Origin of the sequence: Pseudomonas sp. NPDC089396, from assembly GCF_044749545.1 — a bacterium.
GTDB lineage: Bacteria > Pseudomonadota > Gammaproteobacteria > Pseudomonadales > Pseudomonadaceae > Aquipseudomonas.
The window spans coordinates 1-56,841 of the sequence record NZ_JBIVIC010000006.1; the positions used below are offsets into that span (position 1 = coordinate 1).

Consider the following 56,841-nt stretch of genomic DNA (forward strand, 5'->3'; position numbering starts at 1 on the left):
AGTGTGGGGTTTCCCCATGTGAGAGTAGGTCATCGTCAAGATTCATTTCGCAAAACCCCTATCTGCGCGAGCAGGTAGGGGTTTTGTCTTTTCTGGCTGTTTGTCAGCCGTGATATCGTTTCCCATCATTTCGAAACAGCCTGCAGAGGACCTTGAATGGCCAACTCCACTTCACTCCATCCTGGCTTCATGATTGTCCACGGCAACCGCCTGGACGACCTGCGCAGCCTGGTTGTGAACTGGATGCGCCGTTACCCGCTGGCGCCATTGGAAAACGAAATTGCGCTGGTACAGAGCAACGGCATTGCCCAATGGCTCAAGCTGGCCTTGGCCGAGGACCCACAGGAAGATGACCTTGGGGGATGCGGTATCGCCGCTGCCATCGATGTGCAGCTGCCGGGTAGCTTCATGTGGCAGCTGTACAGAAAGGTGCTGGGCCGCGATGAAATCCCCGAGGTCTCGCTGCTGGACAAGGCGCCCCTGACTTGGCGCCTCATGCGTTTGCTCCCGGAACTGATCGAACGCCCCCATTTCGAGCCATTGCGGCGCTTTCTCACCGACGACGGCGACCTGCGCAAACGCTACCAGCTGGCAGAGCGCCTGGCTGACCTGTTCGACCAGTATCAGGTCTACCGGGCCGACTGGCTCAAGGACTGGGCAGCCGGCAACCACGTGCTCAACACGGCCCGTGGCGAACGAAAACCCTTGGCTCCCGGCAATCGCTGGCAGGCCGAGTTGTGGCGAGCGTTGCTGGAGGATGTTGGCGAGCAGGGCATGGCCCAGAGCCGAGCAGGCGTGCACCAACGCTTCATCGAGCGTATCAACAGCCTGGAGCAACCCCCTGCCGGCCTCCCTTCGCGCGTGATCGTGTTCGGCATCTCCTCCTTGCCAGCCCAGGCACTGGAAGCGCTGGCCGGCCTTGCCCGCTTCAGCCAGGTGTTGTTGTGCGTGCACAACCCTTGCCGCCATCACTGGGCCGACATCGTTGCGGACAAGGACTTGCTCCGTCACCAGTACAAGCGCCAGCAACGCAAACAAGGCATGCCACTGCAGCTGGATGACGAGTCCTTGCACCAGCATGCCCATCCCTTGCTGGCCGCCTGGGGCAAACAGGGCCGCGACTACATCAACCTGCTCGACAGCTACGACGATCCAGGCAGCTACCAAGGTGCATTCAGCGAAGGGCGCATCGACTTGTTCAGCGAGGGGCAGCCGACCACGCTGCTCAACCAGCTGCAAGACGATATCCTCGAACTGCGCCCCCTCGCAGAGACCCGCCAGCTGTGGCCTGAAGTCGATCTGAACAAGGACCGATCGGTACGCTTCCACGTTGCCCACAGCCCGCAACGGGAAGTGGAGATCTTGCACGATCAACTGCTCGCCCGCTTCAGTGCCGACCCGACGTTGCGTCCGCGTGATGTCATCGTCATGTTGCCGGCGATCGACACTTATGCCCCCCATATCCGCGCCGTATTTGGCCAGTTGCAGCGCAGCGACCCACGTTACATCCCCTTCACCTTGACCGACCAGGGCCAGCGCGGCCGCGATCCCTTGCTGATTGCCCTCGAGCACCTGCTCAAGCTGCCCGACAGCCGCTTCGCGGTGAGCGAAGTGCTCGACCTGCTCGATGTGCCGGCCCTGCGTGCCCGCTTCGGTATCCGCGAAAGCGACCTGCCAACGCTGCACCGCTGGATCGAAGGCGCGGGTATCCGCTGGGGCCTGAATGCCGAGCAGCGTGCGACCCTTGGCCTGCCCGAGGGCCTGGAACAGAACAGTTGGCGCTTCGGTCTGCGCCGCATGCTGCTTGGCTATGCGGTGGGTGTGGGCGAGGGCTGCGATGGTATCGAGCCATATGACGAGATCGGCGGTCTGGATGCCGCACTCATCGGCCCGCTGGTGGCGTTGCTCGATGCCCTCGATGTGGCCTATCAGGTACTGTCCCAGCCCGCGACAGCGGCGCAATGGGGCGAGCGCCTGCACGCTTTGCTGCAGGTATTCTTCCTGGCCGAGGGTGAGCACGACGAGTTTCTGTTGATGCAATTGCAGGAGCTGCGCGATGGCTGGCTGGAAGTCTGCGAAGGCGTCGGCCTGCAAGACCTGCTACCCCTCACTGTCGTGCGCGAGGCCTGGCTCTCCGGGTTGGACCAGGGCAAGCTGTCCCAGCGTTTTCTCGCAGGCTCGGTCAACTTCTGCACCCTCATGCCCATGCGCGCGATCCCCTTCCGTGTGGTCTGCCTGCTGGGCATGAACGATGGCGACTATCCGCGCGCGCAGCAGCCGCTGGACTTCGACCTGATGGCCAGCGACTACCGACCGGGCGATCGCTCGCGCCGTGAAGATGACCGTTACCTACTGCTCGAAGCGCTGCTTTCGGCACGTGATCAGCTCTACATCAGCTGGGTCGGCCGTAGCATACGCGACAACAGCGAGCGTCCGGCATCGGTACTGATTGGCCAACTGCGCGATCATCTGGCCGCCGGTTGGCGTCTGGCCGGTGTCGGCGACGACCTGCAAGCGGGCGAGCAGTTGTTGCATGCCTTGACTCAAGAGCACCCGCTGCAACCCTTCAGCCCACGCTATTTCCAGAAAGGTAGCGCGCTGTTCAGCTATGCCCATGAATGGCAGCTGCTGCACCGGCAGGCCGATGAGGCTGCGTTGCCTGAACCAGGCCTGCCCCCTTATGCCAGCGATGAAGCCCTGACCCTGACGCAGTTGCAGGATTTTCTGCGCCATCCCGTGCGGCATTTCTTCAGCCAGCGGCTGAAAGTGTTCTTCGAGGCTCTGGAAGCGCCCACGCCGGACGAAGAGCCGTTCGTGCTCGACGCGCTGCAGCGCTACAGCGCCAGCGAAAGCCTGCTGGGCGCAGCCATGGCTGAACCTGAACAGGCCGAACGCGCCTTGCAGGCACAGGCGCGCCGGCTGCAGGCCTGCGGTGTGCTGCCCCTGGCCGGGTTCGGCGAGATTCTGCAAGCAGAGCTGATCCAGCCACTGCCTGACCTGGTGCAACGTCACCGTCAGCTGTTGCAACGCTGGCCCAACGTGGTCGAAGGCGCGCTGCCGATTCATTTTCAGCAGGGCAGCCACCGGCTGGAGGGCTGGCTTGGCCGGGTCTACCAGGCCGACAACCAGAGCCTGCTGAGCATCACCACGGTGCCCAACACCATCAGTGCCGGTCGCACCCTCAAGTGGCATCGCCTGATCACCAGCTGGGTCATGCACCTGGCGGCTTGCGCCGCTGGGTATCCGCTGCACAGCGCGCTGCTGGCCAGTGACGTCACCCTGTTGCTCGACCCGCTGCCACAGGCCCAGGCTGCCGAACTGCTTGGCCACTTGCTGGTGTCGCGCCAGGCCGCGATGAATGCGCCGCTACCGGTCGCAGCCAAGACGGCGTTCGCCTGGTTGGCCCAGGATGACCCCGACAAAGCCCTCGCCGCTGCCATGCGAGCCTACGAGGGCGACGGTCGCAACAGTTTCGGCGAGCGCAGCGAAAGCCTGGCCCTGGCCCGGCAGTTCCGTGACTTCAGCGCGCTCAGCGCCGACGAAACCTTCGAAGGCTGGTGCGAAACCCTGTACCGCCCGTTATTCAGCGCAGCCTGGCAAACACTGGGCAACCCGGAGAGTGGCGCATGACCCAGGCCCGTCCCCTGGCATTGAGTTTTCCCCTGCACGGCAGCCAACTGATCGAAGCCAGTGCCGGTACCGGCAAGACCTTCACCATTTCTGCGCTGTACCTGCGCCTGATCCTTGGCCATGGGGGCGAGCAAGGCTTTGGCCGCGAACTGCTGCCGCCGCAGATCCTCGTGGTGACCTTCACCGACGCCGCCACCAAGGAGCTGCGCGAGCGTATTCGCGCCCGACTGGCCGAGGCGGCGAGATTTTTCCGGGGTGAACTGCAGGCAGCCGATCCACTGCTCCACCAGTTGCGAGACGACTACGCCGAAGAACACTGGCCACGTTGTGCCAGCCGCCTGGAAATTGCCGTGCAGTGGATGGACGAAGCGGCCGTGTCGACCATCCATGGTTGGTGCCAGCGCATGCTCCGCGAGCACGCGTTCGACAGTGGCAGCCTGTTCACCCAGAGCCTGGAAACCGACCACAGCGACCTGCTCGGCCAGGTCATGCGCGATTACTGGCGGCGCTTCTGCTACGGCATGCACGGCGAGGCCCTGAGCTGGGTGCGCAACCACTGGGGCAGCCCGGATGCGCTGTTGCCACGCATCCGCCCGTTGTTTGGCCGCGTGCGCCTGCATCAGGACGAGCAGGAGCCTCAAGCCCTGATCGATGCCGCGCTGCAACAACGGGTCGATCAGCTGCGCCAGCTCAAGGCGCCGTGGATGCAGTGGGCCGATGAGTTGCAGCAAATCTGCCGCGATGCCGTGGCGGCCAAGCAAGCGGACGGGCGCAAGCTGCAGGCTCGCTTCTTCGAGCCGTGGGTCGACAAGTTGCGTACCTGGGCCGGCGATGAGCAGGAAGTAGACCTCGACCTGGGCACCGGTTTCACCCGCCTGACCCCAACCGGCCTGGCCGAAGCCTGGAAAGTCGGCGACCCACCTGAACATCCGGCCCTGCTGGCCATGCAGGCATTGCCGAAACAGTTGCAGGCCCTGGCCAGCCCGGATGCACGCTTGCTCGAACACGCTGCCGCCTGGGTGTCCGCACGCTTCGAAGTGGAAAAACGCCGTCGAGCCGAAATGGGCTTCGACGATATGTTGCTCCGCCTGCAGCATGCCCTGGCCAGCGAGGCGGGCGAACGCCTGGCCGGGCTGATTCGCGAGCAGTTCCCGGTCGCGCTGATCGACGAGTTCCAGGACACCGACCCGGTCCAGTACGGTATTTTCGAGAGCATCTACCGCATCGGCGAGAACCGCGCGGAAACCGGCCTGTTCATGATCGGCGACCCCAAGCAGGCGATCTATGCCTTCCGTGGCGCCGACATCTATACCTACCTGTCGGCCCGGCGGGCCACCGCTGGCCGCCTGCGCAGTCTGGATACCAACTACCGCTCCAGTCAGGCAATGGTGGCGGCGGTCAATCAGGTGTTCCTGCAGGCTGAAGGGCGTGAACAAGGGCGAGGCGCCTTCCTGTTCCGCGAGGACGGCGACAACCCGCTGCCATTCGTCGAGGTACGGGCCAAGGGCCGCAGCGAAACGCTGCTGATCGACGGTCACCCCTGCGCGGCCTTGCAATGCTGGCAACTGGAAAGCGACGAGCCTGTCTCCAGCACGCTGTATCGCCAGCAAATGGCGGCAAGCTGCGCCAGCCACATCGTTGCCCTTCTGAATGGCGGGCAACGCGGCGTCAGCGGTTTTAGCAATGAGCAAGGCGAACAACGGCCCTGCCTGCCCTCGGACATCGCCATTCTCGTGCGCGATGGCTTCGAAGCGCAGCTGGTGCGTGCCGAACTGGCTGCCCGCGATGTGCGCAGCGTCTACCTCTCCGACAAGGACTCGGTATTCGCCGCCCAGGAAGCCCATGACCTGCTGGCCTGGCTCAAAGCCTGTGCCGAACCCGATTCCGAGCGCTTGCTCAAGGCCGCCCTGGCCAGCCTGACCCTGGACCTGTCGCTGACCGAGCTGGACCAGCTGAACCAGGACGAGCGGGTCTGGGAAGGCTGGGTCATGCGTTTTCGCCGATACCGTGACACCTGGCAGCGCCAGGGCGTGTTGCCGATGCTGCGCCACCTCCTGCACGACTTCCACCTGCCGCGCACCCTGATCGCGCGCAGCGACGGCGAACGGGTGCTCACCAACCTGTTGCACCTGGCCGAGCTGCTGCAGCAGGCGGCCGGCGAGCTGGACGGCGAACAGGCACTGATTCGCCACCTGGCCGAGCACCTGGCCAACGCCGGGCAGGCCGGTGAGGAGCAGATACTGCGCCTGGAGAGCGACGAGCAACTGGTCAAGGTGGTGACGATCCACAAGTCCAAGGGCCTGGAATATCCGCTGGTCTACCTGCCGTTCATCTGCACCAGCAAACCGGTAGACGGTAGCCGCCTGCCGCTGGCCTGGCACGACAGCCAGGGCAACGTGCAGCTCACCCTGACCCCTGACCAGGAGCAGATTGCCCTGGCCGACGACGAGCGCCTGGCCGAAGACCTGCGCCTGCTCTACGTTGCCCTCACACGTGCCCAGCACGCCTGCTGGCTGGGTGTCGCCGACCTCAAGCGCGGCACCCAGAAGACCTCGCAGTTGCACCGTTCGGCCCTTGGCTACCTGCTCGGTGGCGGACTGCCGCTGGTGGGCTCGTCGCAGCTGTCGGATTGGCTGCAGGGCCTGCTGTCCAGTTGCCCGCAGATTGCCTGCCCAGGCCTGCCGGAGGCTGACGAACAGTGTTATCAACCGCCCCATGCCGAGCACGAGCTGCTACCTGCACGCAAGCCTCGGCGTGCGGCATCCGAACACTGGTGGATCGCCTCCTACAGCGCCTTGCGGGTCGGTGAACAGACCCTCGGCGCCGACAGCTCCCAAGCTCAGCAGCTGCTCGACGATGAGGTAGTCGATGCCCAGCTGGTGCGTGAAGTACCGGCAGAGGGCGGCGACATCCATCGCTTCCCGCGCGGCCCGAACCCGGGCACCTTCCTCCATGGCCTGCTCGAATGGGCGGGTCGCGAAGGCTTTGCCGAGGTCGCCGCCAACCCCAAGCTGATCGAACGTACCGTCGGCCAGCGTTGCAACCGCCGCGACTGGACCGGCTGGATTTCAACCCTCAGCCACTGGATGCTGCAGATGCTCAATGAGCCCCTGCCGGCCCGCGATGCCAGCCTCACGCTCGCCCGGTTGCAGCACTACCAGATCGAAATGGAATTCTGGTTCGCCAGCCATCAGGTCGATGCCGAGCAACTCGACCGTCTGGTGGCCCGTCACACCCACTCCGGGGTGGCGCGCCCTGCGGCCCAGCCGACGCTGCTCAATGGCATGTTCAAGGGCTTCATCGACCTGGCTTTCGAACTGGACGGGCGCTACTACGTGGCCGACTACAAGTCCAACTGGCTGGGCCCGGACACCCTGGCCTATGACGCGACGGCCATGGAAAAAGCGATTCTCGAACACCGCTACGACCTGCAGTACGTGTTGTACCTGCTGGCCCTGCATCGCCAGTTGCGCGCACGGCTGCCCGACTACGATTACGACCGCCATGTCGGCGGTGCCCTGTTCATCTTCCTGCGCGGCGCCAGCAGCAGTGGCCATGGCGTGTACTTCGCCAAGCCACCGCGCGAGCTGATCGAAGCGCTCGACGCACTGTTCCGTGGCGTCCATCAGCCGCAGCAACAAGACCTGTTTGCCGGAGTCGCGCCATGAGCCGAACCCTCGACGATCTCTTGCCAACGCCCCTGCACGCCGAACAGTTGCTGGGGCTGCAGCCGCAACATGTCAGCGGCGATCTGTTGCAGCTGCTCGACCGCTGGGTGGAGCGTGGCTGGTTGCGCGCGCTGGACCGGGCATTCGTGTCCTTCCTCGAAGAGCGAGCCCCTGGCAGCGACCCACTGCTGCTGCTGGCGGCCGCCTTGGCCAGCCATCAGCTTGGCCACGGGCATGTCTGCCTCGACTTGCAGCAAACCCTCGCAGAGCCGGATTTCGCCCTGTCGCTGCCACCTGAGGGCGATGCCCTGACGGGCCCATTGCTGCTGCCTTCACAGCTGCTGGCCAACCTCGACCTGGGCACCTGGCTGCAACGCATTGCTGCCAGCCCGCTGGTGGCTGCCGGCGATACCCCCGGGCAGCAGGCGCGGCCGCTGGTACTCAGCGGCGAACGCCTGTACCTGCGCCGCTACTGGAGCTATGAACGGCGCATCGATGCCACCCTGCGCCAGCGCCTGAGCCTGCATGAGGCGGCCCCGGCAGATTTGCCCGCGCGCCTGGCGCAGTTGTTCGACGCAGGTGCCCTGGCGGGCCAGGTCGACTGGCAGAAACTGGCCTGTGCCCTGGCCACCCGCGCCGGCTTCAGCATCATCACTGGCGGCCCCGGCACCGGCAAGACCACCACCGTGGTCCGTTTGCTGGCCTTGTTGCAGGCACCGGCGGTGGAGCAGGGCAGGCCTCTGCGTATTCGCCTGGCCGCGCCCACCGGCAAGGCGGCGGCGCGCCTCACCGAATCCATCGGCCAGCAGGTCGAGCGCTTGCAGGTGAGTGCCGAGGTGCGCGGGCAGATCCCTACCGATGTCAGCACCGTGCATCGTCTGCTCGGCAGCCGGCCGGGATCGCGGCATTTCCGCCACCATGCCGGCAACCCGTTGCCACTGGACGTGCTGGTGGTCGACGAAGCGTCGATGATCGACCTCGAGATGATGGCCAACCTGCTCGATGCCTTGCCGCCAAAGGCCCGCCTGGTGCTGCTGGGCGACAAGGACCAGCTGGCATCGGTCGAGGCGGGTGCGGTGCTGGGCGACCTGTGCCGCGATGCCGAGGACGGCCGCTATTCGCCCGCGACTCAAGCCTGGCTGGAGCAGATTGGCGGCCAGTCGTTGGCCGGCAGCGGCCTCAAGCCGGGCGACGACCAGCGTCACCCGTTGGCCCAACAGGTGGTGATGCTGCGCTTCTCCCGGCGCTTTGGCGAAGGCAGCGGCATTGGCCAGTTGGCGCGCCTGGTCAACCGTCAACAAGGGCAGGCGGCGCGTGACTTGCTGAGCCTGCCGCCGAGCGACGTGTTCGGGCTGGCCCTGCGCGGCGAGCAAGACCGTGCCTTCGACCGCCTGCTGCTCGATGGCCTGAACCGCGGCGCCGAAGGGCCACAGGGCTATCGCAGCTACCTGCGGGCGATCGGTCGCTTGCGCCCAGCACCCGGCACGGCCTTCGACGACCCGCGCTGGGAGCAATGGGCGGCCAAGGTGCTGCACAGTTTCGAGGACTTCCAGCTGCTCTGCGCGGTGCGCAAGGGCGCCTGGGGTGTGGAAGGGCTCAACGAGCGGGTAGCGCGAGTGCTGCACAATGCCGGGCTGATCGACAGCCAGCAGCCCTGGTACGAAGGGCGCCCGGTGCTGGTCACGCGCAACGACTATGGCCTGGGGCTGATGAACGGCGATATCGGCATCGCCCTGCGCTTGCCCGACGAGCACGGCGAGCCGCTGCTGCGCGTGGCCTTCCCGCGCAATGACGGCAGCGGCGGTGTGCGCTTCGTCCTGCCCAGCCGGCTCAACGAAGTGGAAACGGTGTTCGCCATGACCGTGCACAAGTCGCAGGGCTCGGAGTTCAGCCATACCGCGCTGGTGCTACCGGATGCGCTCAACCCGGTGCTGACCAAAGAGCTGGTGTATACCGGCATCACCCGCGCCAAGCACTGCTTCAGCCTGATCGAACCGCGCCAAGGCATTTTCGAAGAGGCCGTGTTACGCAAGGTCCGGCGTATTTCCGGCCTCATGCTCGAGCAGGTCTGACCCCATCGCCGGCAAGCCGGCTCCCACAGGTCGGGTTCAGCGGTGTAACTGTGGGAGCCGGCTTGCCGGCGATAGGGCCATCAAGCACGACACAAGGCTCCGCGCCTACAGAAGGCCAGCGTTGTGCTATCGTTGCGCCGAGTTCACATAGCGTTTTGAGAGAATTCTCACATGACAGGGGCCAGGGAGCGGTTGACAGGCGGTGCGCTTTCTCTCGTGCTGGCCGCCCTGTCGCTATTGGCAGGCCCTGCCCATGCACAGGCGTCGCCCCCCTCCCAGCAGGCCCAAGAGCGGTCGAAGGCCGTGACCCAAGTGGTCTTGGGAATCCTCAGCTACGCGCGCTGGCCAACCGAGCCGGCGCCCTTGCGCCTATGCCTGGTCGGCCCCACCGAATACGCCGACGACTTGATCAAAAGCACTGTGCAGAACGCCGGCCAGCCGTTGCTGGTTCGCCGCCTGCTGGCCGATGATCGGCAGATCGCCCAGGCCTGTGATGCCGTTTACATCGGCAAACTCGACCCAGGCCAGCGCGATCGCCTGTTCGAGGTCATCAGTGGGCACCCAGTGCTGAGCATCAGCGAAGCCGACGACCCGTGCACGGTCGGCAGCCTGTTCTGCCTGCGGCTCGGCGACGAGCAAGTGGCTTTCGAGGTCAATCTCGATTCGGTGGCGCGCTCCGGCGTGCGTATCCACCCCAGCGTGCTGCAATTGTCGCGGCGCCGGGCGGTGCAGCCATGAAGCCGGGGAAAAAGCCCGGCGTGCGCCCGACACTGCGCTCTGTGCTCGGCCGTGGGCACCTTGCCGTGGCCTTGCTGGCCGTGGGCCTGGCGGGCATCTCGCTGACCCTGCTGGGCGTGCTGGCCCTGCGCGTCTACGCCAACCACAACGTGGACTTGATCGCCCGCTCCATCAACTACACCGTCGAAGCCGCCGTGGTATTCGACGACAGTGCCGCCGCCAATGAAGCGCTGGCGCTGATCGCCGGCACCGAGGAGGTGGCGGACGCCAAGGTGTTCAACAGCGACGGCGAGGTGCTGGCGCACTGGCAGCGCAGCGACGATGGCATGCTGGCCCGCCTGGAAGCCCAGGTAGCGACTGCGCTGCTGGACCAACCGGTCAACCTGCCGATCTTGCACAAGCAGCAGAAGGTTGGGCATATCGAATTGATCGGCCAGGGGCGCAGCCTGTTGCTGTTCCTGCTTGGCGGCCTTGGCGGCATTCTGTTCTGCACGCTGCTCAGTGCCTTCGTCGCCCTGTACCTGTCACGGCGCATGCTGGGCGATATTGTCCGCCCATTGCGCAGCCTCGCCAGCGTCGCCCATGCCGCGCGTCGCGAGCGCAGTTTCGACCGCCGCGTGCCGGAAGCGCCGATCGCTGAACTCAATGAACTGGGCAACGACTTCAACGCCTTGCTCGACGAACTGGAAGTCTGGCACGGCCACCTGCAGAACGAGAATGCCGCGCTGGCGCACCAGGCCAGCCATGACAGCCTCACCGGCCTGCCCAACCGGGCCTTTTTCGAAGGCCGCCTCAGCCGCTGCCTGCGCAATGCGGCCCGACAGCAGGACCACCTGGCACTGTTGTTCCTCGACAGCGATCACTTCAAGCAGATCAATGACAGCCTCGGCCACGCCGTGGGTGACGAAGTGCTGATCAACGTCGCCGACCGTGTGCGGGCGCAACTGCGCGAGCATGACCTGGTCGCTCGTCTGGGCGGCGATGAGTTCGCGGTGTTGCTGACCCCGCTGCAGTCCCGCGAGGACGCCGAGCGCATTGCCGAGAAGATCGTCGCCAGCATGCAACTGCCGATGCAGCTCGACGAGGGCGGCACGCTTACGACCTCAATGAGTGTCGGCATCGCCTATTACCCGGAGGATGGCCGCGACCCCGCCAGCCTCCTTAATGCCGCTGACGCGGCGATGTACCAGGCCAAGCGCAAGCGCCGTGGCCAGTGGCAAGCGGCGCAGACGGAACGGTCCGCCGCCGAGTTCAAGAACAGGAGCTGAACCGTGATCCATCGTTTGCGTTTTCCCTTCATCGCGATATTGCTGGCCCTGCTGGCGCTGACCGGCTGCCAGAGCACACCACCTAAAGGGCTCACGGCCGAGCAGATCGCCGTGCTCAAGCGCGAAGGCTTTGCGCCGACCGAAGAGGGGTGGGCGTTCGACCTGTCGGGCAAGGTGTTGTTTGGCAGCGACCTGGACAGCCTCAATGGCCAGAGCCAGGCAATCGTCGAGCGGATCGGCAAGGCGTTGCTGGGGGTAGGTATCGAGGGCGTGCGGGTAGATGGCCATGCCGATGCCACGGGCAAGGCGGCGTACAACCAGCAGCTATCCGAGCGGCGCGCGGACAGTGTGGCCAAGGCATTGATCGGCGTCGGCATGCCGGCGCAGAACATACACACCCGTGGGTTGGGCAGTACCCAGCCAGTGGCGAATAACCGGACCAGTGCCGGGCGCACCGAAAACCGCCGGGTGTCGATCGTGGTGGCGTCTTACTGAGATCCGCGTGGCATTCATCGCCGGCAAGCCGGCTCCCACAAGTACTGCACCGAGCCTAAAAGCTGACGCGTTCTCTGTGGGAGCCGGCTTGCCGGCGATGGGCTGCAAAGCAGCCCCTTCAGTCCTGAGCAAACCGCATCTCCCGAGTTTCCCCCATCAGCAACGGCGCATTCGCCTCGGTCACCCCGCGGATGTAATCCCACAACAAGGTAATCCGCTTCAACTTCCTCAAATCCTCCCGGCAATACATCCAGAACTGCCGCGTCACCTCGATCTCCTCCGGCAACACCGTCACCAGTCGCGAATCCTGCGCCGCCAGGAAACACGGCAAGATTGCCAACCCACGCCCCTGCAAGGCCGCCGTGTACTGCGCGATCACACTGGTGCTGCGCAGGTGCGCACTGGCATTGGGGATCAGGTTGGCCAGGTACAGCAGCTCCGAGCTGAACGCCAAATCATCCACATAGCTGATGAACGGATGTCCCACCAGCTCGCTGACCTGGCTGATCGGCGCATGGCTGTCCAGGTAATCCTGGGTCGCATACAGCCGCAGCCGGTAGTCGCACAACTTGCAGCACACATAAGGCCCATGCTCCGGCCGCTCCAGGGCGATGACGATATCCGCCTCACGCTTGGACAGGCTGATGAAGTGCGGCAGCGGCAGGATATCCACGGAAATCGCCGGGTAGGCGTCGACAAAATGGCTCAGCTGCGGGGTGACGAAGAAGCTGCCGAAGCCCTCGGTGCAGCCCATGCGCACATGCCCCGACAACGCCACGCCAGACCCCGATACCTGCTCGCAAGCCATGTGCAGCGTGCTTTCGATCGATTCGGCATAGCCCAGCAGGCGCTGCCCTTCGGCGGTCAGGACGAAGCCATTGGTGCGTGATTTCTCGAACAGCAGCGTGCCCAGCGCACCCTCCAGCGAACTGATGCGCCGAGACACCGTGGTGTAGTCGACGCTCAGGCGTTTGGCGGCGCTGCTGGCCTTGCGGGTACGCGCCACTTCGAGGAAAAACTTCAGGTCGTCCCAGTTCAGCGCACTGAGGGAGGTCAGGTCTTTTTGCATGTTGATCCGGTTTTTTTGTGCGTTCTTGTTGGATGTTTGCACATCTATACTCGAAAAAAGCCCCACGACGCCACCTCGCGTTTGCACGGCGTTGGCGATCTCGTCCCGACAAAAATTCCAAGGAGAACGCAGATGAACGCACCACAATCCCCCGACAAGACCAAGGTCGAGCAGGTCAAGCTGCTGATCGATGGCCAGTGGGTCGAATCGAAGACCACCGAGTGGCGCGACATCGTCAACCCGGCCACCCAAGAGGTGCTGGCGCGGGTGCCGTTCGCCACCGTCGAAGAAGTGGATGCCGCCGTGGCCGCTGGCCAGCGTGCCTTCGCCAGCTGGCGCGACACCCCGATCGGCGCCCGCATGCGCATCATGCTCAAGCTGCAGGCGCTGATCCGCGAACACACCAAGCGTATCGCCCAGACCCTCAGCGCCGAGCAGGGCAAGACCCTCGCCGATGCCGAGGGCGATATCTTCCGCGGCCTGGAAGTGGTCGAGCACGCCGCCTCCATCGGCACGCTGCAGATGGGCGAGTTCGCCGAGAACGTTGCCGGCGGCGTCGATACCTACACCCTGCGCCAGCCGATCGGCGTGTGTGCCGGCATCACCCCGTTCAACTTCCCCGCAATGATCCCGCTGTGGATGTTCCCGATGGCGATCGTCTGCGGCAACACCTTCGTCCTCAAACCGTCCGAGCAGGACCCGCTGTCGACCATGATGCTGGTCGAGCTGGCGCTGGAAGCCGGCGTGCCGGCCGGTGTGCTCAACGTGGTGCACGGTGGCAAGCAGGTGGTGGACGCGATCTGCACCCACAAGGACATCAAGGCAATTTCGTTCGTCGGCTCTACCGAAGTCGGCACCCACGTTTACAACCTGGGCAGCCAGCACGGCAAGCGCGTGCAGTCGATGATGGGCGCGAAGAACCACGCCGTGGTACTGCCCGATGCCAACCGCACCCAGACCGTCAATGCCCTGGTCGGTGCCGCCTTCGGGGCGGCCGGTCAGCGCTGCATGGCCACCTCGGTGGCGGTACTGGTGGGCAAGGCACGTGAATGGCTGCCGGACATCAAGGACGCGGCGAGCAAGCTCAAGGTCAATGCCGGTAGCGAGCCGGGCACCGATGTCGGCCCCGTGGTCTCCAAGCGGGCCAAGGAGCGTGTGCTGGGCCTGATCGAAAGCGGCATCCAGGAAGGCGCCAAGCTCGAACTCGATGGTCGTGACGTGAAGGTGCCAGGCTACGAGCAGGGCAACTTCGTCGGCCCGACCCTGTTCTCCGGGGTCAAGACCGACATGCAGGTGTACACCCAGGAAATCTTCGGCCCGGTGCTGGTGACCCTGGAAGTCGACACCCTCGACGAAGCCATCGCCCTGGTCAACGCCAACCCGTTCGGCAATGGCACTGGCCTGTTCACCCAGAGCGGCGCGGCGGCGCGCAAGTTCCAGAGCGAGATCGACATCGGCCAGGTCGGCATCAACATTCCGATTCCGGTACCGGTACCGTTCTTCAGCTTCACCGGCTCGCGCGGCTCCAAGCTCGGCGATCTTGGCCCGTACGGCAAGCAGGTGGTGCAGTTCTACACTCAGACCAAGACCGTCACCGCCCGCTGGTTCGATGACGACAGCGTCAATGACGGTGTGAACACCACCATCAGCCTGCGCTAAGGAGTTCGCCATGCGTATCGCATTCATCGGCCTGGGCAACATGGGCGCCCCCATGGCCCGCAATTTGATCAAGGCCGGGCACCAGTTGAGCCTGTTCGACCTGAACAAGACCGTGCTGGCCGAACTCGCCGAACTGGGTGGGCAGGTCAGCGCCTCGCCCAAGGAAGCGGCCGCCAGCAGCGAGCTGGTGATTACCATGCTGCCGGCAGCGGCCCACGTGCGCAGTGTCTACCTCAACGATGACGGTGTGCTGGCGGGCGTGCGCCCCGGCACGCCGACCGTGGATTGCAGCACCATCGACCCGCAGACCGCCCGCGAGGTGTCCAAGGCTGCGGCAGCCAAGGGCGTGGACATGGGCGATGCGCCGGTGTCCGGTGGCACCGGCGGCGCGGCGGCGGGCACCCTGACCTTCATGGTCGGTGCCAGCACCGAGCTGTTCGCCACGCTCAAGCCTGTGCTGGAGCAGATGGGCCGCAACATCGTGCACTGCGGTGAGGTCGGCACCGGGCAGATCGCCAAGATCTGCAACAACCTGCTGCTGGGTATCTCGATGATCGGCGTGTCCGAAGCGATGGCCCTGGGCAATGCACTGGGCATCGACACCAAGGTGCTTGCCGGCATCATCAACAGCTCGACCGGGCGTTGCTGGAGTTCCGACACCTACAACCCGTGGCCGGGCATCATCGAGACGGCGCCGGCATCGCGGGGATATACCGGTGGCTTTGGTGCCGAGCTGATGCTGAAAGATCTGGGGCTGGCCACCGAAGCGGCGCGCCAGGCCCATCAACCGGTGATCCTGGGCGCTGTGGCCCAGCAGCTTTACCAGGCCATGAGCCTGCGTGGTGAAGGCGGCAAGGACTTCTCGGCGATCGTCGAGGGGTACCGCAAGAAGGACTGACGAGCGAGGGACTTCATCGCGGGTCGGGCGGCTTTCCCTCTGTAACTGCGCACCAGAGGGAAGGGCGCCTGCCCCGCGATTTTTTTTGCCTGTAGTGGCCCTATCGCCGGCAAGCCGGCTCCCACAGGTACTGCACAGCCTTATTGTGGGAGCCGGCTTGCCGGCGATAGGGCCCGTGATGCCAGCAAAAATCCCGGATCAGGCAAAAACGAAATACTTGCGCACGGTCTCGACCACTTCCCAGGTCCCTTTCATCCCCGGTTCGATCACGAACACATCACCTGCCTTCAAATGCTTCGGCGCTTCACCTTCCGGGGTGATGATGCAGTAGCCCTCGAGGAAGTGGCAGAACTCCCACTTCTCGTAGTTGACCTCGAACTTGCCCGGCGTGCAGATCCAGGTGCCCATGATCTTGCTGCCGTCGGCCGACAGGTAGGCATTGAGGTTGACGGTGTGCGGATCGCCGCCGATGCGCTTCCACTGGGTGGCGTCCACGACGGGCGTCGGACAGGTTTCGCGCAGGACGGTGATGAAATCGGACATGGCACAACTCCTGGTGACTGGCTGGATGACGCGTCACCATAGGGCCATTGGCCTGGCCGCAGTTGCCTGGGCTCGACGTCCAGCTGTCTGACCGCGCTATGCCAGCGCGTTGACCTCGACCGTCACAGGGGCCAGCGCCTCAGCCCAAGCAACATCACTTATCAAGCCCACCAATAACGCACGAAGTGAAAGAACACCGGCGCCGCAAAGCACACCGAGTCCATGCGGTCGAGCATGCCGCCGTGGCCTTCGATCATGTGGCCCCAGTCCTTCACCCCGCGGTCGCGCTTGATCGCCGACATCACCAGGCCGCCGAAAAAGCCCATGGCATTCACGGCCAGCGCCATCAGGGCCGCCTGCCAGAAGCTGAAAGGGGTGATCCAGCACAGCAGCGCCCCGACCAGGGTTGCCAGCGCCACGCCGCCGGCCAGGCCTTCGACGGTCTTCGATGGCGACAGGTTGGGGGCTACCTTGCGCTTGCCGAACAGCTTGCCGCACACGTACTGCAACACATCGCTGATCTGCACCACGAGGATCAGCCAGGCGATCAGCAGCAGGTTGCGGCCCTCGAAGCCCGGGATGTCCAGGGTCAGCAGGGCCGGCACCGACGACAGGCAGTACACCGCGATCATCAGCCCCCACTGCACTTTCGAGGCGCGTTCGAGAAAGCGTGTGGTATCGCCGCCGAAGCTGGCAAGGATCGGCAGCAGCAGAAACAGGTAGACCGGGATGAAGATGCTGAACAGGCCGTACCAGTCCATGGCGATCAGCAGGTACTGCACCGGCAGGGCGACATAGAACGCGGCCACCAGCGCCGGGTAGTCGCTGCGCCGGGTCGGGGTGAGGGTCATGAACTCGCGCAGGGCGTAGAACGACACCCCGTAGAACAGCACGATCACCCCGTACTTGCCGAACAGGAAGGCGATGCCGATCACCAGCACCATTACCCACCAGGCGTTGATGCGGGCGTTGAGGTTGTCGATCACCGCGTGCGGCGCCGGGCCGGCGCGCCACTTGAGCAGGCGGCCGATGAGGCTGGCGATCAGCAACAGGGCGCCGATGCCGGCGAACAGGGAAAGGGTGTTGTCGTCCATGTCAGGCGTCCTTCGGTGCCAGGTTCAGCAAGGCCTGGCTGGCCCGCTCGAGAAAGGCCTGCTTGCCTTCTTCGGCCTGCAGGTGGATGGGTTCGCCGAAGCTCAGCGTGCACAGCAACGGCAGGGGCAGGGCACGGCCCTTGGGCATGACCCGGTTGAGGTTGGCGATCCACACCGGCACCAGCTCGACCTCGGGGTTGGCTGTGGCCAGGTGGTAGAGGCCGCTTCTGAATGGCATCAGCGGTTCGTCGCCGAGGTTGCGGGTGCCTTCGGGGAAGAAGATCAGGGAATCACCCTGGGCCACGGCATCGAGCACCGGTTGCAGCGGGTTGCCCTGGCCTTCGCTGCGTTGCCGGTCGATCAGCACCCCGTTGAAGACCCGGCGAATCAGAAAATCGCGAATACCGGGTTTGGCCCAGTAGTCGGCGCCTGCCACGGGGCGTGTGCGCCTGCGCAAGGGGTCGGGCAATGAGGCCCAGAGCAGTACGAAATCACCATGGCTGCTGTGGTTGGCGTAATACAGGCGCTGTACCGGCTGCGGGGTGCAGCCGAGCCACAAGGCGCGGGCGCCGGTGATCAGGCGGGCGGCGGAGGTGATGAGGAAGGCGGTCAGGGCGGCGAGCATGGTGCGGTTGTTATCCGATGAAGGGCACAGTCAGCAGGGTAGTCAAGGCCAGCAGCAGTTGCAGGGCCAGGCACATGGCCTGGCGCCGCAACAGAGACAAGGCTGCCTGGCTGCGGGCAGGCCAGTCGCGGCTGTCTTCACGCTGTGGTTTGAGGCGCAGGTCGAACAGGGCTTGGTCCAGGTGCCGGGTGTCGGCGGGCAGGTCGCTGCTGGCGCCGAGGCGGGCGAACAGGTCGGCGTCGAGGGCGACACGGATGGCCCAGTATTTGTGCAACAGGCCGAGCATCAGCAGCATCGCGCACAGGAGCGTTGCCAACGGATGAAGGTGTACGCCGAGCAGCGGTGCCAAACCGTAGGCCAACGCCAGCAGGGTCACGCCATCCGACAAGCGCTCCAGTTGCACGCCGCGGGCGAGCAGGCTGGCGACCAGGTGCAGGTTCATGGCTGTGCTCCGAGCTGTTGCAACACTTGGCGATGGGCGGGGCGCAGGACGATACCGGGGCGTGCCTGGCGGATCAGCGTTTCGGCGTCGTCGAGATCCTTGCAGCGCCCGGACAGCAGCAGCCAGGCGGCCACGGCGCTGGCGCTGCGTGAATAGCCGAGGGCGCAGCAGACCAGCAGGGGGCCGTGCCGGCGCAGGCGCTCGATGGCTTCGGCGGCTTGCTGCAGCAGGTGGCTGTCGGGGGGGATCAAGTCCAGCGTGGGGGCTGCGCTGTAGAACTGCTTTGTCTGCTCGGACGCCATCGCCGGCAAGCCGGCTCCCACAGGTTCGGTGGGGACTTGTTTGCTAACAGGGCAGGGGAGTTCCGCGCAGAGGTCGACGATGGCGGCAAACGGGGCAGCTTCATTGCGCGTTGGGATGCGTCCAAGGAATACCCCGTCACACACTTCATCGGCCTGCGGATGACGCCAGGTCCACAGCCGCGAGTTGACCCATGCACCGAGCAGGTAAGGCGCCAGCAGCCAGCTGGAGGCACTCGACAAGCGCCCGTGCGCGTTCTTCTGAAACCCACCGCTGCCGATAACGCCATAGTTCAGCGCCACCAACAGCAAGGAAAGGGCAGGCCACAACAGCCAAAGACCCGTCCCTCCCGCGATGAAAGCCACAGTCGCCAGCAATGACGAACCAACGGCATAACACAGCGCCACCCACCAGCGCTTGGCGACGCGCGCAATGCCGGCTTCCCGCCAGCGGTTGCCCCACAGCCACACGCAGACGAACCCCGCCAATGCGCCGGTCGGCACATCGATGAAGTGGTGCTGCCAGGTCGTCAGCACCGAGACTCCGATCAATGCCATCCAGCCATGCATCAGCCAACGCCAGGGCTGGCGCTGTACGTGCCGGGCAAACAGCGTCCAGATGATCACCAGCAGCGCGATATGCAGCGAGGGCGCCTGGTTGTAGGGCTTGTCGAAGCCCATCAGCACATCGAACAGCCAGCCGAATAGGCCGCCAAGCTCGGGCCGCTCAAACGTGAAGCGCAATGGCCAGAGCAGGAAGCCGCTCACGCAGAGCACCTGCGCGGTGAGTAGCGTCAGGGCGTGCCGATCCATTTCCTGGCGTGTGCGGGGCAGCAGGAAGGACAAGCCGTAGAGCAGGTCGATCGACCAGTACGGGATGATCGTCCAGGGCCACAGCGGCATGTAGCTTTCCCAGGCGAACACCAGGCTGCCGATATCGCTGCGACCGGCCGTGTAGCTGTTCGCCAGGCCGTAGCTGAGGAAGAACAACGGCCCCAGCAGCAACAGCCATAGCACCCCCCGGCGGATCAGGCCCGGCTCACGGGCGGTTGTCATTCACGCACCCGCTGGGCCAGGCTGACCGTGAAGATGCCCCACTCATCGACCCGCTGGGCCAGCTTGCGAAAGCCCGCCGCCTCGACCAACTGGTCCATTTCCGCCTGGCTGCGCCGGCGCATCACCCACGCCTCGCCGCCGCGATGGCTGGTCAGGGCGCGGGCGATCATCTCCAGCTGCGGGTGCCAGGGTTGGCCGGTGTAGACCAGGTAGCCGCCAGCCTCGACCGCATCGGCCAGGCCCGCCAGCGAATTGCCCACCAACAGGTTGCTGGGGAACAGCTCGTAAAGACCGGACACCACCGCCAGGGTCGGGCGTGGGTCCAGCGCGGCCAGGCTGGCGCGGTCGAAGGCGTCGCCCTGGACGAAACGGGCGATGTCGGCCAAGCCTTTTTCGGCAATCAGCGCGCTGCCTTGCTGCACGTTCAGCTCGCTGTAGTCGCGCAGCAGGATCGAGTCGGGCAGTTGCTCCAGCTCCTGCAGGGCTTCGAGGATGTAGCGGCCATGGCCTGCGGCGATGTCGACGATATGCACGGGCTGTTGCTGTTCACGCAGCCGTGCGATGGCCTGGCGCAGCAGTTCCTCGACATGCAGCTTGCGCTGACGGATGCCGCGCCAGCCGATGGCGTTCAGGTAGTTCTGGTCGATCATCCGGCCCAGCTTGCCTTTGCCGGTGGGCTGGTTGCGGTAGACGTAGTCGAGCGTGCTGCCGGAGTCGAAGCCGGTGTCGAAGCCCAGCTTCACGCCTTCGGCCATCCCCTTGCCCAGGCGCAGGCCGGCCCGCGTGGCGCGCCAGTAGAGATCGCGGGGCGAGTTGCGCGGCAACGGCGCGGCCAGGCTTTCGGCTTCGGCGCAGCTGGCGCCGGCCTTGTCGGCATCGAGCAACGACGGCAACGGCGCGGGGCTGGCGAAGCAATGCTCGACGAAACGCTCGATACGCCTGAGGGCGTGGGCGCGGTCACGTTCGCCGAGGGTGTCGTGGAAGAAGCCCGGCAGAATGTGCATCTCCTTGCGTGCGCTGCCCAGGCGCTCGAAGAAGCGCTCCTGCGGCTTGCGCTCGACCACCAAGTCGGCCCCGGATACCAGCAACTGCGTCGGCACCTGGATGGCCTGGGCATCGGCCACCACACGGTCGGCGGCTTCGTACAGGCCAAGCAGCATGGTCACGGAAATCGGCCGGCTGATCAGCGGGTCGGCCACGTAGGACATGACCCGTTCAGGGTCGTGGGTGAGCAGTTGCGGCCTGACGTAGCTGTTGACGAAGAAATTGCCCCGCACTGCCTTCATCAGCTTCAGGCCGGGGCGGGCGAAGGGCACGTAAAGCTTGACCTTGAATGCCGGCGAGGCGAGCACCAGGCAGCGCACCCTGGGCGCGTAGTCGTGGGCCCAGGTAGCGATCAGCACTGCGCCGACGCTTTGCGCCAGTACCACCAGGTCTTGTTCGGCAACGCCGTGGCTGGCCTGGATATGCTCGATGAAGGTCTGCACATCGCGCACGCTGGTGGCGAACCCCGGGCTGTCACCCCGGGCCCCTGGCGACTTGCCGTGGCCACGTGCGTCCCAGGCGAAGAAGTCGTAGCCGGGCATGTCCAGTTCGTCGGCCAGGTGGGCCATGCGTCCGCCGTGTTCGTGGCCGCGGTGAAACATCACCACGGCGCGGCGCGGTTGGTATTCGTTGCGGGTGGCGGGCCAGTGACGGTAGTGCAGCTCGACACCGTCGTGAGTGGTGAAATGCAGCGATTGCGCTTGGCGCATGGCGAAAGTCCTTGTCCGGCGGCGGAGGGTTCAGCGAGCTTCGGCCAGCCCCTGGCGAACCCGGTTGTAGAGGGTATAGAGCGAGAGTGCGAGGATGACCAGCAACAGGCCATTGACCCAGACCCCGTCGAGCAGGCCCAAGGCGACCCCGGTGCCCAGCACGCCAAAGGCCAGCGCCCGGTCGCTCTTGCCCATCGGCCCGTCGTAGCGCCGCGAGGCACCGGCCAGCGGGCCCATCACCCCGGCGTATTCGCTGAAGGTGGCGCTAAGCACCACCACCACGACCAGCATCGGCGAAACCCCGGCAAGCAGGGCGAACGGCAGGTACAGCGCCGCGTCGGCGATCACGTCGCAGAGTTCGTTGAGGTAGGCGCCGAGTCGTGATTGCTGGCCGAACTCACGGGCGAGCATGCCGTCGATGGCATTGAAGGCCATGCGCAACAGCATCCAGACCGGAATGAGGATGAACAGCCAGGCAATGTGGCTGAACCAGGCCAGCAGCAGGCCCAGCAGCAGCGAGACCACGGCGGCGCTGACGGTGACCTGGTTGGCGGTAACGCCTCGGTCGTGCAGGCGTTGCACTGCGGGGCGCAGGAGGGACTGGAAGCGCGGTTTGAGCTGATAGATCGATGGCACTGGAAACTCCTTTTCATCGCTGTCGGGTGTATTCAGGCGCCTGCCAAAAAATCGCGTCGTACCAACAAGGCAGCCATCCATGGCCTATCAGACATAGGCACGTTGCAACAAATGTAGGAGCGAGCTTGCTCGCGATGCGCCGCGCGGGCGGCGCTCGATCGCATAGACGCCAAAAATGTCACGACAAGCCCTGGCTCCCCCCCTTCCATAGCTCACGCCCACAAAGTTTGTAACCCGTTAATGCGGTTTTTGTTCGGTAGCATCGGGTTCATCCGCGATTCTTGCAGGACCACCCCCTTGTCCAAAACCCGCACCGTTGCGCCGCTGCTTCCCCTACACGGCACCCCCAAAAAATCCACTCCCGGCGAACATAGTAGGAAACCGTAAATTCCGCTGTCAGATCATTCCCAATCCCCGCCATCCCCCTAAACACCCCGTTCATTGCCATCGGTCATTCCACTCCCCTAGCCTCCATCGCCTTTCGAACATGAACGTGCAAAGGAGAGCGTAATGATCATGGACCTGGTCGAGCGGCTGAGCCCCCAGCACCGTCGACTGCTCAAGTTCCACCACAAGTCGAATCCCGAGTCGGGACTGCTGCTGGAGCGCTTCAAGGGCGTTGAAGGCCTATCGCGAGCCTTCGAATATGAGCTGCTGCTGATCTGCAGCTCGGTGCAGATACCGCTGAAATCGATGATCGGCCAACAGGTCAGCCTGGAGATCGAACTCGCCGATGCCGACCCGCGCTTCATCAACGGCTACCTCACGCGCTTTGCCAGCCTGGGCAGCGATGGCGCCCTGCAGCGCTACAGTGCGACCCTGAACCCTTGGCTTTCACTGCTTGAGCATCGCATCGATACGCGAATCTTCCAGGACTGCACGGTGGAGGAGGTACTGCGCGAGGTTTTTGCACTGTATCCGGAATACGCCCGTTACCGCTTTTACCTGCACCGCTCGCAAAAGCGTCACAGCTACCTCACTCAATACCGCGAGAGCGATTTCAGCTTCATTCATCGCCTGCTTGAGCAGGCTGGAATGTTCTACTACTTCGAGCACAGTGCCGAGAACCACATACTGGTGATCAGCGACTATTCCCGCTTGTCAGACCCACTACCCGAACAACCGCAGATCCGGTTCCACAGAAATTCGGTCACCGAAATCGCCGACGCCATCACGCGCTGGAGCGGCCATCGCCAGCTGTCGGCCGGCAAGCTTGCCCTGCAGACTTTCGACTATCGCAAGCCGCACAACCTGCTGCCGGTGGCGATGGACAGCGTGAACGAGCAAGGCGATGTGCAATGCCTGGAAGTGTACGACCCCGGCCAATACACCCACGGGACCTACAACGAAGGCGAAGCCTTGTTGCGAACACGCATCGAGGCGCTGGAAGTGCGCGCCAAATGGTTCGAAGGCGCGAGCAACTGCCGCGCCATGCGCCCGGGTTACAGCTTCGAGTTGTTGCAGCACCCGGCCCACGCTGGCCGCTTGGTGGAGGCGCGTGAGTTCCTGTTGTTGAGCGTGACGTGTGAAGGCCACAACAACTACCTCACCGGCCAGCAGGCCAGCTACTTCAACACCTTTACCTGCGTGCGCAAGAAGATCCCGTTCCGCCCGCAGGCGAACACTGTCCGACCCGTTATCAACGGCCCACAGACTGCCATCGTCGTAGGCCCGCCAGGCGAGGAAATCTTCACCGATGAGCTGGGACGGGTGAAGGTGCAATTTCACTGGGATCGCCAGGGTGGTTTCAACGAGGGCAGTTCCAGCTGGGTGCGGGTGGCACAAACCGGCGCCAGCGGTGGCTTTGGCAGCATCCAGATCCCGCGGGTGGGTGACGAAGTGGTGGTGGTGTTTCTCGAGGGCAACCCCGACCGGCCCTTGATCATCGGCAGCGTCTACAACGTCCGCAACCCCCCACCGTGGCCGCTGCCGGCGAACAAGACCCAGAGCGGGGTACTGACCCGATCGATCAATGGCACAGGTCGAACCGCCAACTTCTTGCGCTTCGAGGACAAGGCCGGCGCGGAGCAGGTCAGCCTGCATGCCGAGCGAGACATGGAGACCGAAGTCGAGGCGGATGACAGGCTCACCGTTGGTGGCAACCGAACGATCAACGTGACTGGCAAGCATGCGGAAACCATACGGCTGGAAACCAGCATTGCGGTGGAGGAAGGGTCCTACTTCGTCACCGTCGATCAAGGGCATATCAAATTGACGGCTGCGCAATCCATCACGCTTGAAGTGGGGCAAAGCAAGTTGGTGATGAATCAGGACGGGACCATCAAGTTGTGCGGCGTGGTGGTGGATGTGAATGGCAGCACGATCATCAATCTCAATAAATCCGAGTGAAGGACAGGGAACAGTCTTTATGTATCGCAAAAGTATCTACGACAGGATTTCTGAAAAGCGTGAGGAGAAAGAACGCCTCGAACGTGAGCAACTCGCACGAGAGGCGATGAAGCCGCCACCGCCGGAGCGCTTTCTGGCGAATGAAGTGAGCTTCGTGCGGCCAGAGAGCCTGAAAGACAAAACGTTTCATGTCTTCACTCTCACCGAGTTCACCCCTAGCCCGTTTTCATTGGTGATTGGCAGGTCATTGGCTGCGCGGGACGCATCACTGGAAACGCTTGCGCAAAAATTGCTCGGGGAAGTGGATAAAACGCTGTCCCATCTGCAGTGGATCGAACCTGTTACCCCCACCCAGGTGGCGGGCCTGGAGGCACGCCAAGTGGAGTTCCGTTGGCGCCAGCAAGGTCAGCCGATTCATCAGATCCAGGTGATGTTCTTGCATCAGGACGAACATGGGCAGCCTCTTCTGATGCAGATCACGGCAACCAGCAACAACCCCAAGGGCATGACGGAGACTGAGCGTGAAGCATTCACTCAGGTCATCACCAGCTTTGAAGTGCGCAGCCCGCCTGGTGGCAATGAGGAGGTGTACGAGGCTGCGCCAGCATGAGTGGTGCAGCACGTTTCGCCGATCCGATTGAGCATTCCAGTGCATTGAGCGGCTTGTTGGCAGGCTTGGCGATTGGGGCCGGTGCCGTCTTGTTCGGGATAGCCGTTGTTGGCACCGGCGGCTTGGGGGCTGCGGCGCTGGTAGCAATGGTCGGGGCGGGTGCAGCGACAGGGGCAGGCATTGGGCAACTGCTTGGTAGCTTGTCATTCGCGCAGCGGGAAACGGGGTTCATAACGTCCGGCTCAGGCAACGTTCACATCAATGGCCAACCGGCGGCGAGGGCGCATGCCGACTATGCCGTGTGCACGGATCATTCCGGTGTCTCGAGGACGCTGGCCCAAGGTAGCTGCTCCGTTTACATCAATGGCCTGCCCGCTGCCAGAGTGGGAGATCGTACTGTTTGCGATGCCAGGATAAGTGCCGGGTCGGCCAACGTCTTCATTGGTGGTGAGACGGAGACTACCGATGAAATCAGCCCGGAAGTGGCTGGTTGGCTTGACGGAGCAGTACTGGGAGTCGGGCTTGCCAGTGCGATTGCCCTCGTTGGACCTGCAATGGCGCTTTGGGGGCTTTTCGGCGGAGTGCTGGGAGGCGGTGCGGGATATCAAGTAGGGGGAGAGCGTTACGGTGAAGGTTCCGATGAGCAAAAGCTTATGGCTTTTGGCGGGGCGTTTATTGTTGGCGGTCTGGCGGCGCGTTATAGATTGCAGCCGGGGGCGGGGCTTGGGAGCAATTTTGGCAATATAAAAGTCGGCGCAAGAGGGCCGAAAGGGTATGTGGGCTATTTAAGAGGAGAGTCTATAGAGCTACCAGGCGTTAGGGCAGAAACTTTCCTTTATGTAAAAAGGTCTGCCACTGAGTTGAAAACATTGAGGCAGGTTTTCAGTGCTTCAGAGAGGCCCAGGTTCTTGAAGGGGTTATCGAAAACAGCAGAAGATTTCGCAAGTTTGAAGCGTGCTGGTTTTAATGATATCGAAATCGCCAGGATTCAAAGTGGAAAGCTTCCGAATGAAGATTGGCAGGTGCATCACATTAAGCCACTAGATGATGGTGGTACAAATGATTTTGAAAACTTGGTGCTCTTACAGAATCATCCCTATCATAAAGCGGTGACGAATGTACAAAGGCTTTTTGTGAGTGGGCTGAAAGAAGGTGAAAGCAAGCTAGTAGAATGGCCTATGTTTGATGTGAAGATTTATCCCGATATTGGAGGTTAAATATGGATGAGGCTATAAGGGCGGAAATTATAAATTTACGCGAAGCGTTAGATGACGGTGAGATGTATGTAGGTCCTCCGGCAACCATGGCTGATATTGCGAGTCTAACTAGTGCTGTGTGGGTGGAGATGGCTGCGAAGTTGCCCGTTGAGTATTTAGATTTTCTAGAGAACTTCGATGGCTTGGTTGCGTGTGGTGTTTTTATTTACTCGAGCCACACGCGTGTAAGAGCTAATGGTAAATTGGCACGATATGATTTTATGCGAATGAATAGATTGGGGCGGGAGTTGGGGTTTATGGATAATTTTTTGGTTTTCGGAGATAGTGATTTAGATGAGTATGTGCTGGACCTCTCGCGAGGTAAATATCAAGTACGGGATCGACAGGCCTTTGATAATGTGTTTGAAGAGTTCGAGACTTTTGATGGTCTTCTCGGGCATATGGTAGATCTGATCGTTCATTGGTCAAAAAATCAAAGCTAAAGAACTTGCTGGTTCACGTCAAGAAAAAGGGGAATGGCTTTTCGTCTGTGTCATTGTTGTTGCCCTAATAAAGGCGAGAGGTCGAATTTTTGTTTATCAAAACACATCGCAAGGTTGGTTGAAGCATATAGTGTATATTGGTGGGCTTTCTGTGAATGGTGCCATTTATAAATGTATTAAGATTTTACGTGATCGATTGAATGATGCGGATATGTACTTGGGTCCAGTCGCTACGCCGGGTGATATTGCGGCGTTAACAAATGCTGTATCAATTGAGTTGTCGGCAAACTTGCCATATGAATATTTGGAGTTTCTGCAAATGTTTGATGGATTGGTTGCGTGTGGGGTATTTATTTACTCGAGTCGCTCACGCGTGATGCCGGGCGGCGACATCTTGAGTCGTAGTTTTGTAGAGATGAATCATTTGAGTCGCGATATGGATTTCATGAAGGATTTCCTTGTTTTTGCAGATAGCGATCAGGATGAGTATGTGCTAGATCTGAAGCAAGGTAAATATCAAGTAAGGGACAGACAGGCATTCGATAATGTGAATGAGGAGTTTGATTCATTTGATGGGATTTTGGCGTTTATGGTTGACCTTATTGGTCAGCGTTCTTGAAAAGGCATGTCGCTGCGAAGTCCGACTTGAGCCGTATTCTTTGAAGTTATTCAGAGTTGCGGTTCGAAGTATGCAGATATTGAGATGTATTCATGGCTGGAATGGAGGGGGCAACTTTTTCTGGCGTGGGTTGAATACGCTTGCGATCATCCCTGCACCAACCGCTCGACCAACCCAGCCGCATACCCCGGCAACCCCGAAAAATCCCGCGCACACAGTAAAAGCCGCCGATTCGCCCAGTCCTCGCGCAGCCCCACCCAGTGCATCGGCAACACGCCCTGCCAGCGCTTCACCGATGCCATCGGCACCACCCCGACACCCGCCCCACCCGCCACCATGCGGATCACCCCGTCAAACCCTTCGGCCCGCACCCGCACCTGCATGCGCCGCCCTTCTCGAAGCGCCTGTTCCTCCAGGTACAACGCCAACGCACTGTTCGCCCCCAGCCCCACATGGCCATGGGCGAGGCAGTCGATGAAACTCGGTGTAGGCTCCAGGGCCAGGGGATGGTTCAGGGGAGTGACCAGTACCAACGGATCATCGCGAAACGGCAGGGTCTGCAGATGTGCACTGGGCGCCGCCGTGGAGATGATGCCGAGATCGGCCATGCCTTGGGTGATCGACTGCACGATCCGCAGGCTCGGCAGCTCCTGCACATCGACACTGACTCCGGGGTTGTCGGCCAGATAGCTCGCCAGCAGCTCCGGCAGGTATTCGGTCAGCGCCGCCGTGTTGCACAGCAGGCGCACCTGGCCTTGCTGCCCCTTGGCGTACTGGGCCAGGTCGAACTGCAAGCGCTCGACCTGCTGGCCGATCAGTCGCGTGTGTTGCAGCAGTGCCTGGCCAGCAGGCGTCGGCTGAACGCCCCGTCGATTGCGTTCGAGCAGCGCTGTTCCGAGCGAGGCTTCCATGGCCCGGATTCGCGCGCTGGCCGCCGGTAGCGACAGATGGCTGCGGCGTGCCCCGGCAGTGATGTTGCCGCACTCCACGGTGTGCTGGAAAAGCATGAGGTCGATCAGGTCGAAATGCATCTGCCTCTGTCCTGGCAAGAGTCTGGCTGAGTATATGGCAGATTTTCAGCCCGTCTGCCGCACGCCATCATGGCGGCCATGGATACCTTGATCGCTTTCTATCAGAACATCGGCCCGGCACTGTCACTACTGGTCATTGCCACCTTCCTGCTGGCCGGTGCGGTCAAGGGCGTGATCGGCCTCGGGCTGCCCACCATCGCCATGGGCTTGCTGGGCCTGGCTATGTCGCCGGCGCAGGCTGCCGCGCTGCTCATCGTTCCGTCGACGCTCACCAATCTCTGGCAACTCGCCGCTGGCGGTCACCTGCTGGCGCTCATGCGAAGGCTCGGGCCGATGCTGGCGATGATCTTCGTCGGTACGCTGCTTGGCAGTGCCTGGCTCGGCATCGACAGTGGGCCGTGGGCGGTGCATGGATTGGGGGCTGCGCTGGTCATCTACGCACTGTATGGGCTGAGCGGCCCGGTATTGCGAGTGGCGCGGGAAAGGGAAGGGTGGTTGGGGCCGCTCTGCGGATTGGTGACCGGCGTGGTCACGGCGGCCACCGGGGTATTCGTGATGCCGGCAGTGCCTTACCTGCAGAGCCTGGGCCTGAGCCGCGACGAGATGATCCAGGCACTGGGCCTGTCGTTCACCGTCTCGACCCTGGCACTGGCGCTAGGCCTGGCCGGGCAGGATGCCCTGGGTGGCCAGGCGCTGGGGGCCTCACTGCTGATGCTGGCGCCCGCGCTGCTGGGCATGCTGGCCGGCCAGTGGCTGCGCCAGCGAATCAGTGCGGCGCTGTTCAAGCGCTGCTTCTTCATCGGTCTGGCCGTGCTGGGCGGCCACTTGCTGATCAACGGCTAGCGGAAGAGGCACTGAGCATCTCGATCAGTTGGATATCGAAGTCGCGCTCCAGGTAGTCCATGCGTTTTTCGAAGAACGCGGCCATGTGTGGCAGTGCCGAGTGCACATCCAGGGCCGCCTTGCTGGCCCATACCTCGAAGAACACGAACAGGCTCGGGTCTGCCTTGTCGCGCAGCATGTGGTACTCGATGCAGCCCGGTTCCTGCCGGCTCGGCTCGACATAGGCGCGGAACAAGCTCTCGAAGGCTTCGGCCATTTCCGGACGGGTCTTGGCCTTGAGGACGAAGGCGTATTGCTCACTCATGGATAACTACTCGCGGGTGGAAAGATGAATCGATTCTACGGCAAGAATTGATTGTCCATTCGTGACTTCAGGTCAATTGTATTTTGCCCCGTCCTCGCTGTTTCCCGTGACTGTGAATCCCTAATCTGCCGGTCATCGATTCTTGACTTGAGGTCAGCATGAAAAAGATTCTTCTGCTCAACGGTGGTAAACAGTTCGCTCACTCCGACGGCCGCCTCAACCAGACCCTGCACGACGCCGCACTGGCTCACCTGGACCGTTCCGGTTTCGACGTGCAGCAGACCTTCATCGACGGTGGCTACGACGTGCAGGCCGAAGTCGAGAAATTCCTCTGGGCCGATGTAATCATCTACCAGATGCCAGGTTGGTGGATGGGCGCGCCCTGGACCGTGAAGCAGTACATCGACGAGGTGTTCACCGCCGGCCACGGCAGCCTCTACGCCAACGACGGCCGCACCCGTTCGGATGCCTCGCAGAAGTACGGCAGCGGCGGCCTGTTGCATGGCAAGCAGTACATGCTGTCGCTGACCTGGAACGCACCCCAGCAGGCCTTCGACGACCCCAGCGACTTCTTCGAAGGCAAGGGCGTGGACGCGGTGTACTTCCCGTTCCACAAGGCCAATCAGTTCCTCGGCATGACCGGTCTGCCGACCTTCATCGCGGTGGATGTGATGAAGCGTCCGGACGTGCCGGCGGCGTTGGCGGCCTATGAAGCGCACCTGGACCAAGTGTTCGGCAAGGCAGTTTAACTGGACTTGCAGCTGGCAAGCGGCTATCAATCACCGCGAAGAGCAGACACAGGCGCATACGTGAAAACCCGATCCGAAGAACTCCAGGTATTCGTAGCCGTGATCGATTGCGGCTCGATCTCCGCTGCCGCAGAACAGATCGGCCAGACACCGTCGGCAGTCAGCCGTACCTTGTCGCGCCTGGAGGCCAAGCTCGGCACCACCCTGGTCAACCGCACCACGCGGCGCATGGACTTGACCGAAGAGGGGCGCTTCTTCCTCGAACGCTCGCGCCTGGTACTGGAGCAGATGGACGAAATGGAGGAGCGCCTGTCGATGAACCGCCAGACCGCCTCCGGGCGTCTGCGCATCAACGCGGCCGCTCCGTTCATGCTGCATGCCATCCTGCCGTGGATCGGCGAATTCCGTCGTCAGTACCCCGGCATCGAGCTGGAGCTCAACACCGACGACCTGATCATCGACCTGCTGGAACAGAGCACCGACGTGGCCATTCGCATCGGCGACCTGGCCGATTCCAGCCTGCATGCCCGCTCGCTGGGCTGCAGCCCGGTGCAGGTGCTGGCCAGCCCGGCCTACCTTGAGCGGCACGGTACACCCGAGCGCGTGGAAGACCTGGACAAGCATTGCCTGCTCGGCTTCAGCCAGCCCGAGTCACTCAACCAGTGGCCACTTCGCCATGCCCAGGGCGATCGCTGGCCGATCCGCCCGGCGCTGCTGGCCTCCAGTGGCGAAACCCTGCGCCAGCTGGCCCTGGCCGGGGAGGGCATCGTCAGCCTGTCGCACTTCATGACCCACGAAGACATCCGCGCCGGGCGCCTGCAGGTGGTGCTGAGCGAAGCCAACAACGGCTACCGCCAGCCGATCCATGCCGTCTACTACCGCAACACGCAACTGGCCCTGCGCATCCAGTGCTTCCTGGACTTCATTCAGCGCAAGCTGGCCATGTACGCCTGCTGAGTTGCCTGAACGCGACAGATCCTGCCCAAGGGCGGCGAAACTTCCTACGTGTTATTGCACTGTCGACAGGCTTCGGCCTTACTGACTGATCAACAAAAACAACACCAAGGAAGTGTCATGCGTATTGTCCTGTTCCAGTCCCTGGCGCTCGGAGCCGCGGTCCTGAGCTGTTCGTCGGCCTATGCCTTGACCCTGGAGGGCGGCGCGGTGGCCGCACCCGATCAATATGGCGCACAGGTGGCCGCCGATATCCTGAAGAAGGGCGGCAACGCGGTGGATGCCGCCGTGGCCACGGCCTTCACCCTGGCGGTGACCTACCCGGAGGCCGGCAACATTGGCGGTGGCGGTTTCATGACCCTGTTCGTCGACGGCAAACCCTACTTCCTCGACTACCGCGAAGTCGCGCCCAAGGCCGCCAGCCGCAACATGTACCTGGACGAAAAAGGCGAGGTCATCGAGAACCTGAGCCTGGTCGGCGTGCGTGCCGCCGGCGTGCCTGGCACCGTGATGGGCCTGTGGGAAGCGCACCAGAAGTTCGGCAAGCTGCCCTGGAGCGAGCTGCTCACCCCAGCCATCGGCTACGCGAAAAACGGCTTCAAGATCGCCGAAAAGCAGTACCAGTACCGCAACGATGCTCAGGGCCTGTTCAAGACCGCCACCAACTTCAATGACTATTTCGGCAACATGAAGGTGGGCGAGCTGTTCAAGCAGCCGGAGATGGCGCAGACCCTCGAACGCATCGCCGACAAGGGCGTCAGCGAGTTCTACCAGGGCAAGACCGCCGACCTGCTGGTGGCGCAGATGCAGGCCGACAAGGGCCTGATCACCAAGGAAGACCTCAAGGACTACAAAGCCGTCTGGCGTGAACCGATGGCCCTGAGCTGGCGCGGCAACGTGGTGTACACGGCACCACCGCCGAGCTCGGGTGGCGTTGCCCTGGCCCAGCTGCTGGGTATCAAGGAAGACCGCGCGGCGGACTTCAAGGGCGTGGCACATAATTCGGCACAGTACATTCACCTGCTGGCCGAGATCGAGAAGCGGGTGTTCGCCGACCGTGCCGACTACCTGGGCGACCCGGCGTTCACCAAGGTGCCGGTCGACCAACTGATCGCCAAGGACTACCTGGCCAAGCGCGCCGCCCAGGTCAACCCCAAGGCGATTTCTGCGACCGACGATGTCAAACCGGGTCTGGAGCCGCACCAGACCACGCACTTCTCGATCGTCGACAAGCAGGGCAACGCCGTCAGCAACACTTACACCCTCAACCTCGACTACGGCAGTGGTGTGGTGGTCAAGGGCGCTGGCTTCCTGCTTAACGACGAGATGGACGATTTCAGCGCCAAGCCGGGTGCGGCCAATGCCTTTGGCGTGGTCGGCGGTGATGCCAACGCCATCGCCCCGGGCAAGCGCATGCTGTCGTCGATGAGCCCGAGCCTGATGACCCGCGACGGCAAGGTCGAGTTGGTGATCGGCACGCCGGGTGGTTCGCGGATCTTCACCTCGATCTTCCAGGTGATGAACAACCTTTACGACTACGGCATGCCGTTGGAGAAGGCGGTCGCGGCGCAGCGTGTGCACCATCAATTGCTGCCCAAGGACACCATCTACTTCGACAGCTATGCGCCGTTGACCGGGCCGGTGGCCGATGAATTGAAGACGATGGGCTATGTGCTGGAGGACCAGGGCTGGGAGATGGGCGATATCCAGGCGATCCGGGTCAATGGGGCGCAGTTGGAGACCGCTTCTGATCCGCGTGGGCGTGGGGTGGGGATGATTGTCAAATAATCGGTAGTCAGTTCTGGCCCCATCGCCGGCAAGCCGGCTCCCACAGGTACTGCGCAGACTCAAGCTTGGCGCTGTACCTGTGGGAGCCGGCTTGCCGGCGATGGGCTGCAAAGCAGCCCGAACCTGAAACTCAAACGCGGAACTGACTCACCAACATCTGCAACTGCCCACCCAAACGCGCCAGCTCTACGCTCGACGCCGCCGTCTCATCACTGGCCGCCGCCGTCTGCTCCGACACATCCCGCACATTCAGAATGCTCCGGCTGATCTCTTCAGCCACCGCGCTCTGCTGCTCGGCCGCCGCCGCGATCTGCTGGTTCATCGATTGGATGCTCGACACCGTACCGGTGATGCTCTCCAGCGAAGCCCCAGCCTTGCGCGCCAGTTCCACACTGCTGTCGGTCAAGGTGCGGCTGCCGTGCATGGCGTTGGCCACTTGCTGGGTGCCGTGCTGCAGGCTGGCGACCAGCTCCTCGATTTCCTCGGTGGACTTCTGGGTACGCTGGGCCAGGCCACGCACTTCGTCGGCCACCACGGCAAAGCCACGGCCGGCCTCGCCGGCGCGGGCCGCTTCGATCGCGGCATTGAGCGCCAGCAGGTTGGTCTGTTCGGCCACCGACTTGATCACATCCATGACGCTGCCGATCTTCTGGCTTTCCTGCTGCAGCAGGTTCATCGCTTCGGTGGAACGGTGCACTTCCTCGGCCAGGCGTTCGATCTGGCTGATCGCTTCACCGACCACACGATCACCCGCGCGGGCCTCGTCGTCGGCACCGGTGGCGGCGTGCGAAGCCTGCTCGGCGTTGCGCGCCACTTCCTGAACGGTGGCGGCCATTTCGTGCATCGCGGTAGCGACCTGGTCGGTCTCGACCTTCTGGCTGTTGGCGCCGGCACTGGTCTGCTCGGTCACCGCTGACAGCTCTTCGGCGGCGCTGGCGATCTGGGTGACGCCATCGCGGATGCCGCTGATCAGATCGCGCAGGGTCGTGCCCATGCGCGCGATGCCTTGCTGCAGCACGCCGATTTCGTCGCGGCGGGTAACCCGCAGGTCATGGGTGAGGTCGCCGCCGGCGATCCGCTCCACCGCCTTCAAGGTCTCGCGCAGCGGGCCGGTGATCTGCCGGGTGATCAGAACGGCTGCCAGGACACCGGCCAGCAAGGCCAGCAGCGTGGCGATGGTCTGCAGGCTGCGGGCCTGGATACTCTCGGCGTCGCGGCGCTCAATCTGGATCTTGTACAGCGCATCGCTGCGCTTGACGATATCGGCGCCTTGCACGGTCATTTCCGCACGGGCCGTAGTGATTTCGGCGACGGCATCGCGGAACTGGCGCACGGCGTCACGGTAGGCCAGCACCGACTGTTCGAACTGCTGCACACGCGTGGCCTCGGCCGGCAACTGGCGCTTGAGCTCGTCGATTTCCACCAGCGCCGCTTCCAGCTGGCGCAGCGCCGCCTGTTCGTTGACCGCGCTGTTGTCGGCGATGTAGCCGCGTACGTCGATGCGCACCTGCAGCAGTTGCTGGCGCGTCTTGCTGATCAGTTGGTACTGCGCCAGGCGCACGCTGTCGGCCTCGGCACGCGACATGACGTTCTGGCTCAGGGCATCCATGGCGTCGTCGGCCTTGCTGGCGGACAGGTTCATCGCGTCGCGGGCGGTTTGCGAACTCTGGTAGCCGGCACGCATCTTGTTCAGCGATACCTTGTACTCGCTGATGGTCTGCCCCAACCCCTTGAGCAGCTCGACGTTGTCCGGGCTCTTGAAGGTGCTGGCCAGGTACGCCTGCTGCTTGCTGAAGGCATCGAGCTTGGCCTGGGTATTGGCAGCGGTAGCCTCGTCGCCGTTGGCGATCATGTACTGCAGGCGGGCTATTCGCAGGTCGGTCAGGTCTTTGTTGAGCTGGGCGATATCACCCATCCAATTGCTACGGTCGATGAGGCTGCCCAGGCTGGTCCACCCGGCCAGGGCCAGCAGGCCGGTGAGAACCAGCACCAGGCCGAAGCCCAGGCCGAGTTTGAGGTTGACGCTGATATTGGCGAACCAGCTGTTCATGCACGCTCTCCAGAAAAATTTCGCTCACTTGATCTTCGATCGCGAGGCGTTGTTGTTCTGGATGCCCGCTCAATCGTGCAGGGGTTATCGGCAAGAGGGAGGGAAGCTGAAACGCTTTTTCAGGAGATTTGCTCACTAGCCTTTTCGCGGGCTTGCCCCGCGAATGGGCCGCAGCGCGGCCCCGGCAATATCAAAGGCTGCGCGCACTGAAGGTATCGCAGCTGTTCACCTCACCCTGGGCAAACCCCGCCTTGAACCAGCGCACGCGTTGCTGCGAAGTGCCATGGGTGAACGAGTCGGGTACCACACGCCCCCGGCCCTGCTGCTGCAGGCGGTCATCGCCAATGGCATTGGCGGCATTCAGTGCCTCCTCGACATCACCCGGCTCCAGCCAGTTCAGGCGTTGCTGTGCCTGGAAGGCCCAGACCCCGGCCAGGCAATCGGCCTGCAACTCCTGGCGCACCAGCAAGCCGTTGTCGCCTTCCATGCGCTGGCCATTGCGACGCGCGGCGTCGACCTTGGCCGACACGCCGAGCAGGGTCTGCACGTGGTGGCCGATCTCGTGGGCGATCACGTAGGCCTGGGCGAAATCGCCAGCGGCGGCGAAGCGGGTTTCCATCTCACGGAAGAACGACATGTCCAGGTACACCCGCTGGTCCGCCGGGCAGTAGAACGGGCCCACGGCCGCCGAAGCGAAGCCGCAGGCGGAATTCACCTGGCCACTGAACAGCACCAGCTTGGGGTCGCGGTATTGCTTGCCGGCCTGGGAGAACAGGGCCTTCCAGGTGTCTTCGGTGTCGCCCAGGATCGAGGCGACGAACTGCGCCTGCTCGTCGTTGGCCGCCGGTGCCTTGTTCTCCACGCCAGCCGGGGCCTGCTGTTGCTGCTGCATCTGACCGGTGAGCTGGCCGAGGATCTGCAGGGGGTCCTGTCCGGTGAGCCAGCCGATGCCGACGATCAGCAGGATCGCCCCAAGCCCCAGCCCCTTGCCGCCGCCAAAGCGCATGCCGCCGCCACCGCCGCCACCTTCACCGCGGGCATCGACCACGTTGTCGCTGCGTCGGCCTTTTCGCCATTCCATGAGGGCTCTCCAGAGCTTGAAACAGGAAGTAAAAGATTAGTTCACCCTCGGCAAAGGTACTAATTCATAACCATTTGGTTATGTCTGATGCGGTTGAATTCAATATTCATCCCGCGCGACCTAACCGAAACTGCAAGTCCGCCTGCCAAACCCAGGCGTTCTGATAATTCCAAGAGAGGAAATCGGCATGCCCGCCCAGGACACCAGCCGCTTCGTGATCCGTGATCGCAACTGGCACCCCAAGGCCCTGACGCCTGACTACAAGACCTCGATTGCCCGCTCGCCGCGCCAGGCACTGGTCAGCATCCCGCAGTCGATCAGCGAAACCACCGGGCCGGACTTTACCCATCTGGGATTCGGTGCCCATGACCATGACCTGTTGCTGAACTTCAACAACGGTGGCCTGCCGATCGGTGAGCGCATCATCGTCGCCGGCCGGGTCGTCGACCAGTACGGCAAGCCGGTGCCCAACACCCTGGTGGAAATGTGGCAGGCCAATGCCGGTGGCCGCTACCGTCACAAGAACGACCGCTACCTGGCGCCGCTGGACCCGAACTTCGGCGGTGTCGGCCGTTGCCTGACCGACCGCGACGGCTACTACAGCTTCCGCACCATCAAGCCCGGCCCATACCCGTGGCGCAACGGCCCGAACGACTGGCGCCCGGCGCATATCCACTTCGCCATCAGCGGCCCGTCGATCGCCACCAAACTGATTACCCAGCTGTACTTCGAAGGTGACCCGCTGATTCCGATGTGCCCGATCGTCAAGTCGATCGCCAACCCCGAAGCGGTGCAGCAACTGATTGCCAGGCTCGACATGAGCAATGCCAACCCTATGGACTGCCTGGCGTACCGCTTCGACATCGTGCTGCGCGGCCAGCGCAAGACCCACTTCGAGAACTGCTGAGGACCCCGCCATGCCAATCGAACTGCTGCCGGAAACCCCCTCGCAGACTGCCGGCCCCTACGTGCACATCGGCCTGGCCCTGGAGGCCGCCGGCAACCCGACCCGCGACCAGGAAATCTGGAACCGTCTGGCCAAGCCGGACGCACCGGGCGAGCACATTCTGCTGATCGGCCAGGTGTATGACGGCAACGGCCACCTGGTGCGTGATTCGTTCCTGGAAATTTGGCAAGCCGATGCCGATGGCCAGTACCAGGATGCCTACAACCTGGAGAACGCCTTCAACAGCTTCGGCCGCACCGCCACGACCTTCGATGCTGGCGAATGGACCGTGCATACGGTCAAGCCGGGTGTGGTGAAGAATGCCGCGGGTGTGCCGATGGCGCCGCACATCAACCTCAGCCTGTTTGCCCGGGGCATCAACATTCACCTGCATACGCGGTTGTATTTCGATGACGAGGCCCAGGCCAATGCCAAGTGCCCGGTGCTTAATCTGATCGAGCAGCCGCAACGGCGGGAGACGCTGATCGCCAAGCGTTGCGAGGTGGATGGGAAGACGGCGTATCGGTTCGATATCCGTATTCAGGGGGAAGGGGAGACGGTGTTCTTCGACTTCTGATGGGGAATCTGGGGCCGCTTTGCGGCCCTTTCGCGACACAAGGCCGCTCCTACAGGCGACCGAGATCATCTGTAGGAGCGGCCTTGTGTCGCGAAAGGGCTGCAAAGCAGCCCCAGGATCTCAGCCTTTCACAGGTTTCAAGTCGAAAGCATCGCCCTGATACTGGAACAACAGACAATCAGCTGCCGCTGTACAACCGCTTTCATGCACCAGGTCGGCTGGCAGCTTGTAATAAGAACCCGCGGGAAATTCGGTGCGCTTGCCATCGATCACCGCATAGAAGGTCCCCCCCAGAACCACCGTCGGCAATGTCTGGCTATGCTGGTGCAGCCCGTTGTCGGTGCCCTTCCTGAACTTCACGTAGGCCGAGTAAGGCCCCTTGCCGAAGATATCGCCTTCGACATTGGCGTAGCTGACGGCGCCTTGGGTATTGGGCACGTCCTGCCACTTCAATGCCGCACTGTCGGTGATCGCAATGGTTTTATCCGCCGCATGTACGCCGATGACCAGGGTGCCGAGCATCAAGCCCGCAACAATTGCCTGTACTGCTTTCATGGTGGAGCTCCTTCGTTGAATGGCGGTGCAACGAAGGCTAATCAAACAAGCAGCGCACAAATACGTGCCAAGGAATCCATGACTTGTGCGTATTCAGCACAAATCACCATCTGGATTGCGCGTAGTACCCCTGCACGTAATCCAGCAACGCACGCACTTTGGGCGCCAGATATCGGCTCTGTGGATAAACCGCATACAGGCTGCGCGCTGGCAGCTTCCAGTTTTCCAGCACCGGCACCAGCCGCCCGTCCTGCAGGGCATCGTGCACGATGAAACGGTCAAAACTGGCGATGCCCAGCCCGCCGATGGCAGCAGCACGCAGGGCCATCGGCGAGTTTGCGCTCAGGCGCCGAGGCATGAGGATGCCGCGCTGTTCGCCACCGGCACCCGTCAGTTGCAGGCGCTGCGGGTGCAGCAGCTGGCTGTAGCCGAGCAGGGGATGGTTGGCCAGTGCCTCGGGCGTGGCGGGCATGCCGTGGCGCTCGACATAGCGCGGGGCGGCCACCAGTAGCACCTCGCTGCTCGCCAGCCGGCGCGCCACCAGGCTGGAGTCCGGCAGGTGGTCGGTGACCCGCAGGCAGACATCGATTTCCTCTTCCAGCAGGTCGACAAATCGATCGCTGCAGTTGAGTTCGATCTGCAACAGCGGGTGGCGCTCGATGAAGTCTGGCAACCAGCGTCCCAGTTCCAGCTCGCCAAAGGCCGTGGCCACACCCAGGCGCAGCGTGCCGCTCGGCTGTTGCTGATGCTCGGACAGTTCCAGGGTCATGGCCTGCATCTGTTCGAGGATCTGCACGCAGTGGCGATAGAACAGCGCACCGGCTTCGGTGAGGTGCAGGCGGCGGGTAGTGCGGGTGAGCAGTTGCGTGCCGAGGTGGCGTTCCAGGTGCTTCACCTGGCGGGACAGTACGGTGTGCGACACGCCCGCCTGGTTGGCGGCGGCGCTGAAGCTGCCGAGGTCGACGACCCGGCGGAAGGTTTGCATGGCACTGAACTGGTCCATCAATTCTCCTGGCCGCGTGCAATGGGGCCATCGAGGCCCCACGGCAACACGGATCAGCGCCGAACCAGCAGCACCCCGCTTTCCATGTGATGGGTGTAAGGGAACTGGTCGAACAGCGCGCAGCGTTCGATTCGGTGAGTATCTTGCAGCTGGGCGATGTTCTGCGCCAGGGTCTCGGGGTTGCACGAGATGTACAGGATACGCTCGAAGCGGCGAGTCAGTTCGCAAGTGTCCGGGTCCATGCCGGCACGCGGTGGGTCGACGAATACCGTGCCGAACTCGTAGCTTTTCAGGTCGATGCCTTCCAGCCGGCGGAACGGGCGAACCTCGTTCAGCGCCTGGGTCAGCTCTTCGGCCGACAGGCGCACCAGGCGCACGTTGTCCACCGCGTTCTCGTCGAGGTTGCTCAGGGCGGCATTGACCGAGGTCTTGCTGATCTCGGTGGCCAGCACCTGGCGCACGCGGGTGGCCAGCGGCAGGGTGAAGTTGCCGTTGCCGCAGTACAGCTCCAGCAGGTCGTCGTCGCGATCGCCGATGGCCTCGAACGCCCAGCTCAGCATCTTCTGGTTCACCGCGCCGTTGGGCTGGGTGAACGCGCCTTCCGGCTGGCGATAGCTGAACACCCGGCCAGCCACGTCGAGCTTCTCCACGGCGTAGTCGCGGCCGATGACCAGGCGCTTGCCCTTGGAACGGCCGATCAGGCTGACGCCCAGGTCTTCGGCCAGCTGCCGCGCGGCCACTTCCCAGGCTTCGTCCAGCGGGCGGTGGTAGCACATCGTGACCATCGCATCGCCGGCCAGGGTGGTGAGGAACTCCACCTGGAACAGGCGATTGCTCAGTTCCTCGCTGGCCTGCCAGGCCGCCTTCAGGCGCGGCATCAGTTGGTTGATGCGCTCGCTGGCGATCGGGAAATCGTCGATCAGGATCGCCTTGTGTTTCTCGCCAGGGGCAAACATCGCGTAGTGGCGCTGGCCGTCTTCACGCCACAGGCGGAACTCGGCGCGCAGGCGATAGTGCTCGCGCGGCGAGTCGAAAACAGCCGGCTCCGGTGCACCGAAGGGGGCCAGCAGCTCGCGCAGGCGGGCCACTTTGCCCTGCAATTGCGCGTCGTAGGTGCTTGGGTCGAAGACGGCACTCATGCGTTGAACCAGCCCAGCTTGATCACGAACAGGATGGAAAGGATCACCAGTGCCGGGTTCAGGTCGCGGTGGCGGCCGGAGATCAGCTTGACGGCGGTCCAGGAAATGAAGCCGAAGGCGATGCCGTTGGCGATCGAATAGGTCAGCGGCATGGCCAGGGCAGTCACCACCACAGGCGCGGCTTCGGTGACGTCGTCCCAGTTTATTTCGGCCAGGCCCGAGGCCATCAGCACCGCGACGAACAGCAGCGCCGGAGCGGTGGCGAAGGCCGGCACGCTACCGGCCAGCGGGGCGAAGAACAGCGCCAGCAGGAACAGCGCGGCGACCACGATGGCGGTCAGGCCGGTGCGGCCACCGGCGCTCACGCCTGCGGCCGACTCGATGTAGCTGGTGGTGGTCGAGGTGCCCAGCAGCGAGCCGGCCATGGCCGCGGTGCTGTCGGCGATCAGGGCACGGCCCATTTTCGGCATGTGGCCGTCCTTGCCCATCAGGCCGGCGCGCTTGGCCACACCGATGAGGGTGCCGGAGTTGTCGAACAGGTCGACGAACAGGAAGGCGAAGATCACGCTCACCAGGCCCACGTCCAGGGCACCGGCGATGTCCAGCTGGAGGAAAGTCGGGGCCAGCGATGGCGGCATGGAGACGATGCCGCCGAACGGCGTCACGCCCATTGCGATCGAGGCGACGGTGACGGCGAGGATGCCGATCAGCACCGCACCGCGCACTTTCAGCGACTCGAGGCCGACGATCAGGAAGAAGCCCAGGGTGGCGAGGATCGGTGCCGGCTGCTTGAGGTCGCCCAGGCCCACCAGGGTGGCCGGGTTATCGACGACGATACCTGCGTTATGCAGGGCGATCAGCGCCAGGAACAGGCCGATACCGGCCGCGATGGCCGAGCGCAAGGGCAGCGGGATGCTGTTCACGATCCATTCGCGGATGCGGAAGATCGACAGCAGGAAGAACATCACCGCCGACAGGAACACCGCGCCCAGCGCCACCTGCCAGGTGTGGCCCATGTGCAGGACCACCGTGTAGGTGAAGAAGGCGTTCAGGCCCATGCCCGGCGCCAGGGCGATCGGGTAGTTGGCGATCAGGCCCATGGTTGTCGAGCCGATGGCCGCGGCCAGGCAGGTGGCGACGAAGATCGCACCTTTGTCCATGCCGGTCTCGCCGAGGATGCTCGGGTTGACGAACAGGATGTAGGCCATGGCCAGGAAGGTAGTGACGCCCGCAAGAATCTCGGTGCGCACATTGGTGTTGTGTGCTCTTAGTTGAAACAGCCTTTCCAGCATGCCCGCTCCCCAAGGCGCCCCCGGCGCCGTGAATGTATCGACCCCATCAGCAAAGCACAGACCGTACCGGTTGCCGTGGTTTTGTGTGGGGAGGAAAAAAGCCGCGCATCATACCAGCATGGATGGCGGGGGCCTATGGCCGTTGGGGAATGGGCTGTTTCGTGCCTGTACCGGCCCTATCGCCGGCAAGCCGGCTCCCACAGGTACGCCACAATATTCAAGCGTTGTGGGGTTCCTTGTGGGAGCCGGCTTGCCGGCGATAGGGCCATCAGCCACTGTGCAACCGGTCCCGCGTGGCCAGGCTCGGGAACAGTTTTATCCACAGCCCCGTCACCACCAGCGTGCCCACACCCCCCAGCACCACCGCCGGCACCGTCCCGAACCAGTGCGCCGTGACCCCGGATTCGAACTCGCCAAGCTGGTTCGAGGCACCGATGAACAAGCCATTCACCGCGCTGACCCGGCCCCGCATCTCATCCGGCGTCTCCAACTGCACGAAGGCACCGCGGATCACCATGCTGATCATGTCCGCCGCGCCCAGCACCACCAGTACCGCCAGCGAGAACCAGAACGAGGTCGACAGCCCAAACCCGATGGTCGCCACGCCGAAAACCGCGACCGCGGTGAACATGGTGCGGCCTACCTTGCGTTCGACCGGGAAGCGCGCCAGCCACACCGACATCAGCAATGCCCCCACCGCCGGTGCCGAGCGCAACAGGCCCAGGCCCCAGGGGCCGGTGAGCAGGATGTCCTTGGCGAACACCGGCAGCAGCGCAGTGGCGCCCCCCAGCAGCACGGCGAACAGGTCGAGGGAAATCGCCCCGAGAATGTCCGGCCGGCTGCGGATGAAGCGGATCCCGGCCAACAGCGACTCCAGGCTGGCGCGGCCACGCTGGGGCACTTGCTGGCGCGAGTCCAGGCTCAGCATCAGCACGCAGGCAATGGCGTACAGCGCCACGGTCGGGCCATACACCCAGATACTGCCGAAGGCATACAGAAAACCGCCCACCGCCGGGGCGACGATGGTGGCTGCCTGGGTCGCCGAAGCCGAGGCCGCCACCGCCCGTGGAAACAGCCCCGGCGGCACCACATTGGGCAGCAGGGCCTGGGTCGCCGGCATCTCGAACGAACGGGTCGCGCCGAGCAGGAAGGCCAGGCCAAAGATCAGCTCGCGGCTGACGTTGTCGGTGGCGCTGCCCACTGCCAGCACCAGCGCGATCAGCCCCTGCAGGGTCTGGCAGAGGGCTGCTACCTTGCGCCGGTCATAGCGGTCGGCGACATGCCCGGTGTGCAGCATGAACAGCACCCGAGGGGCGAATTCGACCAGGCCGACCAAGCCCAGATCCAGCACATTGCCGGTCAGTTGGTAGAGGTGCCAGCCAATCGCCACGGTGAGCATCTGGAAGCCGCTGGCGGTGAACACCCGGGCCAGCCAGAAGGCCATGAAAGGGCGGTGCTGGCGCAACAACTGCGGTGTGGAATCGGACATCGGAAACCTGTGGCCTCGGCGCAGTAGAGGGGTCGGCAGCGTATCATCTGTTTGTAACAAACCGTTACTGTTTGCCGGGATCGGCACTTTTTCAGCCGTTGCAACAGGGGGGTGGGGCAACGGGTCACGCGGCAATCAACCACACGTCTCGGCGGGCCATTCGGGACTATGCTTCCTAGCAATCGTTGATCTGGATCAATCGTTCCAAATCTAACGATTGGCCTTCGGGCCCGATTCCCTGCGATTGCACAGAACAATTCCAACGCGCCGCACTCGATACACGTGGGGGCAGTAGGCGCCAGGGCCATACGCCCGGACGCCGGATTATCTGAAGAGGAAGCACTATGTTCGGTTTAGAGGCCCTAGATCTCGCCCGAATCCAGTTTGCATTTACCGTGTCCTTTCACATCTTGTTCCCAGCCATCACCATTGGCTTGGCGAGCTACCTGGCAGTCCTCGAAGGCCTTTGGCTGAGGAGCCACAACCAGGTCTACCGTGACCTCTATCACTTCTGGTCGAAGATCTTCGCCGTCAACTTCGGCATGGGCGTGGTCTCTGGCCTGGTCATGGCCTATCAGTTCGGCACCAACTGGAGTCGCTTCTCCGACTTCGCCGGCGCCGTCACCGGGCCGTTGCTCACTTATGAAGTACTGACTGCCTTCTTCCTCGAAGCCGGCTTCCTCGGCGTCATGCTGTTCGGCTGGAATCGCGTAGGCCGCGGCCTGCACTTCTTCGCCACGGTGATGGTGGCGCTGGGGACGCTGGTGTCGACCTTCTGGATCCTGGCCTCCAACAGCTGGATGCAGACACCGCAGGGCCACGAAATCATCGACGGCCGCGTGGTCCCGGTGGACTGGCTGGCGGTGATCTTCAACCCGTCGTTCCCCTACCGCCTGATGCACATGGCCACGGCCGCGTTCGTCGCCACGGCCTTCTTCGTCGGTGCCTCGGCCGCCTGGCACCTGCTGCGCGGACGTGACAACCCGGCGATTCGCAAGATGCTGTCGATGGCCATGTGGATGGCCCTGATCGTCGCCCCGGTCCAGGCCGTGATCGGTGACTTCCACGGCCTCAATACCCTCAAGCACCAGCCGGTGAAGATTGCCGCGATCGAAGGCCACTGGGAGAACGTGCCCGGCGAGCCAACCCCGCTGATCCTGTTCGGCATCCCCGACATGAAGGCCGAAACCACGCACTTCAAGCTGGAGATTCCGGTGCTCGGCAGCCTGATCCTCACCCATAGCCTGGACAAGCAGGTGCCGGCGATGAAGGAATTCCCGCCTGAGGACCGGCCCAACTCGACCATCGTGTTCTGGTCGTTCCGGGTCATGGTCGGGCTGGGCATGCTGATGATCTTCGTCGGCCTCTGGAGCCTGTGGCTGCGCAAGCGCGGCACCTTGTACAGCTCGCGTCCGTTCCTGTACCTGACCCTGTGGATGGGGCCATCGGGCCTGGTGGCCATCCTGGCCGGCTGGTTCACCACCGAAGTGGGCCGCCAGCCCTGGGTGGTGTATGGCCTGATGCGCACTTCAGAGGGGGTTTCCAACCATAGCTACGCCCAGCTCGGCTTCACCCTGGTGGCGTTCGTGGTGGTGTACTTCGCCCTGTTCGGGACCGGCCTTGGCTACATGATGCGCCTGGTGCGCAAAGGGCCGAAAACCGGTGAGGGCGATGAGCACACGCCAGGCGGTCCCGGCCAGAAACGCACACCGGCACGGCCGTTGTCCGCCGCCGATGATGGCCACGAGTCCAAGGCCCCCAGCCTGAGCAAGGAGAACTGAGTCATGGGTATTGACCTTCCGCTGATCTGGGCCGTGATCATCATCTTCGGCGTCATGATGTACGTCGTGATGGATGGCTTCGACTTAGGCATCGGCATGCTGTTCCCCTTCGTCAAGGGCGAGCAGGACCGCGATGTAATGATGAACACCGTCGCCCCCGTGTGGGACGGCAACGAAACCTGGCTGATCCTCGGGGGGGCCGGCCTGTTCGGCGCCTTCCCGATGGCCTATTCGGTGGTGCTCGAAGCGCTGTACCTGCCGTTGATCCTCATGCTGATCGGCCTGATCTTCCGCGGCGTGGCGTTCGAGTTCCGGTTCAAGGCCAAGGCCCACAAGCGCCATATCTGGAACAAGGCGTTCATCTGGGGCTCGCTGATCGCGACCTTTTTCCAGGGTGTTGCCCTGGGCGCGTTCATCGAGGGCTTCAAGGTGGTGGATCGCCACTTCGCCGGTGGCACGCTCGACTGGCTGACGCCGTTCAGCCTGTTCAGCGGGCTGGGGCTGATCGTGGCCTACACCTTGTTGGGCTGCACCTGGCTGATCATGAAGACCGAAGGGCCGCTGCAGCAGCAGATGCATGACCTGGCCAAGCCATTGGCCCTGGTGCTACTGGTGGTGATCGGCATCGTCAGCCTGTGGACGCCGATCGCCTACCCGCAGATCGCCGATCGCTGGTTCAGCATGCCTAACCTGATCTGGTTCATGCCGGTGCCTATCCTGGTGCTGGTGACCTTCTACGGTCTGCTCAAGGCGGTGGCGCGCAATGCCCATTACACGCCGTTCCTGCTGACCCTGGTGCTGATCTTCCTTGGCTACAGTGGCTTGGGCATCAGCCTGTGGCCGAACATCATTCCACCGTCGATCTCGATCTGGGATGCGGCCGCACCGCCGCAGAGCCAGGGCTTCATGCTGGTGGGCACCTTGTTCATCCTGCCGTTCATTCTTGGGTATACCTTCTGGAGCTACTACGTGTTCCGCGGCAAGGTCACCCACGAAGACGGCTATCACTAGAGGAGGGCGCATGATGACTGGCAAACATGGCCTGGATGAGAAGAAACCGCTGTGGCAGCGACTGGGTTGGCTGCTGCTGATCTGGGCGATGAGCGTGGCGGCCCTGGGAGTGGCGGCCTATGTGATGCGGCTGTTCATGGGCGCGGCCGGATTGACCACACACTAACGCTGTTCTGCAGTGGCCCTATCGCCGGCAAGCCGGCTCCCACAGGTAACTCACAATGCTTGAACCTTGTGGGGTACCTGTGGGAGCCGGCTTGCCGGCGATAGGGCCCTCAAAGACTACTTGCGGGCTTTGAGAATCACGAACTTCGGCGTCGCCGCCACCTGCTCCACCCCGCGGAACAGCCGCGCCAGTTTGCTGTGGTATCCCAGGTGACGGTTACCGACGATATACAGCGCACCGCCCACCACCAGCGCCTCGCGCGCCTGCTGGAACATGCGCCAGGCGAGGAAGTCGCCGACCACCTGCTGCTGGTGGAACGGCGGGTTGCACAGCACCACGTCCAGCGACTGCTTCTCCACCCCCGCCAGGCCATCGCCCGCCAGCACCGTCACCTCCCGCTCACCCAGCGCGGCCTGCCAGTTTTCCTGCGCCGATTGCACGGCCATGTACGACTCGTCCACCAGGGTGTAGTGGGCCTGCGGGTTGAGCAGGGCACTGGCGATACCCAGCACGCCGTTGCCGCAACCCAGGTCCGCGACGCGGGCATTGCCCAGGTCTCGCGGCAGGTGCGGGAGGAAAGCGCGGGTGCCGATGTCCAGGCCATCACGGCAGAACACATTGGCGTGGTTGATCAGTTCCAGGGCCGGCGAGTCGAGGCGGTAGCGGCTCGGGTAGGGCGAGACGGCGGCCGGGCGTTCGGCCAGCGTGGCGGTCAGCAGGCGTGCCTTTTTCAGCGCCAGTGAGGCCTGGACCGGGCCGATGTACTTCTCCAGCAGATCGCCTGCGGCCCGTGGCAAGTGCTTGATCATGGCCCCGGCAATCACCTGCGCACCGGGCGCCAGGTGGCCTTGCAGGCGGATCAGCTGTTCTTCGAGCAGGGCCAGGGTCTTGGGCACGCGAACCAGTACCCGATCGAAGGGGCCTTGCCAGTGTTCGCTGGCCGGTACGAACGGCACGCTGTCGAACGCCTTGCCGTTGCGCGCCAGGTTCTTCTCCAGGGCCATGCGGGCCAGGTGAGAGTCGCCACTGCTGACCACCGGCAGGTGGCCTTCAAGGCTGGCGGCCAGGGCGCCAAAGCTGTCGTTGAGCACCAGCACCCGGCACGCCGCCCCCGGCGCTTGCGCATGCAACTGCTCGAGCAGGTACTCGTCGGCGGCATCGAAAGCCTGCAGAGGGTCGTTGGCCTGGTCCGGCTGGCGGATCAGGTCGAGTTCGGCGTAGGGGGTGGTCAACAGGGGCATGGCGTCTGGCTCGGGTACGGATCTGCCCGTCGGCGGATCGCCACGGGTTTGGGTACGCGATTCTACAGGGCTTTGCGCAAGGTCGCAGAAATGGCTGTCAGATCAGCCCGCGCAGGGCGGCGATGGCGATGGCGCCCGCCTTGTTGGAGGCATTGGTCTTGGCGATGACGCTGCGGATATGGAAGTTCACCGTGCTTTGCGACAGGGAGAGGATGCAGGCGACATCGGCGGCGGTCTTGCCCGCTGCGGACCATCTCAGCACTTCCAGTTCGCGCTCGGTCATCTTTGGTACGGGAGAGCATAACTTGTTCAGGTGATGCTCGCTGATGACCGCGTGCAAGGTGTGGCACAACCACTGCACCTTGCCGGCCTTGTCATAGAGTTCGGCTGTGCTGATCTCACCCACAGGTCTGGCAATGCTGATCTGGCTTTCATTGTGCTGCAGGTCGTGCAGCGATTGGGTCCAGCCATGACGCAAGCCGTGCTCGCAGGCTAGCTCACGAAATTGCGGGGCCTCGCGGTACAGGTCGTCGGTCCACAGCACTGGCATGGTCGAGGTATGGCTACAATTGGCCGCCGAATCCAGTTTGTAGAATTCATCGTGCTGGTAGCGCTCGATCCATTCCTGCGGATAGTTGCTGTAGAGAAACACCTTGGGTGATTGAGCGGCGAGTTGCAGGCGCAGCTTGAGGCCCAGGAATGTCATGTCTAGACCCAGTGCAAGCTGCACTGCCAGGTCGAACATTCGCTGCGGTGCACGTTCACTCATCAACTGATGGAGATGCTCGTGATTCCAGAGAAGCATCTGTCGCTCCCTCGCTGGTGGGATCCAAACTTTTTGTACACCGGCCAATTGTAGGAAAAGCCTGACTATTGCGTTGGGTTTTTTTGTTATAGAGCGCACGGTTTTTGTGAGAACCGTACGTTCGACTTTCTGTGACCTTACACTCCAGCGGTTTTTATCCTGGCCGCTTTGCGCGACACTTGGCGCATGCATTTCTTGGAGCCCCACATGACCGCCAGCGCCGACAAGTTCACCCGCCAGACCCTGCTCGACGTCCAGCCGTTGACGCCCAACCTGTTCAGCCTGCGAGTCACCCGCGACCCGGGCTTCCGTTTTCGGTCCGGTCAGTTCGCTCGGCTGGGTGTGACCAAGGCGGATGGCAGTGTGGTCTGGCGCGCCTACTCGATGGTCAGCGCACCCCATGACGAGTTTCTCGATTTCTTCTCCATCGTCGTGCCGGGCGGTGAGTTCACCAGCGAACTGAGCCGACTGGGCGAGGGCGACACACTGCTGATCGACCGCCAGGCGTTCGGCTTCCTGACCCTCGATCGCTTCGTCGGCGGGCGTGACCTGTGGCTGTTGGCGACCGGCACCGGCATTGCGCCGTTCATGTCGATCCTGCAGGACTTCGAGGCCTGGGAGCGCTTCGACAACATCAAGCTGGTGTATTCGGTGCGCGAGGCGAAGGAGCTCGCGTATGTGGATGACATCGCTGGGCTTGAGCAGCGTGACTACCTGGCCGAGTTTGCCGGCAAGCTGCAGTTCATCCCGGTGGTGACGCGTGAAGCTCACCCCGGCGCCTTGAGCGCGCGGATCACCACCCTGATCGAGAATGGCGAGCTGGAGAAAGCGGCGGGGCTGGAGCTGTCGCCCGAGCATTCGCGGATCATGCTCTGCGGTAACCCCGAGATGATCGACGACACGCGCAAGGTGCTCAAGGCGCGCGACTTGCAACTGAGCCTGAGCAAGCGCCCAGGACAGGTGGCGGTCGAAAACTACTGGTGATACTGGGGGCGCGAGGCGCCCCCCGTCACGTCAGGGCAACCGGTTCTGGTTCTGCGACTTGAGCAGGTCGCGAATCTCGGTCAGCAGTGTTTCCTGCGGGGTCGGCGCAGGCGGCACGCTGGGCGCCACGGCTTCTTCACGCTTGAGCTTGTTGATCGCTTTCACCCCCATGAAGATGGCGAATGCCACGATCACGAAGTCGATGATCGTCTGGATGAACTTGCCATAGGCCACCACCACGGCGGGTACATCGCCTTCGGCTGCCTTCAAGGTAATGGCCAGGTCACTGAAGTCCACGCCTCCGATCAGCAGCCCCAGGGGTGGCATGACCACGTCACCGACGAATGAGGAGACAATCTTGCCGAAGGCCGCGCCGATGATGATACCGACCGCCATGTCGACGACGTTTCCTTTGACCGCGAAGGCCTTGAACTCACTGATCATGCCCATGTTCGATTCCTTTGTAACAAATGGTGAGGTTATCGCAGTGTAAGCCACTAAAACGCTTCATGCGTGATCTTCAGGAGTAGTGACTGCGCTTAGAACGAATAGTTTTGTCGCCTTCCGGCGCGTTCGAGACACGTCTGTGTCGGCTATCATGGCGGTTTTTTCCAGGAGAACCTGCCCATGGCCAAAGCCAAGCGCTTGTATGGCTGCACCGAATGCGGCGCGACCTTCCCCAAATGGGCCGGCCAGTGCGGCGAATGCGGGGCCTGGAACACTCTGGTCGAAACCATGATCGAAAGCGCCGGTGCCGCCGCGCCCAGCGGGCGTGCCGGGTGGACCGGGCAGCAGGCGCAGATCAAGACCTTGGCCGAAGTCAGCGTCGAGGAAATTCCCCGTTTCACCACCAGCAGTACCGAGTTGGACCGCGTGCTCGGCGGGGGCCTGGTCGATGGCTCGGTGGTGCTGATCGGTGGCGACCCCGGTATCGGCAAGTCGACCATCCTGCTGCAGACCCTGTGCAACATCGCCGTGGGCATGCCGGCGTTGTACGTCACCGGTGAAGAGTCGCAGCAGCAGGTGGCCATGCGTTCACGGCGCCTGGGCCTGCCGCAGGATCAGCTCAAGGTGATGACCGAAACCTGTATCGAAACCATCATCGCCACGGCGCGGCTGGAGAAGCCGCGGGTCATGGTCATCGACTCGATCCAGACCATCTTCACCGAACAGCTGCAGTCAGCGCCCGGTGGCGTGGCCCAGGTGCGCGAGAGCACGGCGTTACTGGTGCGTTATGCCAAGCAGAGCGGCACGGCGATCTTCCTGGTCGGCCACGTCACCAAGGAAGGCTCGCTGGCCGGCCCGCGGGTGCTGGAGCACATGGTCGATACCGTGCTGTATTTCGAAGGCGAGTCCGATGGCCGCCTGCGCCTGTTGCGGGCGGTGAAGAACCGCTTTGGTGCGGTCAACGAACTGGGCGTGTTCGGCATGACCGACCGCGGGCTGAAGGAGGTTTCCAACCCCTCGGCGATCTTCCTCAACCGTGCCCAGGAAGAAGTGCCCGGTAGCGTGGTCATGGCCACCTGGGAAGGCACCCGGCCGATGCTGGTGGAAGTGCAGGCGTTGGTGGATGACAGCCACCTGGCCAACCCGCGGCGGGTCACCCTGGGCCTGGACCAGAACCGCCTGGCGATGCTGCTGGCCGTGCTGCACCGGCATGGCGGCATTCCCACCCACGACCAGGATGTGTTTCTCAACGTGGTAGGCGGGGTGAAGGTGCTGGAGACCGCGTCCGACCTGGCCTTGCTGGCGGCAGTGATGTCCAGCTTGCGCAACCGGCCGTTGGCCCATGGGCTGCTGGTGTTCGGTGAGATCGGCCTGTCTGGTGAAGTGCGACCGGTCCCCAGCGGGCAGGAGCGGTTGAAGGAAGCGGCCAAGCATGGCTTCAAGCGGGCCATCGTGCCCAAGGGCAATGCGCCGAAGGAACCGCCGGCGGGGTTGCAGGTGATTGCCGTGACCCGGCTGGAACAGGCTTTGGACGCCTTGTTCGAGTAATTCCTTGTCAGTTCCGGCCCTATCGCCGGCAAGCCGGCTCCCACAAGGTTAAGCAGCGCCTTCGATTCCTGTGGGAGCCGGCTTGCCGGCGATAGGGCCATTACAGACAAACAAAAAGGGGAGCCGACGATGCGCATCGGCTCCCCCGCGTAACCGCTCAGTCAGCGGTCAATGCTCGGCGACCGCACTGCGCCTGGGCGTCGCGTTGCCTTGCTCGTCCATCTCCATCACCGGCACCTCGTTGCCCTCGGCATCGAACAGCTTGCCATCCTTGAAATAGTCGCCATCACGCAGCGACGAAATGTCCGAGTACTGGATGGTGCGCTCGTAGCCTGCGGCGAACACCGACTGCTGGTCCGAGTTGCCGGCGGTGAAGTGGTTGAAGATCAGGTTCAGCAGGATGGCCATGATCGCCGCCGAGCTGATGCCGGAGTGGAAGATGGTCTCGAACCAGTTCGGGAAGTGGTGGTAGAAGGTCGGCGCGGCAATCGGGATCATGCCGAAGCCCAGCGAGGCGGCGACGATGATCAGGTTGACGTTGTTCTTGTAGTTGACCTTCGACAGGGTGCGGATGCCACTGGCAGCCACGGTGCCGAACAGCACGATGCCTGCGCCGCCCAGTACCGGGGTGGGGACCGCGGCAATCACCCGGCCCATCACCGGCAGCAGGCCGAGCACCACCAGGATCACACCACCGGTGGCCACCACATAGCGGCTCTTGACCCCGGTCACGGCCACCAGCCCGACGTTCTGGGCGAAGGCGCTCTGGGTGAAGGAGCCGAAGATCGGCGCCAGGATGCTCGACGCCATGTCGGCGCGCAGGCCATTGCCCAGGCGCTTGGAGTCGACCTTGGTTTCGATGATCTCACCCACGGCGAGAATGTCGGCCGAGGTTTCCACCAACGTCACCATGATCACGATGCACATCGACAGGATCGCCGCGATGTGGAAGGTCGGCATGCCGAAGTGGAACGGCGTGGGGAAGGCGAACATCGGGCCTTCGGCGACCTTGCTGAAGTCGGTCATGCCCAGTGCCCAGGCGATCAGCGTGCCGATCACCATGGCCAGCAGGATCGACAGCCGCGAGATGGTTGCGCTGCCCAGCTTGCTCAGCAGCAGCACGATGGCGAAGGTCAACCCCGCCAGGCCGATGTTGGCCATGCTGCCGAACTCCGGCGAGGCGCTGTTGCCGCCCATCACCCAGCGTGCGGCCACGGGCATCAGGGTCAGGCCGATGGTGGTGATGACGATGCCGGTCACCAGCGGCGGGAAGAACTTGGTGATGCGCGAGAACACCGGGGTGATCAAAAAGCCGATCAGCGAGGCGGCCATCACTGCACCCAACACGCCAGGCAGGCCACCACCGCCCTCGCTGCTGAGAATCGCGCCCATGGTCGCAACGCCTGCGAACGATACGCCTTGTACCAACGGCAACTGACAACCGAAGAACGGCAGGCCCAGCGTCTGCAACAGCGTGGCCAGGCCACCGGCAAACAGCGAGGCGGCGATCAGCATGCCGATTTCGGCACCGTTCAGGCCTGCAGCCTGCCCGAGGATCAGGGGTACCGCGACGATCCCGCCATACATGGTCAGCACGTGTTGCAGACCATAAGCCAGGTTGGCGCCAAGCCCGAGGTTTTCATCCTCGGGGCGCTTGGCGGGAGACGTGCTAGGGGACGTAGTCATTGAGCAGGCTCGCTGTTTATTGTTGTGCCGCTACTGTAGACACTTCCTACAAATGATTGCCACAAGAATTGTATACAATATTTTGATCGGAGCGCGTACAGGCGGCCTTGCATTGCGTCCCTAGAGGCAATGCAGATCGCGTACCAAGTCTTCAAATGCTGTGCTAGAGGGCTGTGTACAAAGTCCTGCTACCCAGGCTTAAAGCTGTCTGGGTAGACAAGAAACACAAGGTGGGAAAGCAATTAGCTAGCTAAGAGATTCCATTATTCGATGAGTTCGCGCAGTTCCCGCATCATTTCGGTGCTGTCGGCCACGTTCAGTTCCACAAGACGGTGCAAATGACACATCGAATCGATGTCGATGTAGAGGCAGACGAAGCCCAGCCGCGTGGGCTCTTCATGGCGCAATTCCACCTGCATCTGCACGCGGACGTCGCGGTCGAGGTGGATGATCGCATCGAAATCCTGGGTCAGGTCGGCATCCCAGGGCTTGGGGCACTCGATCAGCAGGCCTTTTAGCGACAGGTCGAGCAATTTTACCGGCCAGCGGCGATCGCCCTGGCGCAGTTCGGTAGGGGCGTCGAAGTCGATGCGCTGGAAGCGCCTGCGTTCGTCGTGATCGCTCATGGGCGGGTCCTCGGGTGACACATCCTGACTATAGTTAGTGGTTATGTGCATCAGGTACCGTAATCTGGACGCAGAGGCTCTAGACCCAAGCAAGTGTGGCAATGCGCGATGACTCGCCCTAGACTCGATGGGCGGTCTTTTCCAATCCACCAGCTGGAACTAAACCATGAACAACAATAATAGCCTGCTACGCCACATTCCGTGGTTGGCGCTGGCAGTCATAGGGGCCTGCGCGCTGGGTGTGGTTGCCCTGCGTCGCGGCGAGGCAATCAATGCCTTGTGGATCGTGGTCGCGTCGGTTGCCATCTACCTGGTCGCCTATCGCTACTACAGCCTGTTCATCGCCACCAAGGTGATGCAACTGGACCCACGCCGAGCCACCCCCGCGGTGCTCAACAACGACGGCCTGGACTACGTCCCGACCAACAAACACATTCTTTTCGGTCACCACTTCGCCGCCATCGCCGGCGCCGGCCCGCTGGTCGGCCCGGTACTCGCCGCGCAAATGGGCTACCTGCCCGGCACGCTGTGGCTGATCGCCGGCGTGGTGCTGGCCGGTGCGGTACAGGACTTCATGGTCCTGTTCCTGTCCACCCGCCGCAACGGCCGCTCGCTGGGCGACATGGTGCGTGAGGAGATGGGCCGCATCCCGGGGACCATCGCCCTGTTTGGCTGCTTCCTGATCATGATCATCATCCTTGCGGTGCTGGCGCTGATCGTGGTCAAGGCCCTGGCCGAGAGCCCGTGGGGCATGTTCACGGTGATGGCGACCATCCCGATCGCGATGTTCATGGGCATCTACATGCGCTACATCCGCCCGGGCCGCATCGGCGAGATCTCGGTGGTCGGCGTGGTGCTGCTGCTGGGGTCGATCTGGCTGGGGGGCCAGATTGCCGCCGATCCGGTCTGGGGCCCGGCCTTCACCTTCACCGGCGTGCAGATCACCTGGATGCTGGTGGGTTATGGCTTCGTTGCCGCCGTACTGCCGGTGTGGCTGGTGCTGGCGCCGCGTGACTACCTGTCGACCTTCCTCAAGATCGGTACCATCATTGCCCTGGCCATCGGCATCCTGGTAACCATGCCCGAGCTGAAAATGCCGGCGCTGACCCAGTTCACCGACGGCACCGGCCCGGTGTGGAAGGGCACCCTGTTCCCGTTCCTGTTCATCACCATCGCCTGCGGTGCGGTGTCCGGCTTCCACGCGCTGATCTCCTCGGGGACCACGCCGAAGCTGCTGGACAACGAAACCAACGCCCGTTACATCGGCTACGGCGGCATGTTGATGGAGTCGTTCGTCGCCATCATGGCCATGGTCGCCGCGTCGGTGATCGAGCCGGGCGTGTACTTCGCCATGAACAGCCCGGCCGCCGTGGTCGGCGCCGACGTCGCTTCGGTGGCGCAAACGGTCAGCAGCTGGGGCTTCTTGATCACCCCTGAGCAACTGGAGGCGGTCGCCCGCGACATCGGCGAGCACACCATCCTGGCCCGTGCCGGCGGTGCGCCGACCCTGGCCGTGGGTATCGCGCAGATCCTCCACCAGGTGCTGCCGGGTGAAAACACCATGGCCTTCTGGTACCACTTCGCGATCCTGTTCGAAGCCCTGTTCATCCTTACCGCGGTGGACGCCGGTACCCGTGCCGGCCGCTTCATGCTGCAGGACCTGCTGGGCAGCTTCGTGCCAGCCCTGAAGCGCACCGAGTCGTGGACCGCCAACCTGATCGGCACTGCCGGCTGCGTGGCCCTGTGGGGCTACCTGCTGTACCAGGGCGTGATCGACCCGCTGGGCGGCATCAACACCCTGTGGCCACTGTTCGGCATCTCCAACCAGATGCTGGCGGGTATCGCCCTGATGCTCGGCACCGTGGTGCTGATCAAGATGAAGCGCCAGCGCTACGTCTGGGTCACCTTGCTGCCGGCCGTGTGGCTGCTGATCTGCACCACCACTGCGGGCCTGATCAAGCTGTTCGACCCGAACCCGGCCGTTGGCTTCCTGGCCTTGGCCAAGAAGTACAGCACTGCGCTGGACGCCGGCCAGGTCTTGGCCCCGGCCAAGGACATCGGGCAGATGCAGCATGTGATCTTCAACGCCTACACCAACGCCGGCCTGACCGTGCTGTTCCTGATTGTGGTGTTCAGCGTGCTGTTCTTCGCCGTCAAGGTTGGCTACGCCGCCCTCGGCCGCAAGGAGCGCACCGACAAGGAAACCCCGTTCCAGGCCCTGCCTGACGCTTGAGAGGACTGCTGCGATGTTCAACGACCTGGGTCGACTGGGTAAGTACCTGGGGCAGGCAGCCCGCCTGATGGTCGGCATGCCCGACTACGACAACTATGTCGAGCACATGCAGACCAAGCACCCGGACAAGCCGGTGATGAGCTACGAGGCGTTCTTCCGCGAACGCCAGGAAGCGCGTTACGGTGGCAAGTCCGGGCCGAAGTGTTGTTGAGCCTGTAGTTTCAGCCTGTCCCGGCCTCATCGCCGGCAAGCCGGCTCCCACAGGTTCACCGTAAGCCTTGAGGCCTGCGGAGAACCAGTGGGACCCCACAGACACCCCACAAGCCTTGAGGCCTGCGGAGAACCTGTGGGAGCTGGCTTGCCAGCGATGGGGCCATTGTTTTTTCCGCACAGGAGCATTTCTGCGTGCAGACGCCTATTCCCGTAACCGTGCTCACTGGCTTCCTGGGAGCCGGCAAGACCACGCTACTCAAGTACATGCTCAAGGCCGAGCACGGCCTGAAAATCGCCGTGATCGAGAACGAATTCAGCGAAGCCGGCATCGACAGCCAGCTGCTGGGCGACGAGCCGGTGCAGGTGATGACCCTGGCCAACGGCTGCGTGTGCTGCAGCATCCATGGCGACCTGACCCGCGCGCTGTACCTGCTGCTCGAGCGCCTGGATGCCGGCAAGATCGCCTTCGACCGCCTGGTGATCGAGTGCACGGGCCTGGCTGACCCGGCGCCGGTGGCGCAGACCTTCTTCATCGAAGAGGAACTGCGCGATCGCTACATCCTTGACGGCATCATCACCCTGGTCGATGCCGCCCACGCCGAGCTGCACCTGACCCAGGCCATCGCCCAGGCCCAGGTCGGCTTTGCCGATCGCCTGCTGCTGAGCAAGACCGACCTGGTCGAGCCGGCGGCGGTGGAGGCGCTGCAGGCGCGTCTGGCGCGCATCAATGGCCGAGCGAGCATCCGTGTGGTCGAGCACGGCCGTATCGACCTGGCCGAGCTGCTCGATGTACGCGGTTTCAACCTCAACCCGGACCTGGGTGCCAACCTCAAGCCGACCCTGCGCCCGCTGCTCAAGCCCGCGACGCCGGATCGCATCTCGACCCTGGTACTGCGTACCGAGACCCCGCTCGACATTGACCGCCTCAGCGACTTCATGAACGACCTGCTGGAAACCCACGGCAAGCAACTGCTGCGCTACAAGGGCGTGCTCAACATCGCCGGCGAAGCGCGTCGCCTGGTGTTCCAGGGTGTGCTCAAGCTCTATGGCTTCGACTGGGACGCCGAGTGGGCCGA

49 protein-coding genes and 1 pseudogene (1 of these 50 only partly in view) are annotated in these 56,841 nt (G+C 63.2%); 27 read left to right on the forward strand and 23 right to left on the reverse strand.

Features of this window, described 5'->3' with window-relative positions:
• Positions 1-156: 156 nt before the first annotated feature.
• The 6 genes from recC (at position 157) to ACIPZB_RS12435 (ending at position 11,871) form a co-directional block, all read left to right on the forward strand.
• A complete protein-coding gene (gene recC, locus ACIPZB_RS12410) occupies positions 157-3,630 on the forward strand; it encodes an exodeoxyribonuclease V subunit gamma (RefSeq protein WP_400640426.1) in 3,474 nt (1,157 codons plus the stop codon).
• Complete coding sequence (gene recB, locus ACIPZB_RS12415; RefSeq protein ID WP_400640427.1) at positions 3,627-7,298, forward strand: exodeoxyribonuclease V subunit beta; 3,672 nt, start codon at positions 3,627-3,629, stop codon at positions 7,296-7,298. The genes recC and recB overlap by 4 nt, the downstream gene beginning before the upstream one ends.
• On the forward strand, positions 7,295-9,370 hold the full coding sequence (gene recD / locus ACIPZB_RS12420) for an exodeoxyribonuclease V subunit alpha (protein WP_400640428.1): 2,076 nt from the start codon (positions 7,295-7,297) through the stop codon (positions 9,368-9,370). Before recB ends, recD begins: the two co-directional genes overlap by 4 nt.
• 171 nt (positions 9,371-9,541) lie before the next feature.
• Complete coding sequence (locus ACIPZB_RS12425; RefSeq protein WP_400640429.1) at positions 9,542-10,108, forward strand: YfiR family protein; 567 nt, start codon at positions 9,542-9,544, stop codon at positions 10,106-10,108.
• Positions 10,105-11,376, forward strand: coding sequence for a diguanylate cyclase domain-containing protein (locus ACIPZB_RS12430; RefSeq protein ID WP_400640430.1), 1,272 nt, complete (start codon positions 10,105-10,107; stop codon positions 11,374-11,376). Before ACIPZB_RS12425 ends, ACIPZB_RS12430 begins: the two co-directional genes overlap by 4 nt.
• Positions 11,377-11,379: 3 nt before the next feature.
• Entirely contained in the window at positions 11,380-11,871 is a 492-nt protein-coding gene (locus ACIPZB_RS12435) for an OmpA family protein (protein WP_400640431.1), read from the forward strand.
• 118 nt (positions 11,872-11,989) lie between these two features.
• Here ACIPZB_RS12435 and ACIPZB_RS12440 read toward each other — a convergent pair whose 3' ends face one another.
• Positions 11,990-12,940: a LysR family transcriptional regulator gene (locus ACIPZB_RS12440; protein WP_400640432.1), complete on the reverse strand. Its 951-nt coding sequence runs from the start codon at positions 12,938-12,940 to the stop codon at positions 11,990-11,992.
• Between the two features lie 132 nt (positions 12,941-13,072).
• On the opposite strand from ACIPZB_RS12440, the gene ACIPZB_RS12445 reads away from it, so the two are divergent.
• Together ACIPZB_RS12445 and mmsB are read left to right on the forward strand one after the other, a co-directional pair.
• Positions 13,073-14,599 (forward strand): CoA-acylating methylmalonate-semialdehyde dehydrogenase, encoded by a 1,527-nt coding sequence (locus ACIPZB_RS12445; protein WP_400640433.1) that lies wholly within the window; start codon positions 13,073-13,075, stop codon positions 14,597-14,599.
• A 10-nt stretch (positions 14,600-14,609) separates the two neighbouring features.
• Positions 14,610-15,497, forward strand: coding sequence for a 3-hydroxyisobutyrate dehydrogenase (gene mmsB, locus ACIPZB_RS12450; protein ID WP_400640434.1), 888 nt, complete (start codon positions 14,610-14,612; stop codon positions 15,495-15,497).
• 198 nt (positions 15,498-15,695) lie between these two features.
• Here mmsB and ACIPZB_RS12455 read toward each other — a convergent pair whose 3' ends face one another.
• The 7 genes from ACIPZB_RS12455 to ACIPZB_RS12485 form a co-directional block, all read right to left on the reverse strand.
• Complete coding sequence (locus tag ACIPZB_RS12455) at positions 15,696-16,040, reverse strand: cupin domain-containing protein (RefSeq protein WP_400640435.1); 345 nt, start codon at positions 16,038-16,040, stop codon at positions 15,696-15,698.
• A 161-nt stretch (positions 16,041-16,201) separates the two neighbouring features.
• Positions 16,202-17,134 carry a phosphatidate cytidylyltransferase gene (locus ACIPZB_RS12460; protein WP_400640436.1) on the reverse strand — a complete coding sequence of 311 codons (933 nt, stop codon included), beginning with the start codon at positions 17,132-17,134 and terminating at the stop codon, positions 16,202-16,204.
• Between the two features lies 1 nt (position 17,135).
• The gene (locus tag ACIPZB_RS12465) at positions 17,136-17,759 is read right to left on the reverse strand and encodes a lysophospholipid acyltransferase family protein (RefSeq protein ID WP_400640437.1); all 624 of its coding nucleotides are present in this window, start codon (positions 17,757-17,759) and stop codon (positions 17,136-17,138) included.
• Between the two features lie 10 nt (positions 17,760-17,769).
• Positions 17,770-18,201 (reverse strand): hypothetical protein, encoded by a 432-nt coding sequence (locus ACIPZB_RS12470; protein ID WP_400640438.1) that lies wholly within the window; start codon positions 18,199-18,201, stop codon positions 17,770-17,772.
• Complete coding sequence (locus tag ACIPZB_RS12475; RefSeq protein WP_400640439.1) at positions 18,198-19,556, reverse strand: phosphatase PAP2/dual specificity phosphatase family protein; 1,359 nt, start codon at positions 19,554-19,556, stop codon at positions 18,198-18,200. The genes ACIPZB_RS12470 and ACIPZB_RS12475 overlap by 4 nt, the downstream gene beginning before the upstream one ends.
• Positions 19,553-21,310 carry a bifunctional alpha/beta hydrolase/class I SAM-dependent methyltransferase gene (locus tag ACIPZB_RS12480; protein ID WP_400640440.1) on the reverse strand — a complete coding sequence of 586 codons (1,758 nt, stop codon included), beginning with the start codon at positions 21,308-21,310 and terminating at the stop codon, positions 19,553-19,555. Before ACIPZB_RS12480 ends, ACIPZB_RS12475 begins: the two co-directional genes overlap by 4 nt.
• Positions 21,311-21,340: 30 nt before the next feature.
• A complete protein-coding gene (locus ACIPZB_RS12485) occupies positions 21,341-21,946 on the reverse strand; it encodes a CDP-alcohol phosphatidyltransferase family protein (protein WP_400640441.1) in 606 nt (201 codons plus the stop codon).
• A 510-nt stretch (positions 21,947-22,456) separates the two neighbouring features.
• On the opposite strand from ACIPZB_RS12485, the gene ACIPZB_RS12490 reads away from it, so the two are divergent.
• The 5 genes from ACIPZB_RS12490 to ACIPZB_RS12510 all read left to right on the forward strand — a co-directional run bounded on the left by ACIPZB_RS12490 (position 22,457) and on the right by ACIPZB_RS12510 (position 27,223).
• On the forward strand, positions 22,457-24,295 hold the full coding sequence (locus ACIPZB_RS12490; protein WP_400640442.1) for a type VI secretion system Vgr family protein: 1,839 nt from the start codon (positions 22,457-22,459) through the stop codon (positions 24,293-24,295).
• Between the two features lie 19 nt (positions 24,296-24,314).
• Entirely contained in the window at positions 24,315-24,905 is a 591-nt protein-coding gene (locus tag ACIPZB_RS12495; protein WP_400640443.1) for a DcrB-related protein, read from the forward strand.
• Positions 24,902-26,122, forward strand: coding sequence for a PAAR domain-containing protein (locus ACIPZB_RS12500; protein WP_400640444.1), 1,221 nt, complete (start codon positions 24,902-24,904; stop codon positions 26,120-26,122). The genes ACIPZB_RS12495 and ACIPZB_RS12500 overlap by 4 nt, the downstream gene beginning before the upstream one ends.
• 2 nt (positions 26,123-26,124) lie before the next feature.
• The gene (locus tag ACIPZB_RS12505; protein ID WP_400640445.1) at positions 26,125-26,604 is read left to right on the forward strand and encodes a YrhA family protein; all 480 of its coding nucleotides are present in this window, start codon (positions 26,125-26,127) and stop codon (positions 26,602-26,604) included.
• A 151-nt stretch (positions 26,605-26,755) separates the two neighbouring features.
• Positions 26,756-27,223 (forward strand): YrhA family protein, encoded by a 468-nt coding sequence (locus ACIPZB_RS12510; protein WP_400640446.1) that lies wholly within the window; start codon positions 26,756-26,758, stop codon positions 27,221-27,223.
• A gap of 146 nt (positions 27,224-27,369) precedes the next feature.
• On the opposite strand, the gene ACIPZB_RS12515 is transcribed toward ACIPZB_RS12510, so the two are convergent.
• Positions 27,370-28,254: a LysR family transcriptional regulator gene (locus ACIPZB_RS12515; protein ID WP_400640447.1), complete on the reverse strand. Its 885-nt coding sequence runs from the start codon at positions 28,252-28,254 to the stop codon at positions 27,370-27,372.
• 78 nt (positions 28,255-28,332) lie between these two features.
• Here ACIPZB_RS12515 and ACIPZB_RS12520 point away from each other — a divergent pair, with 78 nt between their 5' ends.
• On the forward strand, positions 28,333-29,097 hold the full coding sequence (locus ACIPZB_RS12520; protein WP_400640448.1) for a sulfite exporter TauE/SafE family protein: 765 nt from the start codon (positions 28,333-28,335) through the stop codon (positions 29,095-29,097).
• Here ACIPZB_RS12520 and ACIPZB_RS12525 read toward each other — a convergent pair.
• A complete protein-coding gene (locus tag ACIPZB_RS12525) occupies positions 29,087-29,401 on the reverse strand; it encodes a putative quinol monooxygenase (protein WP_400640449.1) in 315 nt (104 codons plus the stop codon). The two genes, ACIPZB_RS12520 and ACIPZB_RS12525, sit on opposite strands and share 11 nt — an antisense overlap.
• Before the next feature lie 158 nt (positions 29,402-29,559).
• Between ACIPZB_RS12525 and ACIPZB_RS12530 the strand changes: the two genes are divergently transcribed.
• The 3 genes from ACIPZB_RS12530 (at position 29,560) to ggt (ending at position 32,892) form a co-directional block, all read left to right on the forward strand.
• A complete protein-coding gene (locus tag ACIPZB_RS12530) occupies positions 29,560-30,150 on the forward strand; it encodes an NAD(P)H-dependent oxidoreductase (RefSeq protein ID WP_400640450.1) in 591 nt (196 codons plus the stop codon).
• 60 nt (positions 30,151-30,210) lie between these two features.
• The gene (locus ACIPZB_RS12535) at positions 30,211-31,107 is read left to right on the forward strand and encodes a LysR family transcriptional regulator (protein ID WP_008094172.1); all 897 of its coding nucleotides are present in this window, start codon (positions 30,211-30,213) and stop codon (positions 31,105-31,107) included.
• A 117-nt stretch (positions 31,108-31,224) separates the two neighbouring features.
• On the forward strand, positions 31,225-32,892 hold the full coding sequence (gene ggt / locus ACIPZB_RS12540; protein ID WP_400640451.1) for a gamma-glutamyltransferase: 1,668 nt from the start codon (positions 31,225-31,227) through the stop codon (positions 32,890-32,892).
• Between the two features lie 130 nt (positions 32,893-33,022).
• On the opposite strand, the gene ACIPZB_RS12545 is transcribed toward ggt, so the two are convergent.
• From ACIPZB_RS12545 to ACIPZB_RS12555, 3 genes and pseudogenes are all read right to left on the reverse strand, one after another.
• Entirely contained in the window at positions 33,023-33,886 is an 864-nt protein-coding gene (locus ACIPZB_RS12545) for a methyl-accepting chemotaxis protein (protein ID WP_400640928.1), read from the reverse strand.
• A pseudogene (locus tag ACIPZB_RS12550) lies at positions 33,878-34,942 on the reverse strand (methyl-accepting chemotaxis protein); the annotation flags it as partial. The gene ACIPZB_RS12545 and the pseudogene ACIPZB_RS12550, both read right to left, overlap by 9 nt.
• Positions 34,943-35,132: 190 nt before the next feature.
• Complete coding sequence (locus ACIPZB_RS12555) at positions 35,133-36,023, reverse strand: neutral zinc metallopeptidase (RefSeq protein ID WP_008094166.1); 891 nt, start codon at positions 36,021-36,023, stop codon at positions 35,133-35,135.
• Between the two features lie 187 nt (positions 36,024-36,210).
• On the opposite strand from ACIPZB_RS12555, the gene pcaH reads away from it, so the two are divergent.
• Together pcaH and pcaG are read left to right on the forward strand one after the other, a co-directional pair.
• Positions 36,211-36,930 (forward strand): protocatechuate 3,4-dioxygenase subunit beta, encoded by a 720-nt coding sequence (gene pcaH, locus ACIPZB_RS12560; protein WP_400640452.1) that lies wholly within the window; start codon positions 36,211-36,213, stop codon positions 36,928-36,930.
• Between the two features lie 10 nt (positions 36,931-36,940).
• Positions 36,941-37,546 (forward strand): protocatechuate 3,4-dioxygenase subunit alpha, encoded by a 606-nt coding sequence (gene pcaG, locus ACIPZB_RS12565; protein ID WP_400640453.1) that lies wholly within the window; start codon positions 36,941-36,943, stop codon positions 37,544-37,546.
• A gap of 120 nt (positions 37,547-37,666) precedes the next feature.
• Here pcaG and ACIPZB_RS12570 read toward each other — a convergent pair whose 3' ends face one another.
• The 5 genes from ACIPZB_RS12570 to ACIPZB_RS12590 form a co-directional block, all read right to left on the reverse strand.
• Positions 37,667-38,101: a cupin domain-containing protein gene (locus tag ACIPZB_RS12570; RefSeq protein WP_400640454.1), complete on the reverse strand. Its 435-nt coding sequence runs from the start codon at positions 38,099-38,101 to the stop codon at positions 37,667-37,669.
• 103 nt (positions 38,102-38,204) lie between these two features.
• Positions 38,205-39,104, reverse strand: a complete 900-nt coding sequence (locus ACIPZB_RS12575) for a LysR family transcriptional regulator (RefSeq protein ID WP_400640455.1) — start codon at positions 39,102-39,104, stop codon at positions 38,205-38,207.
• A 53-nt stretch (positions 39,105-39,157) separates the two neighbouring features.
• Positions 39,158-40,243 carry a tRNA (uridine(54)-C5)-methyltransferase TrmA gene (trmA, locus tag ACIPZB_RS12580; RefSeq protein ID WP_400640456.1) on the reverse strand — a complete coding sequence of 362 codons (1,086 nt, stop codon included), beginning with the start codon at positions 40,241-40,243 and terminating at the stop codon, positions 39,158-39,160.
• Positions 40,240-41,535, reverse strand: coding sequence for an NCS2 family permease (locus tag ACIPZB_RS12585; protein WP_008094156.1), 1,296 nt, complete (start codon positions 41,533-41,535; stop codon positions 40,240-40,242). The genes trmA and ACIPZB_RS12585 overlap by 4 nt, the downstream gene beginning before the upstream one ends.
• 268 nt (positions 41,536-41,803) lie before the next feature.
• The gene (locus tag ACIPZB_RS12590) at positions 41,804-43,024 is read right to left on the reverse strand and encodes an MFS transporter (RefSeq protein ID WP_400640457.1); all 1,221 of its coding nucleotides are present in this window, start codon (positions 43,022-43,024) and stop codon (positions 41,804-41,806) included.
• Between the two features lie 344 nt (positions 43,025-43,368).
• Between ACIPZB_RS12590 and ACIPZB_RS12595 the strand changes: the two genes are divergently transcribed.
• The 3 genes from ACIPZB_RS12595 to ACIPZB_RS12605 are packed head-to-tail and all read left to right on the forward strand — an operon-like array spanning position 43,369 to position 45,982.
• Positions 43,369-44,805 carry a cytochrome ubiquinol oxidase subunit I gene (locus ACIPZB_RS12595; RefSeq protein WP_400640458.1) on the forward strand — a complete coding sequence of 479 codons (1,437 nt, stop codon included), beginning with the start codon at positions 43,369-43,371 and terminating at the stop codon, positions 44,803-44,805.
• A gap of 3 nt (positions 44,806-44,808) precedes the next feature.
• Entirely contained in the window at positions 44,809-45,816 is a 1,008-nt protein-coding gene (gene cydB / locus ACIPZB_RS12600) for a cytochrome d ubiquinol oxidase subunit II (RefSeq protein WP_008094149.1), read from the forward strand.
• 10 nt (positions 45,817-45,826) lie between these two features.
• Entirely contained in the window at positions 45,827-45,982 is a 156-nt protein-coding gene (locus ACIPZB_RS12605) for a DUF2474 domain-containing protein (RefSeq protein ID WP_008094148.1), read from the forward strand.
• Positions 45,983-46,098: 116 nt separating this feature from the next.
• Here ACIPZB_RS12605 and ACIPZB_RS12610 read toward each other — a convergent pair whose 3' ends face one another.
• Together ACIPZB_RS12610 and ACIPZB_RS12615 are read right to left on the reverse strand one after the other, a co-directional pair.
• A complete protein-coding gene (locus ACIPZB_RS12610; protein ID WP_400640459.1) occupies positions 46,099-47,223 on the reverse strand; it encodes a methyltransferase in 1,125 nt (374 codons plus the stop codon).
• Positions 47,224-47,320: 97 nt separating this feature from the next.
• Positions 47,321-48,028, reverse strand: a complete 708-nt coding sequence (locus tag ACIPZB_RS12615) for an autoinducer binding domain-containing protein (RefSeq protein ID WP_400640460.1) — start codon at positions 48,026-48,028, stop codon at positions 47,321-47,323.
• A gap of 207 nt (positions 48,029-48,235) precedes the next feature.
• On the opposite strand from ACIPZB_RS12615, the gene ACIPZB_RS12620 reads away from it, so the two are divergent.
• Positions 48,236-49,012 (forward strand): ferredoxin--NADP reductase, encoded by a 777-nt coding sequence (locus ACIPZB_RS12620; RefSeq protein WP_008094142.1) that lies wholly within the window; start codon positions 48,236-48,238, stop codon positions 49,010-49,012.
• Positions 49,013-49,042: 30 nt separating this feature from the next.
• Here the strand turns inward: ACIPZB_RS12620 and mscL are convergent, their stop codons facing one another.
• On the reverse strand, positions 49,043-49,462 hold the full coding sequence (mscL, locus tag ACIPZB_RS12625; protein ID WP_400640461.1) for a large-conductance mechanosensitive channel protein MscL: 420 nt from the start codon (positions 49,460-49,462) through the stop codon (positions 49,043-49,045).
• A gap of 177 nt (positions 49,463-49,639) precedes the next feature.
• Between mscL and radA the strand changes: the two genes are divergently transcribed.
• Positions 49,640-51,007: a DNA repair protein RadA gene (gene radA, locus ACIPZB_RS12630; protein ID WP_008094137.1), complete on the forward strand. Its 1,368-nt coding sequence runs from the start codon at positions 49,640-49,642 to the stop codon at positions 51,005-51,007.
• A gap of 168 nt (positions 51,008-51,175) precedes the next feature.
• On the opposite strand, the gene ACIPZB_RS12635 is transcribed toward radA, so the two are convergent.
• Together ACIPZB_RS12635 and ACIPZB_RS12640 are read right to left on the reverse strand one after the other, a co-directional pair.
• Positions 51,176-52,693, reverse strand: a complete 1,518-nt coding sequence (locus ACIPZB_RS12635) for a nucleobase:cation symporter-2 family protein (protein ID WP_400640462.1) — start codon at positions 52,691-52,693, stop codon at positions 51,176-51,178.
• A 263-nt stretch (positions 52,694-52,956) separates the two neighbouring features.
• Positions 52,957-53,319: a PilZ domain-containing protein gene (locus tag ACIPZB_RS12640; protein WP_400640463.1), complete on the reverse strand. Its 363-nt coding sequence runs from the start codon at positions 53,317-53,319 to the stop codon at positions 52,957-52,959.
• A 166-nt stretch (positions 53,320-53,485) separates the two neighbouring features.
• On the opposite strand from ACIPZB_RS12640, the gene ACIPZB_RS12645 reads away from it, so the two are divergent.
• The 3 genes from ACIPZB_RS12645 to yjiA form a co-directional block, all read left to right on the forward strand.
• Entirely contained in the window at positions 53,486-55,552 is a 2,067-nt protein-coding gene (locus ACIPZB_RS12645; RefSeq protein ID WP_400640464.1) for a carbon starvation CstA family protein, read from the forward strand.
• Between the two features lie 13 nt (positions 55,553-55,565).
• Positions 55,566-55,763, forward strand: coding sequence for a YbdD/YjiX family protein (locus ACIPZB_RS12650; protein WP_008094130.1), 198 nt, complete (start codon positions 55,566-55,568; stop codon positions 55,761-55,763).
• A gap of 194 nt (positions 55,764-55,957) precedes the next feature.
• A protein-coding gene (gene yjiA / locus ACIPZB_RS12655; protein ID WP_400640465.1) for a GTPase crosses the window boundary here: on the forward strand, positions 55,958-56,841 show its 5' portion. 94 nt of this gene lie beyond the right edge of the window; the window shows 884 of its 978 coding nt (coding positions 1-884); its start codon is at positions 55,958-55,960; its stop codon lies beyond the right edge, outside the window.

Bases quoted from the DNA above. Each gene is read 5' to 3' on its own strand.
- recC (WP_400640426.1), top strand. From the start codon at position 157: ATGGCCAACTCCACTTCACTCCATCCTGGCTTCATGATTGTCCACGGC.
- recB (WP_400640427.1), top strand. From the start codon at position 3,627: ATGACCCAGGCCCGTCCCCTGGCATTGAGTTTTCCCCTGCACGGCAGC.
- recD (WP_400640428.1), top strand. From the start codon at position 7,295: ATGAGCCGAACCCTCGACGATCTCTTGCCAACGCCCCTGCACGCCGAA.
- ACIPZB_RS12425 (WP_400640429.1), top strand. From the start codon at position 9,542: ATGACAGGGGCCAGGGAGCGGTTGACAGGCGGTGCGCTTTCTCTCGTG.
- ACIPZB_RS12430 (WP_400640430.1), top strand. From the start codon at position 10,105: ATGAAGCCGGGGAAAAAGCCCGGCGTGCGCCCGACACTGCGCTCTGTG.
- ACIPZB_RS12440 (WP_400640432.1), bottom strand. From the start codon at position 12,940: ATGCAAAAAGACCTGACCTCCCTCAGTGCGCTGAACTGGGACGACCTG.
- ACIPZB_RS12445 (WP_400640433.1), top strand. From the start codon at position 13,073: ATGAACGCACCACAATCCCCCGACAAGACCAAGGTCGAGCAGGTCAAG.
- mmsB (WP_400640434.1), top strand. From the start codon at position 14,610: ATGCGTATCGCATTCATCGGCCTGGGCAACATGGGCGCCCCCATGGCC.
- ACIPZB_RS12455 (WP_400640435.1), bottom strand. From the start codon at position 16,040: ATGTCCGATTTCATCACCGTCCTGCGCGAAACCTGTCCGACGCCCGTC.
- ACIPZB_RS12460 (WP_400640436.1), bottom strand. From the start codon at position 17,134: ATGGACGACAACACCCTTTCCCTGTTCGCCGGCATCGGCGCCCTGTTG.
- ACIPZB_RS12465 (WP_400640437.1), bottom strand. From the start codon at position 17,759: ATGCTCGCCGCCCTGACCGCCTTCCTCATCACCTCCGCCGCCCGCCTG.
- ACIPZB_RS12470 (WP_400640438.1), bottom strand. From the start codon at position 18,201: ATGAACCTGCACCTGGTCGCCAGCCTGCTCGCCCGCGGCGTGCAACTG.
- ACIPZB_RS12475 (WP_400640439.1), bottom strand. From the start codon at position 19,556: ATGACAACCGCCCGTGAGCCGGGCCTGATCCGCCGGGGGGTGCTATGG.
- ACIPZB_RS12480 (WP_400640440.1), bottom strand. From the start codon at position 21,310: ATGCGCCAAGCGCAATCGCTGCATTTCACCACTCACGACGGTGTCGAG.
- ACIPZB_RS12490 (WP_400640442.1), top strand. From the start codon at position 22,457: ATGATCATGGACCTGGTCGAGCGGCTGAGCCCCCAGCACCGTCGACTG.
- ACIPZB_RS12495 (WP_400640443.1), top strand. From the start codon at position 24,315: ATGTATCGCAAAAGTATCTACGACAGGATTTCTGAAAAGCGTGAGGAG.
- ACIPZB_RS12500 (WP_400640444.1), top strand. From the start codon at position 24,902: ATGAGTGGTGCAGCACGTTTCGCCGATCCGATTGAGCATTCCAGTGCA.
- ACIPZB_RS12505 (WP_400640445.1), top strand. From the start codon at position 26,125: ATGGATGAGGCTATAAGGGCGGAAATTATAAATTTACGCGAAGCGTTA.
- ACIPZB_RS12515 (WP_400640447.1), bottom strand. From the start codon at position 28,254: ATGCATTTCGACCTGATCGACCTCATGCTTTTCCAGCACACCGTGGAG.
- ACIPZB_RS12520 (WP_400640448.1), top strand. From the start codon at position 28,333: ATGGATACCTTGATCGCTTTCTATCAGAACATCGGCCCGGCACTGTCA.
- ACIPZB_RS12525 (WP_400640449.1), bottom strand. From the start codon at position 29,401: ATGAGTGAGCAATACGCCTTCGTCCTCAAGGCCAAGACCCGTCCGGAA.
- ACIPZB_RS12530 (WP_400640450.1), top strand. From the start codon at position 29,560: ATGAAAAAGATTCTTCTGCTCAACGGTGGTAAACAGTTCGCTCACTCC.
- ggt (WP_400640451.1), top strand. From the start codon at position 31,225: ATGCGTATTGTCCTGTTCCAGTCCCTGGCGCTCGGAGCCGCGGTCCTG.
- ACIPZB_RS12545 (WP_400640928.1), bottom strand. From the start codon at position 33,886: ATGGGCACGACCCTGCGCGATCTGATCAGCGGCATCCGCGATGGCGTC.
- ACIPZB_RS12555 (WP_008094166.1), bottom strand. From the start codon at position 36,023: ATGGAATGGCGAAAAGGCCGACGCAGCGACAACGTGGTCGATGCCCGC.
- pcaH (WP_400640452.1), top strand. From the start codon at position 36,211: ATGCCCGCCCAGGACACCAGCCGCTTCGTGATCCGTGATCGCAACTGG.
- pcaG (WP_400640453.1), top strand. From the start codon at position 36,941: ATGCCAATCGAACTGCTGCCGGAAACCCCCTCGCAGACTGCCGGCCCC.
- ACIPZB_RS12570 (WP_400640454.1), bottom strand. From the start codon at position 38,101: ATGAAAGCAGTACAGGCAATTGTTGCGGGCTTGATGCTCGGCACCCTG.
- ACIPZB_RS12575 (WP_400640455.1), bottom strand. From the start codon at position 39,104: ATGGACCAGTTCAGTGCCATGCAAACCTTCCGCCGGGTCGTCGACCTC.
- trmA (WP_400640456.1), bottom strand. From the start codon at position 40,243: ATGAGTGCCGTCTTCGACCCAAGCACCTACGACGCGCAATTGCAGGGC.
- ACIPZB_RS12585 (WP_008094156.1), bottom strand. From the start codon at position 41,535: ATGCTGGAAAGGCTGTTTCAACTAAGAGCACACAACACCAATGTGCGC.
- ACIPZB_RS12590 (WP_400640457.1), bottom strand. From the start codon at position 43,024: ATGTCCGATTCCACACCGCAGTTGTTGCGCCAGCACCGCCCTTTCATG.
- ACIPZB_RS12595 (WP_400640458.1), top strand. From the start codon at position 43,369: ATGTTCGGTTTAGAGGCCCTAGATCTCGCCCGAATCCAGTTTGCATTT.
- cydB (WP_008094149.1), top strand. From the start codon at position 44,809: ATGGGTATTGACCTTCCGCTGATCTGGGCCGTGATCATCATCTTCGGC.
- ACIPZB_RS12605 (WP_008094148.1), top strand. From the start codon at position 45,827: ATGATGACTGGCAAACATGGCCTGGATGAGAAGAAACCGCTGTGGCAG.
- ACIPZB_RS12610 (WP_400640459.1), bottom strand. From the start codon at position 47,223: ATGCCCCTGTTGACCACCCCCTACGCCGAACTCGACCTGATCCGCCAG.
- ACIPZB_RS12615 (WP_400640460.1), bottom strand. From the start codon at position 48,028: ATGCTTCTCTGGAATCACGAGCATCTCCATCAGTTGATGAGTGAACGT.
- ACIPZB_RS12620 (WP_008094142.1), top strand. From the start codon at position 48,236: ATGACCGCCAGCGCCGACAAGTTCACCCGCCAGACCCTGCTCGACGTC.
- mscL (WP_400640461.1), bottom strand. From the start codon at position 49,462: ATGGGCATGATCAGTGAGTTCAAGGCCTTCGCGGTCAAAGGAAACGTC.
- radA (WP_008094137.1), top strand. From the start codon at position 49,640: ATGGCCAAAGCCAAGCGCTTGTATGGCTGCACCGAATGCGGCGCGACC.
- ACIPZB_RS12635 (WP_400640462.1), bottom strand. From the start codon at position 52,693: ATGACTACGTCCCCTAGCACGTCTCCCGCCAAGCGCCCCGAGGATGAA.
- ACIPZB_RS12640 (WP_400640463.1), bottom strand. From the start codon at position 53,319: ATGAGCGATCACGACGAACGCAGGCGCTTCCAGCGCATCGACTTCGAC.
- ACIPZB_RS12645 (WP_400640464.1), top strand. From the start codon at position 53,486: ATGAACAACAATAATAGCCTGCTACGCCACATTCCGTGGTTGGCGCTG.
- ACIPZB_RS12650 (WP_008094130.1), top strand. From the start codon at position 55,566: ATGTTCAACGACCTGGGTCGACTGGGTAAGTACCTGGGGCAGGCAGCC.